This is a genomic window from Nitrospirota bacterium (assembly GCA_016194305.1).
Taxonomy (GTDB): Bacteria; Nitrospirota; Nitrospiria; order JACQBW01; family JACQBW01; genus JACQBW01.
Window position 1 is genome coordinate 1 of the sequence record JACQBW010000016.1, and the last position, 57,671, is coordinate 57,671.

Sequence of the window (57,671 nt, forward strand, 5' to 3'; positions counted from 1 at the left end):
ATCACTTTGGATTAAAAGTTGTTGGGGAGGTCGAACCATTGCCGGGAATTCCCCCCTCGCCATCTTCTCTGGCCAAATTGGCTGACGTTATGATAAAAGAAGATGTCAAAGTCATCCTGATGGAGCCATTTTATCCGGACAATGGTCCCGAATTTATCGCCCGGAACACCGGAGCGAAGGTTGTCATTCTTCCCGCTTCTGTGGGGGGAAAAGATGAAATCAAGAGTTACGCGGACCTCTTTGAATTCGATGTAAGAAAGGTGATCGAGATATTAGGTTCAGTCAGAAAATGATCTTTCGATTATATTAGAGAGCACCATGTCTTCAAGCCATGTTCCGAAATTGATAGAATCTCTTGGGAATCCCTCTATCTATCCTCATTCGGTCGAATATATTGAATGCGTGGAGACCCATATTTCCTGGATCATCCTGACGGGTCCCTATGCCTATAAAATCAAAAAACCGGTTAATCTTGGTTTTGTCGATTTTTCCACCCTGGGAAAAAGATACTTTTATTGTCAGGAAGAGCTCCGGCTTAACCGAAGATTGTGTCCGGCTCTTTATCTCGGGCTGGTTTCCATCAGAGGAAGTGAAATCGCCCCGGAATTGAATGGAACAGGTCCGGCAATTGAATATGCCGTCAAAATGGTACAATTTGATCGCGCGTTTGAGTTAGACAAGGTACTCAAAAGGGGAGAATCCTTATCGCCATACCTTAAAATGCTTGCTACGGACCTGGCCAAGTTCCATCGATTGGCGGCCATTTCGTCAGAAGAGAGTTTCTTTGGCACTCCGGAAACGATAGCGATTCCGATGAAAGACAACTTTTCGAAAATCAGGGAATTTGCAAGGGATCAGAGAGAATTAGATCAAATTGACCGGTTGGAGACATGGACGTTGACGAGTTTGGAAAGGCATCGAGAATATTTTTACAGCCGGAAAAAAAGAGGTTTTATCAGAGAATGCCATGGCGATCTCCATCTTGCAAATATGGTGTTGATCAAAGATCGGGTCATGATATTTGACGCCCTTGAGTTCAATGAAACCCTCCGGTTTATCGATACAATAAGCGACCTGGCCTTTCTCTTGATGGACCTGAATGCTATGGGGCGCCCTCAGTACGCCAACCAGTTCTTAAATGATTACTTGAGCGAAACAGGGGACTATGAGGGCCTAGTCGGACTCCGCATTTACCAGGTCTACCGCGCTATGGTGCGAGCTAAAGTCGCGTCAATCAGGATGAATCAGACCGATATCCGGCAGGAAGAGTCCGATCCGCTCCGGGACTCCCACCGGAACTATATTGATCTGGCGGAGAAATATATCGTTCCAGAAAAAAGTGTGATCCTGATGACCTGCGGATTGTCCGGATCGGGCAAGAGTATTTTGGCAAAGCGGATTTCAGATGCCGAAGGGATGATCTGGATCCGGTCGGATGTGGAACGAAAAAGAATGGCAGGTCGGTCAGCCGGTCAGAATTCCGGGATGACTGTAAAGGGGGGGATATACACGGCAGAAATGACCCAGCGGACCTATGGCCGAATCAATGAGATTTCAGACCGCTTGTTAAAAGAAGGATTTTCCGTTATTCTGGATGGCACTTTTCTCCGGACAGATCAAAGAAGAGCGGTCATTGAAACCGCCCTAAAGAATGGTACACCCTGTATTATTCTGCATTGTTCACTCTCGGAGGAAGAACTGCGCCAGAGAATCATTCTCAGAAAAAAAGAAGGAACAGATCCTTCTGAAGCGGATCTTAAAGTATTAGCGTGGCAGAAAGGGACATTTGAATCATTTTCTCCGGAAGAAGCGAGGCGAGTTTTGGAAATTAATACCGCGATACCTTTAAATATCCCGGGTATCAAGTCCGGAATCAACCGGATGATTGAGGATTATTATCGAGAACAGGAGAGAAGATGAAAAAAGAATTCTGGGTCATGATCGTTTTGTTAGTGAGTTGCGCATTCCTGGAAATCCAGCAGGCATCTTCGGCTCCCGTTGAAAAAAAGGAGTCGGATATTCCGCTTGCAAAGGCCGCCGCAGTGGGTGACGAAAAGAAAGTGAAGGAACTGATTGAGCGTGGATCCGATGTCAATCAGAAAGACGAGGAAGGGATTACCCCGCTTCACCGGGCTGCCGGGGCAGGACATCCCGAAATCGTGAAAATTTTATTAAGTCATCATGCCGAGATCGAGGCGAAAAACAGAGAGGGGGACACACCGCTGCACTGGGCCGCGGGGGGTGGGCACCCTGAGGTGGTCTCTCTGCTTCTGGCGAATCATGCAGAGGTCAGTGTCCGGGACAATCATGGCAACACGCCGCTTCATCGTGCCGCGGGATGGGCAAAAAAAGAGGTCGTGGAGATTCTTCTCAAACACCATGCGGATTTGAATGCCCGGGACAATGACGGGACAACGCCTCTCCATTGGGCGGCAGGAGGCGGAAATCGGGAAGTCGTGAAAATGCTGATCGCGCTGGGAGCAGATGTCAATGCACGAGATCAGGATGGGGGGACCGCGCTTCATCGTGCCGCGGGGTGGAACGTCAAAGAGGTGGCCGAACTTCTCCTGAGTGCCAATGCCGACATTGAAGCGAGGGACCAGGATGGGACGACGCCCCTGCATTGGGCCGCGGCCGGGGGCCACGAAGGAATGGTCTCCCTGTTATTGGCCCATGGTGCGGATGTCGACAGCCGGGATCGGGATGGAGAAACGCCGCTTCATAAAGCGGCGGGATGGTCGGATCAAAAAATCGTTCAGCTTCTTTTGAAAAATAAGGCCGATCCTCATTCCAGAAATGTGCACGGCGCGACCCCGCTCGATAAGGCTATCGAAGGCGCTAACCCGGAAGTAGTTGATGTCCTTAAAAAATTGGGAAAATCCAGGTAAGAGTCAATGCGTTCCCTTTCCATTGACTCCATTTGATTCCAGGAGATTCAAATTTCACCGATTTGATTATTATTTTAAAAATAGTGTAAACTGAAACCATGCGACGGATGGGTTCAAATTCAAGATTTTTTCGCCTTTCGATTGGATGCATTCTCTCCCTGTATTTTTTCGTCTCCTATTCTTCTGTAATCTGTTCCTTTCATCATTTGTCCGAAGAGGGGGGCAAGAAGGGTCACCACCATGGTTCAGCAAAATCTGAACCTGATAAGAATTCGAAACATTCTTTTGATTTCTGCAAGTTTGCACAGTCCATCTCTCCGGTTATTCATTCGGCTGCTTCCAGAAGCCCGGTTTCCTTACGTCCGGTTGCCATTGCAATATTGGACTCTCCTTCCGTTATATCGAAAGGGTCAGTAGCCGGCATCTTTCCTCGAGGTCCTCCTCTCTATTTCAATCTTTAGATTTGCCAATTCCTCTATTTTAAATTAAAAACTTGTCAATCGAATAAGATTGTTCCCAGAAGGAGACTATCCGTGTATCGACTTTCATTAGCTTTGATTTTGTTCGTTTTATATACGTTCTCTCAACCACTTCCAACCTTGGCGCATGGAATTGTCGGTCAGCGATTTTTCCCGGCGACCCTTGTCGTCGACGATCCCTTCGTTGCGGATGAAATGGATTTATTGGGGTACGCCTATCTCCCAAGTCCTGAACCGGCCGATGCGACGCACACTTTAAGTCAGACCTTTAAAGTAGGTGTATCCAAACGGCTTACGAGAGACCTGGGCCTGGAATTGTCAGCCGCTTACCTCAAAGACAGTTTCGATGGTGCAGATAGCGTGGAGGGTTTCGATAACCTGGCGGTTGCGGTCAAATATATTCTTTTCAAAAGTCCTGCTCATGAGTTTATCACGGCCTCATCGCTCGATTTTGACCTGGGAGGTACCGGGACCAGGAGCGTCAGTGATCCATTTACGACCCTCACGCCCAATTTGTTCTTTGGCTATGGGTTTGGAGATCTTCCTGATTCGATGCAATATTTTCGGCCATTCGCAATAACAGGTCAGGGGGGCCTTGCGGTTCCCATTACGGATGGAAGTTCAAACGGGGGATCCGATTACAGTACATCGCTGAATTATGGCTTTACCGTCATGTATAATACGATGTACCTTCAGTCGTTTGTAAAGGACATCGGGCTTCCCAAACCATTTTCTCGCACGATTCCGCTTGTGGAGTTTAGCTTTACGACTCCAATCAATGGTCCAAACCAGTATCTGAGCCCGGCATCCTATGCATATCCCGGTTTTTTGTGGATTGGGAAAGTGTGGGAACTCGGAGTCGAAGCCATCGTCCCGATTAACAGCGCGACCGGAAGTCAAACGGGAGTCCAGTTTCTCGTCCATCTGTTCCTGGATGACCTGGCTCCGGATATTTTTACCCGATCACTTTCGGGTGAAATTTTGGGACCTACCCAGGCAAAATGATTTCTAGAAGCATTTTATATGGAGGAGTCCTATTAGGACTCCTCCTCTTGACCCGCGGTTCCGGTTCGGCTCATGTTTTTCCGGATCACTCCGATCCTCGTGTGGGGTCCGAGATTAATTCCGCACCTCCGATGGTCCGCATCTGGTTTGATGGACAGATCGAGCCGATTTTTTCGACGCTCCAGGTTTTGGATGCTTCTGGAAAAGAAGTGAGTCTGAAAAATTCGCGGGTCGATGAAAAGGATCCGTCCATTTTAGAGGTTTCGATTCCGTCGCTCTCTTCCGGAAAGTATTCGGCAATCTGGAAAGTACTGGCCAGGGATGGACACTTGACGGAAGGAAAGTTCAGCTTCACGGTTAAGTAGGATTAGATACAAGCGAGCAATGCGAGCGAGAGGGGAAAGCTTCATCCGGCTTGGCCGGTGAAGGGGGCGACGTGAGCCCCTATAATGGATGGGCATCTGACGGAAGGCAAATTCAGCTTTACGATCAAATAGGGAATAATCATGGCGCACGAAATGTTGCCAAGCATGGGTTCCAGCATTGATTTTCATTTGGTGTCAATGGCAACGGTCCGTGGACTCTGGCTTCTTCCATTTATCCTGATGACGGGTATCGTGGGATTCCGGCTATTTGTGTTTGACGCTATGACTGAAATGCCTGACGAAGCCCCTTGGAAAATATCAATCAGGAAAAAAATCAAGATATTTAGCCGCCGGTGGATCAACATCTCCCTGATTTCTTTCGTGTCGATGTGTCTGGTGGCTCTCATTCACGAAACGATGATGATTACAGGAAAGAATGTTCTGGATGTTTTCCCTTTCCTGCTCACGGTTTTGGAAAAAACGCACTGGGGAAGGGCCTGGGTCGATCGCGCGATTCTCGTGACGCTCCTGGCGATGTTCTGGGGTTCTTGTCTGAAAAAGGAAGAGTTCCCGTATCGCTGGTTCTTTGCCATTCTCGCCCTGATTTCGATTACCTTTAGTCTGATAGGACATCCCGCTGACCGGGGGGATTTTCATTGGTCAATCCCCCTGGATGCCCTTCACCTCTTTGCTGTCTCGCTTTGGATCGGAGGCCTGTTCCCTCTTTTTCGACTCTGCCTGCTGGTCAGAGAGAGTTATCATTCAGAGATGAATCGATTCTTGACCCGGGTGATTGAACGATTTTCGCTCATGGCGATGATTTCTATTGCGTTTATTTTCTCGACCGGGTTCTATTCCGTCTGGAACTCCTGGCAAGAAATTCCTTCATGGCGCCTGCTCACCGACTCGAACTATGGGAATATTCTTGCTACGAAGATCACTTTTGTCCTGGCGACCTTGTTTTGCGGCGGACTGAGCCGGTTTATTATATTACCTGGAATTCGAAAGATCGCTTCCGGAGACGGGTCCCACCTCGTCAAGCGGTTTTTTGCCTATTTATTGATTGAACTTATTTTTGCGTCAGGTGTCCTATTTCTCGCCTTCTTCCTGACCCAATCGACCCCTCCTGCAGTTCATTCTCATCAAGACGTTCTGGAAAATTCCCTTGACGTCAACCTCCGCTCTGGGTTTTAATTTTTCAGTGGGAAGTTAGCCTGGATTATCCTGACATCAGGATCGGTTGGGTGATAAGCCGACTCAAGCATTCATTTGGGCGGCTTTTTTTTTGCGGGAGGCTTTTTTGATCTTAACCTATTATCCGCTCCTTATTTTTATTGCGCCCCTGATCGCAGGGCTGGTCACCCTCTTTTTTGGGGGAGTGCTGGGCAAAAAGGTGCATCAGATTGGGGCGGCGGGGCAGGCTTTGTCCTTGGGCGTCTCGCTGCAACATTTTTACAAAGTGATTGCGCATGGTCCTGAAAGAATCAATCTTGACCTGTTTTCATTCGCGGCGAGCGGCATTTTCCACTTTGGATTCTATTTCGACCGGCTTTCTTCATTGTTGATGGTCCATATCACCCTGATCAGCACGCTCATTTATATTTTTTCAAATCGGTATATGCAGCAGGACCGAAATTATACCTGGTTTCTTTCGCTTCTGAGTCTGACCACGTTTGTCCTCCTCTGCATGATTTCGAGTTCAAACCTCCTGATGCTTTTTTTCTTCTGGCAGCTCTTGAGCTGGTTTCTCTGTCTCCTTTCGTATCACTACTCGCACCTTCCCACTGTTCGGGGCGCATTTAGAACCTTTGTGATGCAACGGATCGGAGACGTGGCGTTCTTAATGGGAATTCTTCTCGCATACGAACTTTACGGAACATTTGACTTTGTCCAGCTCTTCGACCGGGCCGCCCAGATTAAAACTTCATTTTCCATCTGGCCGGCGGGAGGAATTGAAATGAGTGGAGCCACGGCCGTCACCTTCCTGATCTTTATTGGCGCAATGAGTAAATCGGCCCAGTTTCCTCTTCATATGTGGCTTCCGGACTCCCTCTATGCTCCCACGCCGGTTCATGCTCTGCTTCACGCGGGCATTATCAATGCCGGGGGATTTCTCCTGAACCGCCTTGCTCCGCTGTACGGGCTCTCTTCCTCCACGCTTCATTTTGTTTTCGCAACCGGAGTTCTGACGGCGCTGCTGGGCGCAGGAATGATGCTGACCCAGAACGACATTAAAAAAACACTCGGTTATTCCACCATCGGTCAGATGGGCTATATGATTATGGAGTGCGGCCTCGGAGCCTTTTCTTTGGCGATTTTCCATCTCATTGCGCATGGACTGTTTAAAGGAACGACTTTCCTCAACTGTGGACATGTGATTCATGCGACCCGGCAGGAGCCGAGACATCCGCTTAAGGACAACTCGGCAGGAGCCATCGAATTTTCGTTTCTAACCTGGTTGACCGGATTCATTACGACCTTGATCCTTCCTCTGATTATTCTCCTCGCCGCCCACGGCGTTCTCAGTCTGCCACTGCGAAACGCACAAGGGGTGGTCATCTTTCTCTTTTTCAGCTGGGTCACCTCTTCTCAGGCAATCATGACCCTTTACCGATTGCAGGCGGTGGCGTCGCGAAAAGTAGCGGCGCTGATGCTTTTGACGCTTCTCCTGGTTGTTCTGACCTATCTCCTGGCAGCTCAGGCATTCACCTATTTTCTCTATCCGGACCTGGGAGCCGTTGTTTCTTACTTTCAGGCCGCTGCGCTTCCCGCTTGGCTTTTTGATGTCATTGTCGAAACAACCGCGCTGGCCGTTATCCTGAACTGGGTATTCATTTATGCACGAAGCCACGGACAATCGCTTCATATGCCGGCCTGGGTCCGCGGCCTTGAGGACCGTGCCTACCTCTTTTTTATGAATCGGCTTTATCTGGACGCATTGGCCTTCAAACTCCGGACGCTGCTCTCTCGCTTTTTCATTCGACTGGACAAGACCTGGTTGTTTCCAATCGTGACGATATTCATCGCGGCCGCCTGGTTATTCATGTTCTCCGGAAAGGACTGGCTGGATCAGATAACAGGACCTGAAGCGATTCTTTTTTTGGGAACTGCTCTCATGGTTCCGCTCTTTCCCTTCCAGGGGATTTACCTCACTGTTCTGTCCCGTCTTCCGGGTTATTTCTCTCTGGTTTTTGGCCTGCTTATGCCCCTGGCGGGCATGATGAGTCTGGCAAGACTTGTTCCGCAGATGCCGCAATCTTTTCTGGACGGGGTTGAGACTCTGGCTCTTTTTGGTGTCTTCTATGGATCGATTAAAGCGTTGGCTCAGAACAGACTGAATTTATTGCTGGCTCATGCCGGAACCGCCTTCTACGCCTTTCTTTGGTGGCACTGGGCGGTGACTGGATATCTGACACCGCAGGCAGTCGTTTATACCTGCGGGGTGACGCTGGTGATTGGCGGGCTTCTCCTCGCAGATCTGCGCCTCCGGACGCGTTACGGCAGCCTCGATCTCAATCAGTTAGGGGGCCTGATCAGACCGATGCCTCGTTTTGCGGTCTTGACGGTGTTGCTGGTGATGGCAGGGATGGGACTTCCTCCCTTCGGACTCTTCTCGGGTTATGTGGCGATGTTGCTTGAACCGTCCGTTAAATTGGGCTGGGGACTTGCGGCTGCTCTGATGACCTGGCTTGTTCCGGTGTGGTATTTATTCCGGTTGATACAGAGACTCCTGTTGGGTCCGCATCGTACGGATCTGGTTTATGAGGATTTTACGCCAGCTGAATTCGTACCTCTTCTGGCTATCGTGATGGTGTTGTTGGTCCTGGGCCTGCTGCCGTACGGATTTTTCGAGTCGGATTCACTGAAATACAGCTATCAGTCGGCCCTGGAGCTTCTGAAATGGGACAGATAGAAAAAGCGCCCTATAGCGAAACCCGGCGGATGCAGCTGCGAGGAATCACCCTACTCGCAAGCGAAATCATCTCTCAATACTGGCCGATGCGCACCTTTGTCCACCACAATCCCTTGCATAATCTGGAAGACCTTCATTTTGAGGAGGCGGTCAGGCGGGGAGAGGTCTTGTTGGGAGGCCGGGGTTATTTATCCAATTCGCTTTTTCGAAGTTATGTTCAAGCAGGCAGAATTCGCCTGGACGCGATCGAAAACGCGCTCAAGACGATTGTTAAGGAAAAAGCCGTGACGCTGGGCACGCGGGATATAAATCAAATAGAAGTGCTTCGTACCCATCTCCTCTGCGGAATCTCGGCCCCTGTCGACGAGATACTTGAGGCCCGGATTCAGCGCCGTCCGGATCGTCATGATATTCAGTCTCTGGCCGATCATCTCGCTTTGGGGCTCCACTTTCAGGAAGCAGAGAAAATAAGGGAGTCTCCTGGACGGGAAAAAAGAGGCCCACTTGGAATCAGGTCCACTCTTTCGGCCTGGTGCGATGATACCTTTGGAAGCCAGATCATGGATCTGATTAATCGCGAATCGGTGAAATGGTGTGAGGCCTATTTAGACGAGGGGCATGCGACCTGGCCCCTCCCTGGCCGGGAGAAGGGATTCTACGGAACCTGGCAATTTCTGGCGGAACAGGAATTCTCGCCTTGCGGAATTTTAGAAAGTGGGAAGAAAATAGCAGCCTTGCCCACTTCTCCGGAAGATGCCCTACTTGAACATCTTCTTGTGCTCGGTATCCCATTTGAACATTGGCAGGATTATCTGACGCTCCATTTAGCGGCTTTACCGGGCTGGGCAGGTTTTATCAAATGGCGGGCCGACCAGAGCGAATATGAATGGCAGCAAGTCTATCCCGTTGATCTGGTCCAGTATCTTGCGGTGCGTCTTTGGTATGAACGCGAACTGGTTCAGAAAATCAGTCCGGAAAAAAGGGGTGCCGAAGATCTTTACGCTAGAATGTTTTCCGATCATATGCAAAAGGAAAAATCCGGTCAGAATTCCCGCCTGAATGCCTCCTGGAGACTAATCGACCTTGCCCACAGGCTCGAAATGGGTACGGAATCTCTGTTAAACTCTCCGTCTGAACGCCTGGAAGTCCTTTTAGATTGGCTAGATGGTTTCCCGGAATCGGAGCATGGTTTCATCTGGCTCAGGGCATTCGAATCTGGGTACCAGGAAAAGCTCGTGACTCAACTCAGAACCAATCTCCAAAAAGAACGGGATGGAGGAGAGGCGGGTTCTGATGAAATGCGTAAAATCAGGCCCCAGGCACAAGCGATATTCTGTATTGATGTGCGATCAGAATCCCTAAGACGCCATTTGGAATTGGTCGGAGACTATGAGACCCTTGGATTTGCCGGTTTCTTTACTGTTTTTATCCGATTTAGAGCTCTGGGTAGCCACCATGATACTTTTCAGTTTCCGGTGATTATGAAGGCCAAGAACGCGGTACGGGAAGTTCCGCGTACCTTTCAGGGTCAGATGCTCACCCGGCACCAGTCGGGCGCCAGGTGGCTCCATGCAGGCCACGAACTCTTGCATGACCTGAAAGAGAATATGGTTACACCCTATGTGACGGTAGAATCTCTTGGTTGGTTTTACAGCCTGCCGATGATTGGTAAGACGCTCTTTGTAGACGGATATCGCAGGCTGACATCCCGACTTCGACGGATTTTTGTGCCTCCAGTGGCCACCAGCCTGACGGTGGAGAAATTGTCACGGGAAGAGGTCAATGAGATGCTCGCTTCTGAACAGCGTGCAACCATCCGGCGCGCACTGAACGAACGTTTCGGCGATCGTGAATTGAATCTTTCATTAGAGAGACTGGAAGGTCTTCGCCTTCGTGCGCTCGATGATCCGGGAGCGGGAGAGCACACTTCGAGAAATCCTTCCCATTCGTATGCGCTAACCCCTGACGAAGAATCGAATTTTGTCGAAACGCTTAGGAGTGAGTTCCGAATTAATCCGGGCTGGGCATTTGCCAGAATGGAGCGCATTACCCAGACCGGTTTTACGTTGAGCGAACAAGTTTTCACGGTCGAGACCGCTCTCAAGATGATGGGGCTGACCCGGAATTTTGCGCGTCTTGTCCTCCTCTGCGGCCACAACAGTATATCCGAAAATAATCCCTTTGAAGCTGCTCTGGATTGCGGCGCCTGCGGCGGAAATGGAGGGAAACCCAATGCCCGGGTACTCGCGGCCATGGCCAATAAACCTCAAGTCCGTGAGCATCTCGGAAAAAGCGGGATCATGATACCTCAGGATACCTTTTTTATCGCGGGTCAACATGATACCGTGACGGATGAAGTGGAATTGTTCGATCTGGAAGATCTTCCGCCCACTCATCTGAACGACCTCCTCCGTCTGATTCGGGACTTGAAGGAAGCCGGATTTCGCAATAGCCGCGAACGGTGTGCACGGTTTCCCGAGCTAAAATCTCCATTGTCTCTTGCCAGAGCGGGGAGGGAGGTCAGAAGACGAAGTGGTGACTGGAGCCAGGTTCGCCCCGAATGGGGGCTTTCGGGCAATGCGGCTTTTATTATCGGTCGTCGCATTCTCACCCGGGGCATTGATCTGGAGGGGAGGGTTTTTCTCCATTCTTATGATTGGCGCCAGGATTCGACCGGACGCCTGCTGGAGATTTTGATGACAGCGCCCCAGGTCGTGGGACAATGGATCAATATGGAGCACTACTTTTCGACAGTCGATAATGAGGTCTACGGGAGCGGAAGCAAGATTTATCATAATGTCGTCGGCAGAATCGGAATTATGTCAGGACCGCAGAGTGATCTGCGGACAGGACTGGCTACCCAGACAGTGATGAATGGAATGCGACCTTACCACGAACCGATGAGGTTGTTGACGCTTATTGAAGCGCCAAGGGAAAGGATTATCGGAATCATTCAGCGGCATCGTCTCTTAAAGAATTATTATGACAACGGTTGGGTCCAGTTGATGGCGCTTGAACCGGAGGAGAAAAATTTCTATCTCTATCTTCCGAAACAAGGTTGGAACCCCATGAAATTGGAAACGCCCATTCCATATCCCAAATTGAAAACCAAAAAGGAGCCTTTTATATGACAGGTCTTACGCTTTATCCCATGAAGGAAATCAGGATCATTTTTCAGGGAGAACATTTAAAATTTGTGACGGATATGCTGGACAAAGGTCAGGTCACAGGCTATACGATTATTCACAACGTCTCGGGCAAAGGTCATCATGGGTTTCATACCGCCCATCCGATGTTCAATGAGATGGACAGCCTGGTGATGTTAATGGCGGTCGTAGTGCAGGAAAAGGTCGAACCGATTCTGGCCGGACTCATCCCGCTGTTCGATCGCTACACCGGAGTCATGTTTGTCTCGGATGTGGCGGTGAGCCGGCGCGACTATTTTTCCGCTCCTTCCGGAGGAAAGTAATCCGATAAACTGGCCAAAGCCCGGTTGGATTGCCCAATTGGATCCGTTGGATCAGCGTGGAAAAACAGCGCTTGACCTCGGGACTTTCTCCATGTTAGTTTAAAAAGATACTTTGTTGTAGAGGTGAAAGGAGTTTTTATGGAAATTGAATATAAGAATTATCGGGTAGAATCCGGTCCGGAAGCCTTTCTACCTCCTGCTGCAGCCTGTGTCGGGATTACACTCCCTGACCCGGGAGAGGGCCATGTGCATGGGGTCATTGTCTCTGAAGATATTGCCCTGGAAGCCGCTGCAAAGGCCCTTTTACAAGCCAATGTCCCGACTATTTTCCCGGGACCTTTGATACTCTGGGAATGGAATGATCATGTTGCGGATAAAGCAAAGACGTTGAGACAGCTCTATGAAGAGCTCAAGGTCTATAAACCGACAGCGCTTTTGATTCCGATGCCTGACTACCGGCCCAAATATCCAAAAATCAATCCGGAAGTTGAAATTAATCCGAACCATCCTAATTTGACGATCTGGCATAACAAAATTGATGCCTGTATTTTTATAGGAGTTCATTGTCATCAGGCCAATCTTTCGCTGAAGATTATTCGAGGGGGAACAAATTGTTTCACCATCGCGCTCTGTGCTCAGGCAGGCCACGAAGATGCCATGGTCTCGGTGAGGGACAATGATGTCCAGCAGATCAACAAACTGAGAGCAATCTTGAAAAAAGTGGCAGAGTCTCCAGAATTTGCCGGAAAATTAGGAAAAAAGGCGTCATCGTAAAAGAGGGTTTAAGAAAGGAGTTTTGAACATGCCTACCGATTTGGAACAATATCGGGTATTACCCGGACCCGAAGGAATACTTCCTCCCGCAGCCGCCTATATGGGCGTTCTTTTACCGGAAGAGGGGCAAGGATTGCTGGAAGGGGACCTTGTGAATGAAGAGAAAGCGATGGAAGCGGGTGCGATAGCGATGCTTACCCGGAAAAATCCGACGCTTTTCCCCGGCCCGCTGATTGTCTGGGGATGGGATGCACATACGAACGAGAAAGCCAAAATTGTATTGGAAATTGCTCAGGAAATTCCCGGCGTCAGGATTATTCCGATGCCGGACTATCGTCCCATTTATCCTAAAATCGACCCGGAGGCGGTGATCAATCCCTGCCATCCTAATTTGACCATTTTGCACAATAAAATCGAGGCGTGTGTTCTGGTCGGTGTTCATTGTCATTATGCAAACGTGACGCTCAAAATGATCCGTGCAGGGACGAACTGCTATACGATCGCACTCTGTGCCGCGGCAGGTCATGAAGATGCCATGATGTCGGTACCGAATTGTGACAGGGAAAAACTGATTAAGTTCAGAAATGCTTTAAGAAGAGTCAAAAAGAACGGCGTTAAACCGAAGTATGAAGGAAAAGGCATTATTCCTTCATCTGCCTATCAAAGCGCAAGACTCACCGGTCAGGACTTTCATCCGGTTCCTGAGGCAGAGGCGCATGGTTTGGGCCACGATCTCGAAAAAGGTCTGGACGAAAACGAAGAGTAAAATTTAAAAAAAAGTGCTTTCCGGTTCTCCTCCTGCAGGTAACCTCTTTTCGGAATCTGCAGGGGCGGAGTCCGGTGAGCTCTTTGCCCCCGATTCAAATCCGCATTCACAGTTTAGGTTCCGTTCCTTTATTCCACAATCCGGTCTGGTAAAAAGGTTTTCTTTCTGCTAAGCTCTTCTTCCGTGTCAAGAGATCCTTCGCAACTCACTCATACGCTGTTTCTGTGGGTCATCTTTCTTTACGGAACTGGCGCAATTCTTCCTTTCCTTTTTCCTCGAAGACCTCATTTACAAAATATCATTGCCCATGGCGTGGCATGGGCCGGGTCAGTTGTTTCGCTGATACTGGCCGTTTTTGCACTGGGTCTCGACACACCGGCTATATTTTATTCTCCCTCTTCATTTCCTCTGGTGGAGATTCAATTCAGGCTCGATCCTCTGTCCGCATTCTTTATTCTTCTGATCTCGATGTCGGGAATGGCGGTCTCTCTTTATGCCTTTGAATATGTCCGCAACTTTGAAGGGCGATATCCTGTGGGTCTGCTCGGAGGGCTTTTTAACGCTTTTCTTCTTTCGATGACTCTGGTGGTCACCGCGGACAATGGTTTTCTTTTTCTTATTCTTTGGGAAATCATGTCGCTCGTCTCTTATTTTTTGGTGGTCACAGAGCATGAAAAGCCCGAGACGCGCCATGCCGGATTCTTTTATTTCATCATGACGCATTTCGGGACAATTTTTATTATGATTTGTTTCGTCATGTATTATCAGCAGAGCGGCACTTTTGACTTTGAGGCCTTTCGGGCTTCCGGAACGGGCATGCCACAGGCAATTCGGACTCTGATATTTCTAACCGCACTCGTTGGATTTGGAACCAAGGCCGGGATTGTCCCATTACATCTTTGGCTCCCTTATGCGCATCCTGCCGCCCCATCTCATATCTCTGCGCTGATGTCCGGCGTGATGATCAAGACTGCGATTTATGGACTCGTGAGGGTCTATTTTGACTTTCTCGGAAATGGTTTCCCCTGGTGGTGGGGATTTACTATCCTGGTTATCGGAGCGATTTCAGCTCTGCTGGGGGTCATGTATGCGCTGATGGAACATGATCTGAAAAGCCTGCTCGCCTATCACAGCGTCGAAAATATCGGAATCATCCTGATTGGCATAGGATGCAGTATGATTTTTCAATCCTACGGCCTAAAAAGCCTTGCTGCGCTGGGACTTTTGGCGGGCTTGTATCACACCATCAATCATGCCATGTTTAAAGGCCTGCTTTTTCTGGGAGCAGGATCCGTCCTGCACAGTACCCACAGCCGGAATATGGAGGAATATGGCGGCCTGATTCACAAAATGCCCTGGACAGCCCTCTTTTTCCTCATCGGGGCGCTCTCCATTTCAGCCCTCCCTCCGACGAACGGATTTGTCAGTGAATGGATGATTTTTCAGTCACTTTTCCTAAGTTTTGAAATTCCCGATCTCCTGATGAAAATCTTCTTGCCGATTGGCGGGGCGATGCTCGCCCTCACAGGGGTCCTGGCCATGGTCTGCTTTGCAAAGGCGTTTGGAATCAGTTTTCTGGCAAAGGCACGAAGCGCCCGTTCAAAGCAAGCCGTCGAAGTGCCTCTTCTGATGCGAATCGGTATGGGAATCATGGCTCTGTATTGCGTGGTTCTTGGACTCGCTCCTGCCTGGGTGGTTCCGTTACTGGATCGCGTAATTACCCCTTTCACTCAAACGCCCGTTGCAGGGAGTATGATTTCAAAAGGCGGATGGACACTGGAGCCGATGGGAGCGAAATATGCGAGTATTTCCACGCCCGCATTGACGCTGATCATGTTAGGCGTGATTCCGGCGACTCTTTTCCTCGCGGTGGCGCTCGGGGGACCTCTTCGAAAACGATTCTACCGAACCTGGGGATGCGGATTAAAACTTCATTCGGGGATGGAGTATACGGCAAGCGGGTTTGTCCAGCCGATTCGCCAGATTTTCAGCATGATTTATCGCCCGACGGTAAAACTTGAAACGGAAATGCTGGAACAATCCCGATATTTCGCAAAACGAAAAAGATTTGATCTGAGTTTTCAGCCGGTCTTCCAGCTGTATCTATATGATCCGGTTGTCCAGTTTTTTCTGAAGCTGGCAGACCGCTTTCGCATCATTCATGCCGGAAATCTTCATGTTTATCTGGCGTATATCTTGCTCACCCTTATCATTCTCCTTTTATGGGTGAGATAAAAGGAGCCTGTTATTGAATACAGTTCAAATGACATTCCTGACGCTTTTTCAGGCCATTTTGGTGTTGGCGATATCTCCATTTGTTTCCGGCCTCATACGTAAAATCAAAGCCCGACTTCAGTGTCGCCGGGGCCCGGCTCTGATTCAACCCTATTACAATCTGGTAAAACTTTTTCGCAAGGAGATTGTCTCCTCGCACGACAGTTCGTGGATCTTCATCGCGACTCCTTACATCCTTTTTTCTTCCACCCTGACTGCGAGTCTCCTGGTTCCGATTTTTCTTTCGCAGGTGCCTTTTAACTTTGCGGGTGACATCATTACGGTCGTCTATCTTCTGGCCCTGGGAACATTTTTCCTGATGCTGGCAGGTTTGGATTCGGGTTCCCCTTTTGGAGGGATGGGGAGCAGCCGGGAGGCGATTGTGGCGGCCTTGACAGAACCCGCAATGATACTCTCTATTTTCGCAGTCGGTCTGACAGCCGGATCGACCAATCTGAGCACCATTGTCCACAAAATGACCCTTTCAGGCGGAATCATGTCCGACCCTCCTCCGCATCTCTTGGCTCTGGCGGCATTATTTATTGTGACGCTTGCAGAAACCGGCCGTGTGCCAGTCGATAATCCGGCGACCCATCTGGAACTGACGATGATTCACGAAGGGATGATTCTGGAGTATTCAGGCCGCTATCTGGCGCTCATTGAATGGGCCTCGGCAATAAAATTGCTCCTTTTCTTAACCCTGATCAGCAATATTTTTGCGCCATGGGGAATTGCGACTGAAATCAATCTTTCTGGCGTGTTCGTTGGTATCGGTGTCTGGTTGGCCAAGGTCTCCTTTCTCGGGGTTTTGATCAGTGTCATTGAGTCGATGTTTGCCAAACTCAGGCTGTTTCGAATTACGGAGTTGTTAGGTGTGGCGTTCATTCTTTCGCTCCTTTCTCTTGTTTTTTATTATATTTTGAGGGCCTGATTCAGCGATGTTTCGTCCGGACACCGGTTCCCAGTTTGTGAATATTTTTTCGATGCTTCTCCTGGTTACCACCTTTGCAATCGTTTCCCAGCGAAGACTTTCGGCTTGTGTGGATCTCTTTGCCCTTCAATCCCTCTTTTTGGGTTTGATTGCGGCTTTGGTCGCCTATTTAACAGGCATACACCACATTTACGTTGCGGCTCTTCTGACCATCGTGATCAAGGCGTTGATCATTCCACTCATTTTGAAAAAAGTGATTGAACATCTCAATGTGAAGCGCGAGCTGGTTCTCAACATCAATATTCCTGTTTCGCTCTTAATCTGCGGCGCGCTGGTCATCCTCGCTTTTTCTCTGACCCAGCCGCTCATTTCCCTCGGATTCCTGCTGACAAAAGATTCTCTGGCGGTCGCTCTGGCCATAATCTTAATTGGATTTTTTACCATGATTTCAAGAAAAAAGGCGGTTTCCCAGGTGATTGGATTTCTGGTCATCGAGAACGGCATTTTCCTGGGAGCGATCGCTGCCGCTTACGGCATGCCGCTGATTGTGGAGCTTGGAATTCTTTTTGATGTTCTCGTGGCATCGATCATCACCGGAATTTTTACCAACCGGATACAGGACGCGTTTGATACCATCGATGTCAGCCAATTCAAAGGAAAGAAAGAGTAGAAAAATGACGGTATCCCAAATGATTTTGATCCTGCTGATATCGCCTCTTCTTGCAGGGATTTTGAGCCTCGGATTTCGCACTCCGAAAATACTCCATGGCATTAACTTTGTGACGATTGTCATCCTGGCTGCCTTTCAGTTTCTGCTGACACGGGAGCTCCTGAAGAACGGTTCATTTTTTGTTTTTCATCGCTTTTTTGCTGTGGATGCCTTGTCTTTATTTGTGCTCCTGATTGTCACGTCAGTTGGATTTACCTCTTCCATTTACGCATGGTCCTATCTCAACCGCCATCTTGTTCAGGGGAATATTTCGTCTAAAAGGTTAAGCCGGTATTTTTTTCTCTTTCATATGTTTATGCTCACGATGATATTGGCGATTCTTGCCAACAACCTCGGTATTCTTTGGGTTGCCATCGAAGGGACGACTTTGGCGACGACTTTTCTCATCAATTTCTTCAAGCTCAAATCTTCACTTGAAGCGGGTTGGAAATATCTGATTCTTTGTTCGGTCGGAATCGCCCTGGCTCTTTTTGGAACCGTTCTCATGTTTCTTTCTTCCGCCCGTGCGCTGGGCGAATCCAATGCGGCGCTTGAAATATCAGAGCTCATCCGGGTAGCCGGCCAGCTTGACTCCCATGCAATTAAACTGGCCTTTATTTTTATACTGATCGGCTATGGGTCTAAAATAGGGTGGGTGCCGATGCATACCTGGGTGCCGGAGGCTTACGCTGAGGCGCCGGCGCCTGTTTCCGCCATGCTGGCGGGGGTTTTGGAGACGGTTGCTTTTTACGCGGTGTTAAGAGTCAAGACGGTTGTTGATGCGGTTGTGCCATCCGGATTTGCCGGATATCTCCTGATTTTGTTCGGGTTTCTTTCGTTTGGTGTCGCGGCCCTATTTATCCTCGTTCAGCGGGATTATAAGAAACTCTTTGCCTATTCCAGTATCGAACACATGGGTATTTCGGCGATCGGATTCGGGATCGGCAGTTTTCTCGGAAGCTTTGGAGCCCTGTTTCATCTTTTCAATCATGCCATTTCCAAATCGCTGGCTTTCTTTGCAGCAGGTAATATTCACACGTTATTTGGAACCCGAGAGATGAATAAGGTAACGGGTCTGGCGAAAAGAGATCCCGTGACGGCGCTTGCTTTCCTGGCGGCAGGATTGTCACTGGTCGGGATGCCCCCCTTTGCGATGTTTGTCAGTGAATATTCGGTGGTCGCCGCTCTGGCCACACAGATTTATCATACCGACACCTTTCACTTTGGAAAATTCATGACCCTCATCGTTTCCAATGAAGTCCGCAGTCTTGCCCTTGTATCCTTGTTTCTCCTCGTGAGCCTGATCGTATTCGGGGGATTCATGTTCCGCGTCCTGGGCATGCTTTGGGGGAACCCTTCGATATCCCCTCCAGCGGATCGTTATTTCAAAGTCGCCAATATTCCCCTCCTGATGAGTATCGCTGTGATTCTCTTCATGGGAATCGTACTTCCGCCGTCGTTGAAGGAAGTCATGAATCTTGCTGTGACGATTTTAGTCGGAGGAAGACATGGCTGAATTCAGGGAAGCGCTTGAGGAATTTTCCAGGAGATTTAAAAACCTGATCCTTTCCCGTGAGATGGTGACTGGCATACCTGTCTATCATATCGGAAAGGAGTCGCTTCCCGAGATTGCGCTCTATTTGATTCACCACCCCAACCTGGCTGGGACCTTGTCCATGGAATGGGCGGCTGATCTGCGTCCCATGAAGGAGAGTTACCGCATTTATACCCTTTTTTCGTTGATGAAGAAAGGATTCTGGATGATACTCACTCTGGATATATCGGGAAAGGAGCGTCTCTACCCATCGATCACTCCCCGAATTCACGGGGCCAAATGGTATGAAAGGGAGATTCGGGATATGTTCGGTCTGATCGCGGATGGTCATCCAGATCTGAGGCGGTTGGTGCGGCATGAACATTGGCCCAAAGGGACGCATCCTTTAAAAAAGGATTTTACCTGGAACACGACGCTGGAGCAAAAGGACGGGACTTACCTTTATCGACATATTGAAGGTGAAGGGGTTTTTGAAGTGCCGGTCGGACCGATACACGCGGGAATTATCGAGCCCGGTCATTTTCGATTTTCGGTGGCCGGGGAGCCGATCATGCAGTTGGAAATCCGTCTCTTTTGGAAGCATCGGGGCATTGAAAAGCTCTTCGAAAATTTACACCTGTTGAACGGAGTCCCGCTGGCGGAAAAAGTCTCGGGGGATACGACCTACGGACACAGTCTCTGTTATTGCCAGGCCGTAGAGTCTCTCCTTGCGCTTGACGTTCCTCTTCGTGCGCAATACCTCAGATCACTCTTTCTGGAAATGGAACGGCTCCACAATCACCTCGGCGATATTGGCGCAATCTGCAACGATGCGGCCTATGCACTCGCACTGGCTCACTGCGGCCGGATGAAGGAGCAGGTCATGCAGCTGAATGATCGATTGGCAGGACACCGGTTCCTGCGGGGTGTGAACAGGATCGGCGGGGTCACTCTTGACCTTGAAGAAGCTCAACTCGAGGGAATCGTATCCGTGATGAGTGAAATCGAAAAAGATTTCAGGGAACTTTCAAATATCTTATTTGTCAATGCTTCTCTCACTGATCGGCTGGAGACGACCGGATTGCTGAAAGAGCGCACTGCAAGAGATCACGGGGCTGTCGGTGTTGTTGCCAGAGCCTCCAATATCGATCGCGATGTCCGTCGGGACCATCCCTTTGCCGCTTACGGCAAACTAAACATTAAAATACCGGTTTTTCAATACGGCGATGTCAGGGCAAGAGTGCGTGTGCGAATCGAAGAGACTTTTGAATCGTTGTCCATCATTCAGAGGATTTGCCAGGAGCTGCCCGGAGGATCTGTGACAGTCGATTCGAACAAAGAAGCAAGTCCCGGAGAATGGAGCTTGTCGGCGGTAGAAGGATGGAGGGGCGAAATCCTTTATTTTGTGATGGCCGGAGAAAATGGGATGATTCATCGATGTAAGGTGAGGGATCCATCCTTTGTCAATTGGCCCGCGCTTCAATATGCGGTGCTCGGAAATATTGTTCCCGACTTTCCGGTGATCAATAAAAGTTTTAACCTGTCCTATTCGGGCAACGATTTATAGGTTTTGAAGGAGACTTATGTTTCGAATTATAAAAAAGAGCTTAAGAAAGGGGATCGTTACCGGAACCTATCCGGAATCAGGAATGCCGGCTCCTGAAATTTCTGATCCCCTTAAAAAAAAGATGAAGCTATTCAAGCGTTCCCTGACGATCCGCGAGGTCGATACCGGATCGTGCAACGGGTGCGAAATGGAGATGAACGCGTTGATCAATTCAATTTACGATGCAGAGCGGTTTGGCATTCAGATTGCGGCGTCGCCCCGGCACGCCGACGCCCTGGTCGTGACCGGCCCCGTGACCGTGAACATGCAAAGCGCGTTAAAGAATGTTTACCGGATGACCCCTGATCCCAAAGTGGTCGTTGCACTGGGAGATTGCGCGATGAACTGCGGGATGTTTAAAGGATGTTATGCCGTGACCGGTCCGGTACATAAACATATTCCGGTTGACCTTTCGATTCCCGGCTGTCCGCCCAGGCCGAGTGAAATTCTCGAGAGTCTGCGAACACTCCTGGGCCAGAAATAACAGAGCTCTTGCAAGATGGGCCGCACATCTTTTTTAATGAGTAGACCTTGAGAAAATTGCCACAGACCTTGACCTGCAAGATGAATTCGTTCGAGAGCGGACAAGAATTCTGTTATACTGGGCAAAGCTTTTTAATTTTATTTCAGGTTCGGGTTTGAAAATCAAATGAATATGAAAAAAATATTTGGAACCGATGGAATCCGCGGAATCGCCAATGTGGAGCCGATGACCTGCGAAACCATTACAAAATTGGGTCGGGCGGCTGCCTACATTTTCAAGATTAAGAAAGGGCGGCACCGGATCGTCATCGGAAAGGATACCCGTTTGTCCGGATACATGCTGGAAAGTGCCTTGACAGCAGGAATCTGTTCTATGGGCGTAGATGTTCTCCTGGTGGGTCCGATGCCGACACCCGCGATTGCACTCATTACGCGAAGTCTGAGGGCGGATGCGGGAGTCGTCATCTCGGCCTCTCATAATCCCTTTGAAGATAACGGAATCAAGTTTTTCTCTCCAGAAGGTTTGAAACTGCCGGATGAAATGGAGCGGCAGATCGAAAATCTCCTCGAAAGTGGCGAGATCGACTCGATTCGTCCGACCGCGGCAGAAATCGGAAAGGCATTTCGAATCGATGATGCCCGGGGAAGATATATCGAGTTTGTCAAAAACTCGGTTCCGAAAGGGATGGATTTTCAAGGATTAAAGATCGTGATCGATTGTGCCCATGGCGCGGCTTACAAGGTGACCCCATCGGTTTTCAGGGAATTGGGTGCCGAAATCATCGTGATCGGCGACAATCCGGATGGCACGAATATCAATAAAGAGTGCGGTTCCCTCTATCCGGACAAAATTCAAAAATTGGTTAAGGAACATGGCGCCGATATCGGCATTGCGCATGACGGCGATGCCGACAGGGTTATTTTTTCGGATCATCGGGGCGAGATCGTCGACGGCGACCAGGTTATGGCTGCCTGTGCGCTGGAGTTAAAAAAGAACGGTTTATTGAAACAAAACACGGTTGTCGCAACAGTCATGAGCAATTTGGGGCTGGAAGTGGTTCTCAAGAAGTCGGGTATTCAATTGATCAGGACCCCGGTGGGCGATCGCTACGTTCTGGAGAAGATGATTAAAGGGGGATATAACTTCGGGGGAGAACAGTCGGGACATATTATATTTCTTGACTACAATACGACCGGTGACGGTTTAATCACAGCGCTTCAGGTGGTGTCACTGATGAAGAAAAGCGGAAAACCACTGGCGGAGTTGGCCTCGTGTATGACGCTCTATCCGCAGGTGCTGGTGAATGTAAAAGTTGCAGAGAGAAAGGAATTGAGCGAGATTCACGGGTTCTTGAATCATCTTTCGGTGGTAGAAGGGAAGCTGGGGGAAAGGGGCCGCGTCCTCGTCCGATACTCCGGAACCGAGCCGCTCATCCGGATCATGATAGAAGGAGAAGAAAAAAGAGCGATTGATTCGATGGCGAATGATCTTGCAGAAACGATCAGGAAAGGATTTTAGGTCGTGTCCGTGAGGGGAAACAGGCCGAATGTCGTGAGTTGGGTCACCAAACACGTGCTGCCGATCAGGACGATTTATCCGAAGAATCTCCTATATGGAGTTTTGCAATCTCATCTTTGAATTTCAGAATCCACTCTTCGAGTGGATCGGTCGATTCCACGATAATTTCATATTTTCCATTCTTCAGTTTACGGACTTTTCCGGGATGTTCCGGACCAAGCGGTATCTCAATCATTTCCCTTGAAATGCCGAGTTCATCCGTGACGGAAAAGATCTGAAATATTTCTTTCATTCCCACAATTTTTAACGCCATCTATTTTCTCCTCGATCGGTTTCGTATCTCATTTTGACCAATTTACCATACCTTTTTGTCCAGAGACCACCCTCTTTATTCTTGAAAATAGATCACTTTTAACCTAATCTGATTGAAATCACTTTTTTTATGTTTATGTGAAGTGCTACTCGCGAAGGAGTTGAATGAGATTTGGAATTTATTTCTGTCCACTATTAATCGGAGTTTTCTTGTCGGGATGTGTAACTGCGAAGAAACCGGCGCTTATTCAACCTGAACTCCCTTCTCCTGTTCCTAAAATTGCCCTGGTATTGGGTGGAGGGGCGGCAAGGGGATTCGCCCATGTGGGTGTCATTCGTGCCCTGGAACAGGAAAAGATCCCGATCGACATGATTGTGGGGACCAGTGTGGGGAGTCTGATCGGATCGATCTATGCAGATACCCGAAGCAGTTTTGAGCTCGAAGTCATTGCTTTCAAACTTGAAAAGGATGATCTTTTCGATTTTTCGGTTTTTTCCTCGACGACCGGACCGGTAAAAGGAGAGCGTCTGGAAAAATTTGTTCAAAATAAGGTGAAGAAGCAAAATATTGAGGATCTTTCAATTCCTTTTACCGCGGTCGCCACCAATCTCGCGACGGGAGAGAGGATCATGCTGGATCGCGGGTCCGTCGGACGGGCGGTCAGGGCGAGCAGTTCAATTCCGGGCGTATTCACTCCTGTCATTTATCAAAATATGACCCTTGTTGACGGGGGGGTCGTCGATAATGTGGCCGTTGATGTTGCCCGGGCAAAAGGAGCGGATATTGTTATCGCTGTCAATATCGGCAAAAACGTCATCAATAAAGATGTAACGAATATTCTCGATATTACGTTGCAGGCTGTCAACATTATGTCGTACGAGATTTCAAAATTCAAGGTTTTAGGCGCGGATATTCTGATTGAACCGGGTGTCGGAGAGGTCGGAATGATGGACTTTAGCCGCAAAGAATTTTGTATGAGAGCCGGAATCGACGCAACAGAGAAAATGATTCCGGAATTGAGAAAAAAGATCGAAGAGTGGGTTGTTCAACAGAAAACAGATCCAAAAAACAGAATTCTCATAAAGAATCCTTAGGATCGGATTGATCCGGAACAGGGTGGAGTGGAATGAATCGACTCGAGTGGCTATTTGAGAATTTATTATGGAAAAGCCGGTATATCGTCTTGACAGCGGTTGTTTCGAGCCTGGTTTCCTCTTTTATTTTATTTTTCTTTGCGACAGGCGAAGTCTTTGGAATGTTGGGAAAAGTCGTTTCAAAATATGTCTTTGCCCGAAGTGAGCAGGTCGTGACGCACATGCCGGATGAATTTCACAATGACCTCGTGAGCACGGTTATCGGGGCGGTGGATGATTATCTACTCGCGACGGTATTACTCATTTTTGCCCTGGGCTTATATGAGTTGTTTATCAGCAAGATCGATCACGCCGAGAAAGATGCGCAGTATGGTTCCAGAATCCTTTTGATCAAGAACCTGGATGATTTAAAAGATCGCCTGGCAAAAGTAATATTGATGATATTGATCGTGACTTTTTTTAAGAATGTGATTCATGCCACTTTTGAGCAGCCCCTTCATATTCTCTATTTGGGAGGAGGCATCCTGTTTGTTGCCTTGGCCCTTTATTTTACACATCGTTCTAACGTTTCGGAGAGACCGTAGTACGAATTTGAATTAATCTTTTTGTTTTTATTCATAAGGGGTTTCTTTCCGTTTACGGCAGATTTTTGGGTTTCCCGGATGAGAAAGAATCCAGTTCAACCGGCCATTCGGCGGGGTTTGAAAAACTTGACCGTTACCCCTATTTCAGATATATTTTCTCCAGAAAAGAATTCTCCTTCAATCCAGAAATGAGGTGGCGATTGCCAGTGACTGAGCAGAAACCGAAAATTATTCGCACCCGGGTGAACCATCCATTTTCAATCCGGCTATGGGAAGATCGAACGACTGCAAATGTATGGCATGTCGAATTTGATCCTCTTGTTTTAAGCAAGCTGGATGATGATTTTCAACGAACAACCATAGCGACGACTGTGGATGCAGGAAACCGTATTTTTGAATTTAAGGCGTTAGTTCCGGGAATCCATAATCTTCTATTTACAAAAAGGATGGGGGTCGTCGTAACAGAAGAACGCCGCCTCTTCCAGGTGACAGCCGACTAGACCGTCAATATTGGATTCCAGAAAATGGGCATGCCGCAGGTCATTCCCTATCGACGATCAATGATATGATAATTAATGAAATCTTTTACAGTATTCAGGGTGAATCTACTTATTCAGGCCTCCCCTGTGTCTTTGTCCGAACGACCGGATGTCATTTAAGATGCAGTTGGTGCGATACCGAATATGCCTTCGAAGAAGGAAAATCCATGTCGGTTGAAGAGATCATCGATCAGGTTGAAAAATATGGATGCCGGCTTGTGGAGGTGACGGGAGGAGAGCCGCTGCTTCAAAAAGAGTCGTTTGTCCTGATGAAAACCCTATTGGATCGAGATTTCAAAGTCCTCCTTGAAACCAGCGGTGCAGTCGATATCGGACCCGTCGATCCGAGAGTCCGAATTGTGATGGATGTGAAATGTCCCGGAAGCCACATGGCCGACAGGATGATCTGGAAAAACTTCTCCCGGCTTAAAAAGGAGGATGAATTAAAATTTGTCGTCGCAAATCTGGACGATTATGAATGGGCAAAGGAAGTTTTGATCAAGTGGAAGCCGGATCAGGAAGTTATTTTTTCTCCTGTTTTTGGCCAGCAAAATCCTCGGCAACTGGCTGAATGGATTCTGGCGGATCGATTGCCGGTCCGTCTTCAGCTCCAGCTTCACAAAGAGATATGGTCCCCCGAAATGCGCGGCGTCTAATATTGTTTTAGTCAATCAACGAAAGGTCAGAATGGAAATTAAAGTCATTAAGGGGAAAATTTTTCAATCCGAAGACCCGATCGTTATCCTCCCGGTCTTTTCCGAAAAAGGTTTGGAAGGAAATGTAAAATCCGTTGATAAGCTGTTGCATGGCGCGATCTCGGAAATTTTTCGCTCTGGCGAGTTTAAAGGAAAACCAAATGAGCTCTATCTCCTTCAGACCCGGAGAGGTCTTAAATCACATCGGCTTCTGATGGTCGGTCTGGGCGCCCGGAAAAAGGCGACGCTGAATACACTCAGGGAGGCCTTTGGCAAAGGTGCTGTCTTTATGCGGAGCCGGGGTTTCAAGAAATTTTCATCTCCGATTTCATCTGATCTATTAATCAAGGAAAAAATGCGGGACTGGGTCCAGGCAATGGTTGAAGGTGTCATTCTGGGATCTTATCAGTTTAATCAGTATAAAACAGACTCCTCGGAGGATAAGTCCGAAGTTGAGGAATGGACCCTCCTGGTAGAAGATGAGAAGAAATTGTCTGAAGTCAAGAAAGGGGTCCAGGTCGGCAAGATTCTTTCGGAAGGGGTGATGCTTGCCAGAGATCTGGGGAATCAACCTTCGAATGTGGTGACGCCCGGAAGACTTGCGGAAGAAGCGATCAAAATAGGCCGGGAACTTCCGGTGAAAATCACCATCCTGGAACGGGAAGATATGGAAGATCTTAAAATGGGCTCTTTCCTGGGAGTTTCCAAAGGAAGTGAGGAACCTCCCAAGTTTATTATCCTGGAATATTCGCCCATGGCTAAGGCGCGTCCGACCGTTCTGGTTGGAAAATCAATTACATTTGATTCCGGCGGAATTTCGCTCAAACCCGCCGAAAAGATGGAGCAGATGAAAGGGGATATGTCAGGCGGGGCTGCGGTCCTCTCCTCGATTAAAGTGGCCGCCCAATTGAAGTTGCCGATGAATCTCGTCGGAATTCTCCCCGCGACTGAAAACCTTCCGAGCGGCACAGCGACCAAGCCGGGCGATATATTAACCTCCCTTTCCGGACAGACTATCGAAGTCATAAATACCGATGCCGAAGGACGACTCATTCTGGCGGATGCCCTGACCTATGCCCGCCGTTTTAAACCGGAAGCGCTTATCGATATGGCGACCTTAACCGGCGCGGTGGTCATCGCACTGGGAGGAGAAGCCATTGGAATGTTGGGAACGTCGGATGATCTAAAAGAGAGATTTAAGAAAGCAGGTGAGAAAACGGGAGAAAGAGTCTGGGAGCTTCCTCTTTGGGAAAAATATTACGAACTGATCAAAAGCGATGTGGCCGATATGAAAAATACGGGGGGACGCGGGGCAGGAACCATTACCGCGGCCGCGTTCTTAAGCAAATTTGTCGAAGAGGGAACCCCGTGGATTCATCTCGATATCGCCGGGACAGCCTGGACGGAATCAGATCATCCCTATATACCGAAAGGAAATTGCGGCATCGGGGTACGATTGTTAATCCAGTTCTTGATGGATTCCGCCGCGAGAAGGTGAAAGCTAATATGGAAATCAGAGATCTCATCGGTCAATTTCTTTTTGTCGGTTTTGAAGGGAAAAAGCCATCAAAAGAGCTGATCGAGATGATCAAGAAATATAAAATCGGCGGCGTCATCTTATTTAAGAGAAATATCGAATCCCTTCCGCAGTTGGTTAAGCTGACATCAGACCTTCAAAAATTATCCGCTCCCCGGTCACTCTTTATCGGCATTGATCAGGAGGGGGGGAGAGTCTCGAGGCTTTCCAGGGAATTTACCCTGTTCCCGGCGATGGAATTCTTGGGGAAACTGGACGATATCTCTTTAACCTATCGTGTCGGTGAGGTCACCGCCAAAGAACTCAAGGGAGTCGGAATTAATGTCAATTTTGCTCCCGTACTCGACATCCACAGCCAGAAAAAGAATCCCATTATCGGAGACCGTGCGTTCGGTGAAACGCCCGCTTTAGTGAGCAAGCATGGATTGGCCCTGATTATGGGGCATGAAGATAACGGCGTCATGCCCTGCGGAAAACATTTTCCGGGCCATGGCGATACGACAACGGATTCCCACAAAACCCTTCCCCGGATTGATCACTCGCTGGAACGGCTCCTCGATTTTGAAATGAAACCGTTTCAACATGCGGTCGCGAACCGTCTGGAAGCTGTGATGACGGCCCACGTCCTTTATACGCAGCTTGATCCGGATCATCCCGCTTCTCTTTCGAAAAACATTATTTCAAATATTTTGCGCAATGGAATGAGATTTGACGGTCTGGTTATCAGCGACGACCTGGAAATGATGGCGATCCGGGACCATTATTCGGTCAAAGAGGCAGCGGTCAGAGCGATATCAGCCGGCTCAGATACTTTGTTGGTCTGTAAAGAAGCAGCACTTCAGATCGAGGCCTATGAGGGAATATTGAACGCTTTTGAAAAAAATATACTTACCCAGGAACGACTCACCGAATCGTTAGACCGGATCTTCCGTCTGAAAGAAAAGTATGCTGGTCTGATCCCCCCTGTTCCGAAATTGAAGCAGGCCCTGGCCATCGTCGGGAGCGAATCTCACCGTGCCGTACTCTCAAAGGTTTTGGAATTTTCAAAGCGGAAAAGCCCCTCGCCCGTTAAGTCCTCCCGTCACACTGTCAACAGCTAAACTGCTCCCAGGGCCTTTGCGGTTTTCGCAACATCTGCAGGTTTTACCCACAGAATCGCCCCGTATCTTCCTCCACCTGCGCAAAGAGCATCGATTGCCGTGATGTTGATTTTAGCGTCACCCAATCGGGTGACAATATCCGCAATGGCGCCCACGCGATCGTCACCCTGAAAGAAGAATCCCGATTTTCTGGCACCCACTGCCAGGCCTGCCTTTTTCGCCGCTATTTTAAATGCATTCGTATCTTCGGGAATGAAGTCCAGCTGGGCCCGACGGCCTTCCGGGAATCCGCTGAAGGCGAGTAAATTGACCCCTTCACTTTTAAGCGCTCCGAGAATTCTGGCCGCTTCACCCGGTTTATTGGGGACTTCCATCTTAAAGTAATCGACTTTTCTGATTGTATCGGCCATCTGAGCACTCCCTTCAAATGTTCATCGCGAATTCGCACGCGACGAGTTGATTGTTTTGCCAATGGATTGACCCATTAGACCTATCACACTGAATTTTGAAAAGTCAATCAGATTGCGAATGCCCGACCCGTCAATTCAATCCGTGTTGATGAAAAACGCTAAAGGGTAGATTGAGTGTCTCAAAAAGGTATGTTAAACTGTCGAAATGCAAAAACGCCCTCTCCTCTACCTTATTGACGGCAATTCGTACATCTATAGGGCCTTTTTTGCTGTTCCTCCTTTAAAATCGAGCTCTGGTTTTCCGACCAACGCCATATTTGGATTTGTCAACATGCTCCGGAGTGTCTTGAAGGAGAAGAAACCGGACTATCTGGCCGTTGTGTTTGATCCCAAAGGCCCAACACACCGGACCGCTGCCTACTCCGAATACAAGTCGCACCGTCCTCCCATGCCCGACGGTCTCATTCCTCAAATTCCTTATATTCACAAGATCGTAAGGGCCTTTAATATTCCTCTTCTGATGGAAGAGGGGTTTGAAGCGGATGATTTAATCGGTACCTGCGCCAGGAAAGCGGCAGACCATCACTTCGACGCGGTCATCATCTCTGGTGATAAAGATATGATGCAACTGGTTTCTCCCCATATTTCAATCTACGACCCGATGAAAGATAAAATGATTGACGAAGACGGGGTTGTCGGCCGTTTTGGGGTCGGTCCGGACAAAGTCATAGATGTCATGGGTTTGATGGGAGACGCAAGCGATAATATTCCGGGTGTTCCGGGAATTGGGGAGAAGACAGCCGTTAAGCTGATCAAGGAGTACGGCTCGATTGAGCAACTGTTGAATTTATTGGCTCAGATGAAGCCATCAAAATTGAAAGAGAATCTGATTCAGCATGCCGAAACGGCGAGGCTGAGCCGAAAACTGGCGACTATTGACCTTCAGGCCCCTCTTCCGGTTGAAATCGAAGATTTGAAGGTCGTTCCTCCGAATCTTGAAAATCTCAAAATTCTATTTGTGGAATTAGAGTTTTTCTCTCTGATCAAGGCCTTCGAAGAGGTCCCGGCCCGTGATTTCGCATATACAATGATCCGGTCTTCCGATGAGGCGGAACAGTTCCTGAACGAGGCAAAAGAGGCCGGGCAAATAATCCTGTTTCCCGTATCGAATCGATCTGAAGGAGAAGATGAAGTTCTTCAGGGTCTTGCTCTGGGAATTGGAGGGCAGGAAATCGTTCTGCCTGTCTTTCTAAATCGCCCCTTTTTTCATTCGGAAAAAATGAGACATCTCCTGGAAGATCCCGCTATTCGGAAAACAGGACATGACCTCAAGTATTGTTTCCTGTTGCTTCAGAAAGAAGGCGTGAAACTTGACGGGATTTATTTTGACACCATGCTTGCGTCCTATCTTATTCACCCCAATCAACATCGTCATGCTCTCGATGAGATTGCCATGGAGCATCTCCAGGTGAACTGGAACGGTCCTCATGACAGGAAAAGGGCGATGGATCTGGCTCTGGCGGCACCTTCTGCATGCGAAGCGGTCTCGCTGTTAGGAAAGTTAAAAGACGTCCTCGCCTCTCAACTTGAAAAGTTTGAATTAAACCGGCTTTTTTTTGAACTGGAAATGCCGCTGGTGACTGTCCTTGCGGAAATGGAATGGACTGGTATAAAACTCGACATTTCGCTTCTGGAGACTCTTTCCAAGGAGTTGGAAATCCAGATCGAAAGACTCATTGAAAATATCTACCGCCTTTCCGGAGAGCGCTTTAACATCAATTCTCCAAAACAGCTGGCTGAAATCCTTTTTGAACGGCTTAATCTTAAACCGGGGAAAAAAACCAAGACCGGTTACTCGACGGATGAAAAGGTTCTGACCCAACTCGCCCTTCAAAATGAACTTCCTGGAGAAATTCTCAATTACAGACAGCTCACGAAGCTGAAATCGACTTATGTCGACGTTCTGCCCAAGCTCGTCAAGCCTTCGACCGGACGTCTCCATACGACCTTTGATCAGGTGACCGCAGCAACGGGAAGGCTCTCCAGCAACAATCCCAATCTTCAAAACATTCCCATCCGGGGGGAATGGGGATTGAGGGTCAGGGATGCATTTATTGCGGACCCCGGCTGGATGATGGTTTCAGCCGACTACAATCAGATCGAACTGAGAATTCTGGCCCATTTGTCCCAGGACCGCCAGTTAAGCCAATCGTTTAAAGAGGGAGAGGATATTCACCGGAGAACCGCCTCCCAGATTTTTCAGGTGGCTCCGGATGCGGTGACCCGTGAAATGCGAAGGGCCGCAAAGACGATTAATTTCGGAATCCTGTACGGAATGGGTGCGTTTAGTCTTGCCTCGGATCTCGGCATCACCGTTGCGGAAGCCAAGAAATATATTGAAAATTATTTTAAGGCGTATCACGGGGTCAGGAACTATATTGATCAGACGATTGCGGTGGTAAAAGAAAAAGGGTATGTGACCACATTGCTAAACAGAAGGAGGTCGATTCCGGAACTTAACAGCCCTGTCGCATCTGTCCGTTCGTTCGGTGAAAGACTTGCAATTAATACGCCTATTCAGGGGAGCGCAGCAGATCTCATCAAACTTGCGATGGTATCCATAGGAAAGAAGATCAGGGGGTCGCAAGGTAAAATAAAGATGGTTTTACAAATCCATGATGAGTTATTATTTGAGGCCGCAGAAAACGACCTCGATGAAATAAAGGGGTTTATCCGAAAAGAGATGGAAGAAATTATCAAACTGTCTGTTCCGATTACGGTGGATATCGGAGTCGGCCATAACTGGAGGGAAGCTCATTAAGAAACGACCTGCAAAAGAATTGACGCCTGAACAGAAAAGGATTATTCAGGATAAATATCGCACCCACAGTGATAAAGAATTATCCCGCCTTCTTCGATTGGATAAAGTATCTATCCGTGCCGTTCTCGAAGACCTTGGCCTGACTAGAGACGCGCTTTCGGCGCAAAAACCGGTTTCCATTCAGTTTCATCTTGTCGCGATTCTATTTGTCATTTTTTCGATTCTTATCGGCTACGGCCATACCATCCACTACGCATTTCATTTCGATGATTTGAAATCTTTTGTCGATACGCCGGGCAATCATATCAAGGAATTGACCTGGAGCAACATTTCTCCGATTCTCCATGCAAACCGGCCGGTGGCCAACTTGACTTTTGCGCTCAATTTCTATTTTGACCGCCTTGAAACACGCGGATACCATATTTTGAATATCCTGATCCATATCGGATCCACGCTGGTCATTTATTTCTTGTTCCTCCAGACGCTTTCCCTTCCGGGTTGGGGAAAAGGAGGCCCGCTTGGAGTGGAATCAGATGAAGTCGGAACTCTCCAGCCTGAAAAAATCGCGTTAATCGGCGCCCTGCTCTGGGGAGTTCACCCCGTGCAGACCCAGGCGGTGACGTATGTTGTCCAGCGCATGGCGAGCCTGGCCGCCCTCTTCTACCTGGCGGCTCTCCTTTTCTATGTTTACGGAAGGCTCACATTCGGGACGAAGGCATTATTCTGGTATGGGCTTTCTGCTCTTTCGGCGATATTGGCTTTTGGAACGAAGGAGAACAGTTTGACCCTGCCGGTCGTAATCTTTCTCTACGATCTTTTTTTTATCAGTCGGTTCAATATTCATTTTTCGCGAAAGCAGGTTTATGTTTTCATCGGTATCCTGGCCGGAGCAATTATTGGATCCGGGTATATCATTCAAACCTATATCGGCACGAATTCCTTTGTTGGAATGCTTTTGGCGAATTACGGAACGGAAGAGATGGATTCTTTTTTAAGAGTCATGAGCGAATGGAGGGTGGTTGTTTTCTATCTTTCTCTTCTGATTCTTCCCCTTCCGTCGCGTATGAATCTCGATCCGGATTTTCCATTTTCAAATGGCCTATTTAATCCGGCCACCACTTTTTTTTCATTCTGTCTGTTATTGGCCCTCTTCGCATTTTCTATTTTAAAATCCAGAAAATACCCTTTGATTTCCTATGCGATACTCTGGTTTTTCATCAACCTGGCGATGGAGTCAACTTTTATCAAACTCGATCTGGTTTTTGAACACCGGCTCTATCTTCCTTCCGTGATGTTATTTCTCCTGGTTCCGCTGGCAGGGTATCGTCTTGCAAACCGTTTCAGGATTCAAAAGGAAGTGGTGATCTTCTCGATTGCCGTTCTCCTGGCAGCGGTCCTGCTCTTTATGACCCATGAACGAAACAAAGTCTGGAAGACATCGGTCTCTCTCTGGTCGGATGTGGAGTCCAAATCGCCCAATAAATCCAGGGTCAAGAATAATCTTGGAAAAGCCTATCTTGAAGAAGAGCGATGGGATCAGGCGCGGGACAAATTTATCGAATCAATCAAGCTGGACCCCAAAAATCAGGAGGCCTTGAATAACCTGGGGAATGCATACCAGCGCGAAGCGAAATACGACCTGGCGATTAAGTACTATGAAGAGGTATTGAGGCTGAATAATAACAATCCCTTAGCCCATAACGACCTTGGAGTGGCCTACCAGAACACCGGAAAAAGCGATCTGGCGATTCGGGAGTTCTTGGAGGCCGTTCGACTCGATCCTTATTACACGGATGCCCGAAATAATCTCGGAAATATCTATCTGATTACCAATCAGCTCGACCTGGCCATCGTCCAGTATCAAAAAACAATTGATTTGAATCCGAAACATATGATGGCGCATACCAATTTGGGAATTCTTTACCAGAAACAGGGCAAGATGAAGGAGTCTCTTGAGGAATTCAAAATCGGATTGAGTTTAAATCCGCATTCATCAATCGCCCAGTTTAATTACGCCTATATGATGGATATGATGGGTCAAAAGAACGAGGCTATCGCCCATTATGAAGAGGCGATCAAATGGGCCGCGCCCCAAGATGCCGGCCAGATCGAGGTCGTGAAGAGAAGACTAAAGGAAATAAAGGGCTAATTCCCATTCTATACCTTCCCAATCGATACATCCTGCTCCTGGTGGGAGCAATCGCTCTCCTGTTTTTGACCCGATGTGCCCTGCCACAATTACCGGAACAGAAGCGATCCGAACCCGCTCTCCCCCCTCTCCGGTTGACCGAAGAAGTCACCCGATCCAAGAAACTGGGAAGAGAATTTCTCACTGAAGCGAGAAAACAGTTTAAGTTTGTCAAGGATCCTGATGTGGTGGACGCAGTCAACCGGATTGGCAACTCGATCCTTTTGGCCAATGGCGAAGAGCCCCAGGCCTATCATTTCCTGGTTGTTAAGGAGAATATTCCCAACGCGTTTGCGGTGCCGGGAGGTTATATCTTTGTGTTTGACGGGCTTCTGTCGAGGATGAACAGCGTCGATGAACTGGCAGGCGTCTTGTCTCATGAAATCGGACATGTCAAAAAGGATCATTTCTTCAAAGAAGACAAGAAAGCCACTTTTGCAAGCCTGGCCGGCATTGTTGCGGCTCTTTTGACCCGGGAACCCGGAGCCGCGGTGGCAGGCGCACTGTCCGCGGAATCGCTGGGGCTCTCTTTCAGCCGCGAACATGAACGCGAGGCGGATTCAATCGGTCTGAGGTTTCTAAATCAGGCCGGGTATAATCCCGAAGGACTTTATCACTTTTTCAAGACGCTTCAAACCTATGAGAAATACAATCCTTCTTTAGTTCCGGCTTATTTTTCGACCCATCCGGCGGTTGAAGAACGGGAGGTGACGATGCAAATGTTCATCCGTTCACTTCCTCCGCCTCCGGGAGATGCGGCTCCGGTTTCTCTTGATTGGGAACGGATCCGGGCACTGGTTGAAATTGAAAATGATCCCAATAAACCGATTTCGGATTTCCTTCTGGATCCTTTCAAAAAAGGGGTCCCGGAGGTTAAAAAACATTATCTAGCAGGTCTCTTCTACCAGAAGAATAATCAATTCCATGAATCCATCGCCGAATTGAAACAGGCCGTCAAAATGGATCCCGGATCATCGCTCAATCACTCCAGCCTGGCATCGGCTCTGTTTAAAGGTGATCGACTGGATGAGGCCAAAAAGGAAGCCGAAACGAGTCTGCTGCTGGATCCCGGGAATGGCGAAGGCGAGATGGTGTTGGGATTCGTCTGGGAAGGGAAAGGAAATCCTCCGGCTTCGATAGAGCATTTCGAGAAAGCCAAAATCTTGCGCGGAAAAGATCCGATGATTCATTTTAAATTGGGGAGTTTATATACGGCTTCAGGAGATCGAAAAGAAGCCTCCTGGAATCTTGCGCGGTACTACCGATTGGAAATCCAGCCCGAAAAGGCGCTCAATGAACTTGAAAAGGCGAGAGAATTATTCGCAGGAGACCGGGTTTACCGTTCCAGGGTGGAAGAGGAGATTCTGGATATTCTCAGAGAAGGGATTTAACCGTTCCTAGATTGTCCCTGCCTGCGGGGACGAGGATCCGTTTCCCCCGCCCGGGCGATATCCTTCCAGATCAAGCGTGACCCACTTAAAGCCCTCTTTTTTTAGCTGACTGACAATCTCTGTTCGCAAATGACTATTCAAAAAAAGGTGCATTTCTTCTTTGGGCACCTCTATCCGGGCGATCTCGTCATGATGCCGCACCCGGACATTCTGAAATCCGGCGATGTGAAGCTGCGATTCCGCATTTTCAACCTGGAGAAGCTTTTGGTGGGTGATTTCGTGTCCCATAGGAATTCGGGAAGAGAGGCAGGCGGACGCCGGCTTGTTCCAGATTGAGAGGCCGAGCCGGCAGCTCAGCTGTCGGATCTCGCTTTTTGTCAATCCGTTCCGAAGAAGCGGTGCGGATATCGTCATGTCATCGGCGGCACGCATTCCCGGCCGGAATTCATTCAAGTCGTCATGATTCGCCCCATAGGCGATCGTTTTAAATCCGTTTTCAACAGCCACTTTTCTGAGGTGTCCGAACAGGGTTGATTTGCAAAGATAACACCTGTTTTCACGATTGGAAGTGTAGCCGGGTATTTCGAGCTCATCATATTCGATCGTGAAATAGGGGGCCCCGATCTCGCGAACCGTTGTTTCCGCTGAAGCTCTCTCCGTCCGGGGAAACGAGGGCGAAATGGCCGTGCATCCCGCGGCCTTATTGCCGAGAAGATCGAAAGCGATCTTTAAGAGAAGTCCGCTATCAACGCCTCCTGAAAAAGCGACCAGCAGGGATTCGTATTGGGCCAGTTCACTTTTAATTCGATTCAGCTTATATTCGAGCATATCAACGTCCTGTTCCCAAACCACCATCCGTAGCAGACTGAATTTTGGCTTCAGACTGCTTTCCGACTGCAACCAGGATAAAATGATCCGGATCGAGATATTGCCTGGCCACTCTCTGTATGTCTTCGAGCGTCACTTTCTGAATCCACACGGTATATTTGTCGAAATAATCCAGACCCAGGCCATAAAACTCCTGGGAGATCAGGATGCCGGCGAGTTTAGAATAAGTATCCATTTTCAATGGATAACTTCCGATTAAATAATCTTTGGCTTCCTGCAGTTCATCGGGCGAAACCCGTTCATTCTGAATCTTTCTGATTTCGCTTAAGACTTCAGAAATCGCATCATTCGCAGAACCATTTTTCGTCTGAAACATGACCCTGAAACTTCCTGTTTCAAAATAGGGATAAAAATGGCTGTCCAGCCCATAGACCAGACCTTTATTTTCACGGATATTGGCAAGCATTCTGGACGAAAAACCGCCTCCCCCTAAAATGTAATTCATCACCTGCAAGGGATAGTAATCCGGATTATTTCGGCTGATACCGAGATGGCCCAGAATGACAGAAGTCTGGGCAAGCTCTTTATCAATTAAAATGATCTCCTTTTTCATTGATTTTTCCGGGAGGGGATGTTTGGGCGTGAAAAGTGCTTTCGGCAACCAGGAACCAAAATGTTTTTCAATCACTTTTTTCGCTTCAGCCGGAGTCAAATCTCCGACCAGAACAAGGATTGAATTCTTCGGATTATAGAAACTCTTGTAAAACGATTTCAGATCTTCCGAAGCGATACTTTTAACGGAAATGTCATCCCCTGCCAGCGGCTGGTGGTAGGGGTGTTCCCCGAAGACCGCCTTGTCGAAGGCAAGGGAGGCGACTGTTTCGGGATCGTCTTTCTGGTCCTGAAGACGGCTCAGAAGCTCATTTTTTTCTCTTGAAAGTTCACGATCCGGAAACTGCGGATGAATAAGAATGTCGGAGAAAAGTTCCATCCCTTGTCCCAGATCTTTTTTTAGAAGTTTCGTTGAAAATGAAATGTAGTCCACGCCTGGAGAGACGCCAAAGTCGGTTCCCATTTTATCAAACGCGTCGGCAATCTCTTTGGACGTCCGGCTTTCCGTTCCGTCCTCAAGGAGGTTGGCCGTGAGATAAGCAAGGCCGGACTTGTTTGCGGGATCGAGAATGGAGCCGGCACGAACCAGAAGATCAACCTGTAACATCGGCAAAGTATGATCCTCAAGGAGCAAGATCGTCATTCCGTTCCCCAACTCGATTTTTTGTGCGCCAATTGCCCCATAGACTGGCGGTCCCGAACCGATCAAACCAATCACAAAAAGGGCAAGAATGTGAAATTTCAAGGGCATGGCATTCCTCGTCAATTATTCGGATTTGTCATGTGCGACCGGAACCAGAGTGCCGACGGTCTTTGAATCGGGCGAAAAATATTTACGAGCGACTCTCTGAATATCAGCAGGGCTCACTTTTTTGAGAGAATCGAGATAGGTATCGAAATAGTGAGCGCCCGCTCCCACACTTGTGGCAATGCCGAGCTGCATCGCGATAAAAAAATTGGAATCCCGGTTTAAAATAAATTGTGTTTCAATCTGATTTCTGATTTTCTGAAGTTCCCCTTCCGAGATCTCTTTTGTTTTAAGCTGATCCAGTTCGGATAAGATGGCTGCCTCGACTTCCTCGGTTTTCTTACCCTGCTGGGGCTTGGCATAAAACGTAAAGAGAGAAGGGTCAGCGGAAAGATCGCTGTAATCCGTTCCAATTTCGAGCGCAAGCTTTTTTTCATAGACCAGCTGCCGATAAAGACGGGAACTTTTTCCGGAAGAGAGCAATGTCGACAAGAGGATCAGGGGAAAATGATCCGGGTCCCGGTAGTTGGGTGTCTTGTAACCAAAGAAAAGAACGGGCATTTGGGCTTCCTTTTTGACCGTAAATCGCCTTTCCCCTTTTTGATCCGGTTCGGTGATCTCCACCGGAGACACCGGTTCTCCGACCGGAACCGGTTCAAAATACTTCTTGATTTCAGGAAGAAGCGCCCTGCCATTAAAGTCTCCGACAATGATCAGCGTTGCGTTATTGGGCACGTAATACTTTTTGTAATGATTAAAAATATCCTGACGGGTCAAATGATCCAGATCCGTCATCCATCCGATGACGGGTGAATGGTAGGGGTGGGCGACGTAGGCCTGGGCATAGAGCTGCTCTGAAAGGAAATCGGCCGGGTTGTCATCTGTCCTCATCCGCCGCTCCTCTTTGACGACATCCCGTTCAAGCTGAAATTCCTTGGGATCGATCAGGAGGTGCGCCATCCGGTCCGATTCAAGTTCCAGCGCAAGAGCGATCCGGCCGCTTGAAATATTTTCAAAATAAGCGGTATAGTCCTGAGCGGTAAAGGCATTGTCATTTCCGCCGTTTTTCTGAACATTTCGCGAAAAGGCGCCTTTCCCGAATCGGGGCGTTCCTTTGAACATCATATGTTCCATCAGATGGGAGAGACCTGTTTTTCCGGTTAACTCGTTTCTGGAGCCGACCCGGTACCAGACCTGGATGGTCGCCACGGGTGCTTTATGCTCCTCAACCAGAATAATCTTGAGCCCGTTTTTTAAGATAACTTCTTCGATCGGGAGATTGAGACTTTCTTTTCCCTGACAGATAGCCACGGTGAAAAGGGAAAACACGAACATGAAGGAAAGGCAGATTCGTTTCATGAAGGGGTTTCGATCTGGGAAACCAGGACGTCGTTTTTCCCGGATCGAATGAGTTGGCCGCAGGCGGCGAGGACGTCATTTCCCCTGCTTTTTCGGATAAAAGTGGTGAGATGGGAATCCACGAGGATTTTCTGAAAGGCGAGAATGCGGGACTCATCCGGCCGGATAAAGGGTGATCCGGAAAATTCATTAAACGGGATAAGATTGACCTTGGATGGGATCCCTTTTAGAAGCTTTGGAATCCTTCTGGCATCTTCCAGTGAATCGTTTACTCCTTTCAGCAGGACATATTCGAAAAAGATTCTTCTTCGGGGTGCCAGGGGATATTTTCTGCAGGCGTCGAGGAGCATTTCAATAGGGTAAGTCCGGTTGATCGGCATGATCCGGTCCCGGATCGCATTGGAGGTCGCGTTTAACGAAACGGCCAGATTGACTTTTTGAGCGTGTTCTCCGAGCTTCTGAATTCCCGGAACAAGTCCCGCCGTTGAGACTGTGATTCGGCGGGGGGAAAAGGTGCAGGCATTGGAATCCGTGAGCCGGTCAATGGCTTCAGAAACCTCCTGAAAATTTGCAAGCGGTTCTCCCATGCCCATCATCACAATATTGCTTATCTCATATTCACTGGACACACGCAGATATTGATCGATTATTTCGTGGGCTTTCAGATTTCTCTTAAGTCCGCCCTTCGCCGTCAGGCAGAACTGGCAATCGATGCCGCATCCGACCTGGGTTGAAATGCAAAGCGTTCGTCTCTCTTTTTCGGGGATTAAAACGGTCTCGATCTCTTCACCATCCTCAAGTTTGAACTGGAATTTTACGGTTCCATCCCGCGAGTCCATTTTTCGGAGGATCTCGAGTTGACTAATATAACTGTTTTCTTCAAGAAATTGGCGCTCTCTCTTTGAAAAATCAGTGAGCTGACCAGGGTGATCGATCTTCTTGTTGTAAATCCAGTGAATAAGCTGTTTTGACCGGTAGGCGGGGAAACCCAGTTCAATAAACCATTCTTTTAATTGGGCAAATGAAGGAGCTTTTAAGTCTTTTTTGAGGCCGATCATCTGTTCAAGATAGCATACAATCCCTTTGGATTCAATTCTGTGTTATAATCCATTTGATGAACCAACCCCCCTTGTATACCTCCCGTGCACTCTCTTTGGTCATGGTTCTTATTCTCTTCTCCGGATGTCAAGTATTAAAGCCGGCATCCGTTCCCCTTCCACTTCCCAGACCTGACGACTCGCCGGCGTTACAAAACGAAATTGAGACCAAGGAGTTTTTGCAATGCGGCATGTCGGAGGAATGTTTTTACAAAGGTCGAGAAGCGGAAATGGCGGGAAAGAGAGACGATGCGAAAGGTTATCTCAAGATCATTCTTAATCGAAACGAGGGAGATATCTGGTCGCGTCGGGCAAGTTACCTGACCGCCAGATGGGAGATTGAAGGAAAGATCCTAACCGACGAGAAGAGACTGCATGATCTTCAGAAGAACTATCCGGAAATACAGGATTATGTCGAGAAGTTGATGGCCGATGCGGCCTTTGCTCGGGGAGATTTCGAGAAAGCCGATAAGATTGGCAACCACATCCTGCTTGTTTATCCGGATACGGTTCTTCGGCCGGCCATCCTGGCACAAAAAGGGGAGGCTCTCCGTCAATTGAAGGAATGGGATCAGGCAACAGAAATGTTTACGCTTTTTTTGAGAGAAAATCCGCGCGATGAAAAATCGGCAGAGATATTATTGAAACTATTTGAACTTAATTCTGAAAGAGAGGATTGGAGCGGGGCCGGGAATTTCTTTCGCGACCTGGAAACGAAATATCCGGATACCCCCTGGAGTCTGGATGCGGAAAAGAAAGTTTCGAAATTGTCCCTGGCGCGTCCTGACCGGAATCATTTCGATTTGTCCAATCACGAACTTTTTCATCAGGGGAAAGTGCTCTATGAAATCGGCAAATTTGAAAAGGCGCTTGATATCTGGAAAAAATTGGAACGCAAGTCTGACCGGAACGAGTTATATCTTCCGGAACTGGAATTAAAGATGGGGTTAGCCTTCCTACCATTAAAAAAATATCCGGATGCCTCCGATCATTTTAAACGTGTCATCCGGAAACATGGACACTCCGAATTTGCCCCGGAAGCCCTTCTCGGTCTCGCACGCATTGCCATCCGGGAAGAGAATGAGAACGATCTGCTGAGCCTCCTAAGAGAAGGAGAAAAACTTTTCCCCCGGCAGGAGGGCTTATATAAGCTGATTTATCTCATCGGGAGCTATTACGAGGAACATCGACAGATCTCCGGGGCCCACAGCTATTATCAGATGATCATCAGGGATCTCCCTCAGAACTCCGTCGTGCCCGACGCATTGTGGCGAGATGGATGGATTTCATACAAGGAGGGGGATAATGTTTCCGCGGAAAAGACATTTTCAAAATTAATCGAGCAGTATCCCGCAAGCCCGCTGCATGCACAGGGACTCTACTGGAAAGGACGAGCCATTGAAAGGGGAGGAAATCCGGAAGAGGCCCAGGCTGAATTTAAAGGACTTTGCCAGGATTTCAGCCATTCGTACTATTGTCATTTGGCCCGAAAAAGAGTCGCTCCGGAAGCCGAAGCATTGACTTCCCTTCCAGAACCGCAACCATTGGCCTCCGAGGTGGCCGGGTCCTTTCAAAAAGATGATCATTATCAGAGAGCCAGAGAGCTGATGATCCTGAATCTCAATCAGGACGCTTCGAAAGAATTTAATTTCCTGGCCGACCGCTATCATGACAAGCCTTCTCTTCTGCAGTTGGACAAAGAGTTGATCCAGGCCGGTGATTTCTTTCATGCGCTCAAAATTCTCAGAGGACAGTTTCCTGACGTTCTGGATCGGGGCAGGAGTTTCGATTTCCCGTTGTTATGGGAGCTTGCCTATCCGAAGGAGGTCGTGGAACAGATTCAAAAGATTGCAATAGGGATCAAGATTGAACCTGAATTTGTGGCCGGAATTATGAGGGAGGAATCGGTTTTCGATGTCAGGGCCACATCCAGAAGCGGCGCAATGGGATTGATGCAACTCATGCCATTTACGGGGGAATGGGTCGCACAACAGCTGGGAGTGGCCTCCTTTGTGAGAGAAAAACTCTATGACCAGGAATTGAATACCCGGTTTGGCGCTTTTTATCTTGATCATCTAAGTCAGAAATTTCAAGGCAACCTGATCTACACCGCGGCAAGCTATAACGCGGGACCGGAGGCTGTGACCAAATGGATTGTCAATGGCAATTATACTGATTTAGAGGAATTTGTTGAAAATATTCCCTATCAGGAAACACGCTATTATGTCAAAAGAGTCATTAAAAGTTATGAAGAATTCAAAGAAGTCCGTTCCAGGATAAACGAGAGCCCGAAATGGCCGCTTCTTGACAAGTTTATGTTAAACCGTTAGAGTGTTAAACAAGGAGTTCTCAATCAATGGGACGCTTGGCTCCATGGGAAAACTAGGTCTCTCCTCTAAAATTGTCTTAATTCTCGCAAACGATCTTAATCTTTCCCTTTCCCTAAAAAATGAGCTTCAAAAAGACGCCGGTATCGTCGATATCGCCCCCAACCTTCATCAGGCAGTCATCCATACGATTCTGAAAGAGCCTGATCTCATTTTTATCGAAGTTGCACCCGACAATTATTCAGGACTTCAGCTTCTGGAGCTGTTAAAGAAACTGAAAGGGGTTAAGAAGAATCCGCGAATTTTCATGTTTGCTGATAAATCGCTGGAAGGACGATTTCGGCAAAAATCAAGAGAAATTCTTTTCTTCGATTCCCGGGGGACTTCTTCGATATCGCAGCAGGTGAGAACGGTATTGGAAGGGTCTTCATCTTTCGAGAGTGAAATTTCGGCTCCCTGGATCCACCAATATCAGGAGAGAGGGGATGCCTATCCCGCTTCTCAGAAGGAACAGGAAATTCTGGAGAAACTGGGACAGTTGGGTATTCTCAAGAGAAAATGACCCAGGATCTGCAAAAATCGGTGAAAAAAAAATTAAAGGTTGCCCTGATCGGGGGAAATGAAGAGGGTTTGTTGACCCTCGCCTCGCTGACTCAGGACGTGTCCACGGAAGTGGTGATGCTGGTCGATCAGGATCAAAAAGCATTAGCTTTCCGCCTCCATGAATACGGGTTTACGTTTGAAAAGATTTTTACTTTCTCCCTCACTTCCGATATTCAGGCGCTTCGTGCAATCAGCGACCTTGATCTGATTGTGGATGCATCAGGGGATGCCCGGATGCATCAAGCGCTCTATCGATTAAATCACCCCTCTGCGAAAGTCATGACGAGTCAGGCGGCAAGAGTTCTTTGGGAGATTAAATCTCATCCGTTGCATGAAGGATCTCCAGACAGTTTCAATCTGGAAGGAAACGAACAGCATTTTTCAAAGCGGCAAACCGTATTGCTGGGCAAGGGTGCCACCGTTCTTCATTCGCTGGTCAGTCAATTGCCGCAAGAGGAAGTTCTTCGATTTATCCTTGAAGGTCTCCAGATTTCCCTCGAGGCCGATTGGTCGGCAGTCTATCTGGAGCAAGAAGAAAGAAGAAGACTGGTTTCCGTTTATTCCCGGTTCCAGGTTTCTTCTGACACCGAGCATTTCGATACCTGCCCGCCCCAGGGTCTCTCCGAGCTGATGGCGGCCGGAATGAAGGTGAAACGAACCGGAATTTTTCTGACGCCGCCGTTCCAGGAGTTCTGGACAGGACGGGTGATGGAAGTTTTGAAATTCCATCAGTATATTGCCGTTCCGATTTATGATAAAGACCGGTTTGTGGGATTCGTGGAACTGGGTAAATTTGAAGACAAATTTCCATGGGTGAAACGAGATGCCGAATTTGTGGAACAGACCCTCTCACAAAATGATTTCAAACCTTTTTTGACCGCTCTCGGCGACCGCGAGAATTCACTGGAACCGCTTCTGAGGTCATTAAAAAGCATTGTGGAACAGCCCAAATCCCTTCAGGAAAATCTGGAAGCAGCCACTTCGGAAATTCACCAGTTTGTACATTCCTCTGCACTCCTTCTGTTTGTCAAGGATCCCGAAAGCGGAGATCTTGTTCTTCAGTCCCAGGTGAGCACGCCCTTTAAGATGAACGGGATGTATCGAATGAAACCGGAAGAGGGGATTGGAGGTATGGCCCTTCAGAAAGGGAGTTCGATCTATTTCAAAGAGGAAGAATGTATTTCGGGAAGAAATATTCCGATGGGGATATTCTATTTTCCTCTTATTGTTCAGAATCAGTCCGTAGGTCTTCTTATTCTGGAATTTAAAGAACTTCTGAGAGATCCGCTGAGTTGGAAAGAAGAGTTTAATCAGGTGACAGAACTCTTGGCGGTTTCAATTTCCAGCGAAGTGGAAAGAAGGTATATGGCGCAAAAAGTCATTAAATTAACGGTGGTCAATGAAGAAGGCCTTGAATTGGTTTCGACCACGGATCGTGACAAGGTGCTCATGATGGCTTCGGCCTCGGTGGCGATGATTGTGGAGGCTGAGGCCGTGATCTTGAGAGTCAAAGAAAAAGAGAGTTCGCGCCTTTTGGTCGGATATACCTATGGTCTTCATAATGAGCCGATGGACAAATTCCTGATTCAGTTAGACGGAGGCATTGCCGCCCGCGTTTCCGAATCGAAACAGGTTTTTTCAAGCGCTTCTTTTCAAAACGGCGAATTTTTCAAAGAGAAGCTTCCCCCGAAATTTCCCTACCATTCCGTACTCTCGATGCCGCTATTTGATCAAGGCGAATTGATCGGAACCATTTCTGTTTATAATAAAATCATCTATAATTCATTCACGACAGGATCATTTAACGAAACCGACAGGGAATTGCTTGAAAAATATGGGAGCTATATCGGAAAAGCTCTGGTCAAAGCAAAGGAATATCAGATCCGGGAAAAACTGATCACCATCGATGAACTCACTGGTTTAAAGAATGAACGCTATCTCCATCTGAGACTCCCGGAAGAGTTAAAAAGAGCGGAGCGTTATAAAAGAAAACTTTCCCTTCTGTTCCTCGATCTGGACAAAAACAAAAAAGAATTTGCCAATCTTCCGCAGGTCATTTATGATACGATCGCTCAGAATATGGGTAAACTGATCCATGAAAGTTTTCGTCATGTCGATATTGTGGCCCGAATTAAGGGCACCCGATTTGCCGTTCTTCTTCCTGATACCGGACGCAAAATCGGGGACACCCTGAGCAGATTGAACGACGCCATTTCCGCATTGCGAATATTCAACCAAAATAATCAGCGTATTTCACTCAATTTGTTAACGGGTTACGCGACCTACCCGGAAGAAGCGCTGACCGGAGAAGAATTGGCCAAAAAAGCATCAGGATTGTTACCGTTTGGGGCGAATTGATCGATGGAAAAACTGGAAATACTGGAAGTTCAGATCCGGAAAATGATGGAGATGATCAAACTATTAAGAAATGAAAAGGGGCTTCTTGAGACGGAAGTTAAAGCGATGTCCGAGAAAATCTTGAAGCTCGAAGAAGAAAACAGATTTTGGGAAAATGAAAAAAGTGAGATCCGAGTACGCATTGAAAATATTCTGGGAGAAATGGAAGGTTTACCTCATTAAAACCCGAACTTCCCTTATCCCTTCCCTGCAGGAGAGGATAAATCGATGACTCATGCCCATCGTGATAAATCCGCGAAACTTGTGGAAGTTGAGATTTACGGAAAAAAATACAAGCTAAAAGGGGAAAACGAAGAAGGCTATATCCGTGAAGTGGCTTCGTTTGTCGACAAAAAAATGAAAGAAGTCGGCAAACGGGCCAAAACCGCACAAATGTCCGAGTTGGCGATCCTGACGGCGGTGAACATTACCCATGAATATCTCCAGTCCCGGAGGGAATACAAACAGCGCGAGATGTTCCTGGACAGAAAAACCAAAGATTTGATAGAGAGTATCGAGGAAGAATTCGAAGACATGAAATTTTAACAGACCGGTTTCCTTTCTCCTGTGGCCTAACGACCTGCAAATAGAGTTTCAAATGATGGCACTCCTCGGCAGGGACAACTAATAATTTTTTTGCAGTCTTTGTATTTGCTCCTACCTTGTTTTTGGTCAGAATTGCTTGGCTATCACTCTTGGGCAAACTTTTGCTTGAATTTTTTATTTGCGAGTGCTAGTCTTCGTCTTATAAGAACCCCTGCGTTGTGGGTGAGAAAGCAGGAAGTTTTGTCCCAACGTTTAAAACAATTTGGGAGTAGGGTTTGAAAATGGTGTGCATGTCCGGATTTCCGGAAAGCCTAAAGTTTTCAACGATATTCCCACCTGGGAAACCGGGTACAAATTTTCTGTTTCAACCGCAAAGGTGGGGGTTTTTTACCCTTTAGATGAAAATTTAAACAGGTTGGCTGAAAGGATACTCAGGAAGATTTGGTAAATTTTGAAAGAGTGAATCTGAAAATAGTGTTGAAAATAAGAAGAAATTATTTTGAAGAATCAGCAAAACCTATCTTAAACGGAAAGCTAAGACCGTGTGGGGCTTTGGATTGTTCCTGACCCGCTGAAAGGTTTTCTGATATAGATTCTTTTCTTTTCACTCTTCCTTTCCTTTTCCAAACTTCCTAGAATACGTCCAAATCAGGAATGCCGTTCCTCGATACCTCTGCCAATTAAGAATCTTATATCTGATGTTATTGTCAAGACAAGTTTTGTGGGAGGTTAGGATATGATCATGGATCCTGAAATAGGTTTAATTCTGTTGGGCTCCCTCTTGGCGGGGACGGGTCTCGGATGGTTGATCAAGAGCCGACAGATCCGCTCTCTCTTTGCGGATAAAGAGAGTTTTTTTCAACAGAAGCTTGAAGAGGCCCAGAAAGAGTCCGAAAATAAGAAAACAGAAATTTTTTTAGAGGCGAAATCCCAGTTTCTTCGCCATCGTGAAGACCTGGAAAAGGAGATCCAGGAACGACGGCAAGATCTGACTCAATTGGAACGGAAATTGGGACAAAAAGAAGAAAGCCTTGAAAGAAGGAGTTTCCAAATTTCCAAAAAAGAAGAAGAGAGTCAGCGTAAGGAACGGGAATTAATCCAAAAAGAGCGGGAGAGTGAAGAAAAGAAGAAACAGCTTGAAAATGGATTCCAGGAAATCCGGTTTAAATTGGAAAATCTGTCCGGAATCACTGCGGAGGAGGCACGGCGTCAGCTGGTCTCAAACCTGGAAGACGAAGCTAAATTTGAAGCGGGCAAATCGATTTTGAGGATTGAAGAAGAGACCCGGGAAACCGCTGAGAAGAAAGCCAAGGAGATTATTACCACCGCGATACAGCGATATGCCAATGAGTATGTGGCAGAGACCACCTGTTCCGTACTGACACTTCCCGGGGATGACATGAAGGGAAGAATCATTGGAAGAGAAGGGAGAAATATCCGGGCGCTTGAAGCGGCCACCGGAATTGATTTGATTATCGACGATACCCCCGGTGCGGTTATTATATCCGGATTCGATCCGGTGCGAAGAGAAATTGCAAAACTTTCACTGGAACGCCTGATGTCAGATGGAAGAATTCATCCATCCAGAATTGAAGAAGTTGTTGAAAAGGTCAAAAAGGATCTCGACAAAACGATGAAAGAAGATGCCGAAAAGGTTCTTTTTGAGCTGGGTGTTGCGGATGTTCATCCGGAAATTGTCAAGATACTTGGCCGCCTGAAATACCGGACCAGCTACGGCCAGAATAACCTGATGCACGCGAAAGAAGCTGCCATTATATGCAGTATGATGGCCGAGGAATTAAGGCTCGATGTGAAACTGGCAAAACGCGGAGCGCTCTTGCATGATATCGGGAAAGCCGTCAGCCACGAAGAAGAGGGGCCGCATGCGATGATCGGAGCGGATATTGCGAAGAAATACAATGAGTCGCCGCAGATCGTCAACGCGATCGCCGCTCACCATGGTGATGTCGAATGTATTTGTCCCGAATCGGCGCTTGTCGCCGCAGCAGAATCCATTTCGGCTGCCCGGCCCGGAGCCCGGCGAGAAAATCTGGAATCGTATATCAAACGCCTCGAAAAACTTGAAAAGATTGCGACCTCTTATAAAGGGGTGGAAAAGGCCTATGCCATTCAGGCCGGAAGAGAAATCCGGATCATCGTGAAGGAGGAAGATGTCACCGATAATGAGTCGGCTCAAATCTCCCGCGATATTGCAAAAAAAATTCAGACGGAGTTGACTTATCCCGGGCAAATAAAGATAACTGTAATCCGGGAATCGCGCTTTGTTGAATACGCCAAATAATGTTTGATGGTTAGCGCCTATCTCCTCTCTCCGGCGGCTGATCCCTATTCGTTCGGCATGGAAAAAATGTGAGAATCCTCTTTATCGGAGATATCGTCGGGGAACCGGGCCGCAAGATCCTTGAGCGGACGCTTCCCCGAATAATCCAGCAGTATAAAATTGACTGCGTCGTCGCGAACGGTGAAAACTCGGCGGCCGGATTCGGCATTACTCCCAAGATTGCCGAACAATTTTTTAAAACCGGGATCCACGCGATTACCGGAGGCAATCATATCTGGGACAAGAAAGAGATTCTTCCCTTTATTTCCGAAGAACCCCGACTTTTGCGGCCGGCCAATTATCCTCCGGAGGTTCCCGGAAAAGGGAGTGTCGTGCTGACCGTAGAGACTCCGAATTCTGACGTTGAGAAGTTAGCAATTCTCCATCTGGCAGGAAGGATCTTTATGGCACCTTCGGATTGCCCATTCAGGTCCGCTGATCTTGAAATTGAGAAGCTGAGAAATGAAACCACAACGATTCTGGTCGACTTTCACGGAGAGGCCACATCCGAAAAACGAGCGATGGGATGGTATCTCGACGGCCGGGTCAGCGCCGTCGTCGGTACGCATACCCATGTCCAGACGGCTGATGAAGAAGTCTTGCCGGGAGGAACGGCGTATATCACCGATGTCGGCATGACCGGGCCGACCCGATCCGTCATCGGTATTGAAAAAGAGATCGCCATTAAAAAGTTTCTAACTCAAATGCCTCACCGTTTTGAAACGGCAGAGGGTCCCGCCGTTCTTTCCGGTGTCATCATCGAAACGCTCCCGGGAGGGAGATCCCGTTCTATCCAGAGAATACAAATAACGGAACAGTTCTGAAATGGAAGATCTTTTTTCTTTTTCTGAAAAGACGGTTTATACCATATCCGGACTAAACGCCCTGATCAAAAATGAGCTGGAAGAGGCCTTTTCGAATCTCTGGCTCGAGGGGGAAGTCTCCAATTTGCGTATACCTCAATCCGGGCACTGTTATTTAACGTTAAAGGATGAAAGATCCCAGGTCAAAGCAATTGTTTTCAAGTCGACTTTGAAAGGAATCAAGTTTATTCCGAAGGAGGGACAACAACTCCTCTGCTCCGGACGGATTACCGTTTATGAGCCTCGCGGTGAATATCAGATTGTTCTCGAAAGCGTCGAGCCTAAAGGCGTCGGTGCCCTTCAGCTTGCGTTTGAACAGCTTAAAGAAAAACTCCGCCTGAAAGGATGGTTTGAACAGGGTCGGAAAAGGGAGATCCCCGCTTTTCCAAGACGCATTGGAATTGTCACATCCCCGACAGGAGCCGCAATCCGGGATATGCTCCAGATTATCGAGCGACGCCATCCAGCAGTGAATATTCTGATTTATCCGGTTCCTGTTCAGGGTGCCGAGGCGCCTTCAGCCATAGCCCATGCGATTGAAGAAATGAACCAAATTGGCGGAATCGATGTTTTGATCATCGGTCGAGGAGGCGGATCGCTGGAAGATCTATGGGCTTTTAACGAAGAGACTGTCGCTGAAGCTGTATTCAAATCGGCGATTCCGGTCATATCCGCGGTGGGACATGAAACGGACGTGACGATCGCAGACTTTGTGGCGGATCTAAGGGCTCCGACTCCCTCCGCAGCAGCAGAACTCGTTGTGAAGAATCACCTCGACCTGATCGAGAGCATCCGATCGGCTCAAAGTAGACTCGTGACGAGCTGTCAAAGAAATTTGGAGGGGATCAGAAAGGAATTTGAAAAAGTTCAGCTCAGGATCTTGAGTCCGCGGAAGCTCATTGAGAGTTATTCTCAAAAATGCGACGATTACCTGGAAAGACTCTCTGTCGCGGTTCTTCGCACCGTGGCGGCCCGTAGGACGGAATTTGAATCATTCTGCGATCGACTTGATTATCAAAACCCTGCTGAAAATCTGAAACGACTGGAGGTAGAGGTGAAAGGGCTCATTGACAGATTGGTCAATCAGGCGAAACATCGTCTTCTCTATCGAAGAAAAGAGATTGAAGCCCTTGTTTCTAACCTGGGAACCCTCGGACCCCTCGACATTCTCAGAAGAGGATACAGTATTACCCGAAAACTTCCGGAAAGGTCGATCTTAAAATCGAACCGGGAGGTTCGGAAAGAAGAATCGGTCGAAATTATCCTCGCCGAGGGGAAAGTCGAGGCCCGAATCACAGAGACGACCTCCTAGCCCGGGAGGGGCGCACAGAGCCCCTTAAATCCTTGACAAATCACAACATTTACGAAATAATTAATGAGGCATACTTTCTATGCAGATTCGGCGGAAAGGCAGTCATTCTTCGGAGTATTGCGATGGGTTCTATAAATAAGAATTGGTTGATCTCCTTATTCAGTGTGACGATCATTTCCTTCCTGCTGGCCGATGTGACCAATCTTCTAATAGGAAGTAAACTGGAGGCCTCAGCCTCTCTGCTTCCAAAGGGAGTTCAGGAGATGAGCCGCCCGGCTTCCACCCTTTCCGGGACCGATGAGGCGACGCTGATCGTTGAAGGAAATATCTTTAATTCAAAGTTGCGGGGTAAAAAAGAAGAGCGGGTGGCCTCGTTAGCTCCGGTCATCTCCCCTCCGATTAACTTGCAGGCCAGATTCCGGCTCGTTGGAACGTCGGAAGGAGATCCGGAAAATTCATTCGCGATTATCGAAGATCTCCAGTCCAAAGAGCAGATTTTTTATCATTTAAACGATCGTCTGATTGATCAAGTTCGAATTTCACAGATCCTGAGAAACCAGGTCCGTCTTGCTTATGCGGGCGGTGCAGAAACCCTTCGACTGCAGCTGGATGAAGAACGGTCCGCTGTTCCTCCAACCTCTCTCCCTGCAGGGCCAGCGAGCTTGAATAATTCCATCTTGGAACCGAAAGGAATCCGCCAGCTTTCCTCCAATCGATGGGCGCTCGACCGTCAGGAGGTCGAACATAACCTTGATAATTTAAACCAGCTTATGACCCAGGCAAGAGTGATTCCGAATTTTTCAGATGGAAAGCCGGACGGGTTTAGGGTATTTGCGATAGTCCCTGACAGTTTCTATGAAAAAATCGGACTCAAAAACGGGGATGTTCTGGAAAGGGTAAACGGCGTCGAGATTAAAGATCCCGAAAGTTTTTTGAAAGTCTTTCAGCATTTGAAAGATGAAAACAATATCAGTATCGATGTCGTCAGAAACTCGCAAAAAGAAACGATGAGTTATGAAATCCGTTAGTACCGAGAACGATCCCTCGTCCATCATGTTGAGGTAAAGACTCCTATCATTGAAACCCTTATTTTCTCTTCTCCTATTATTTGCCACATTCACTGTTCTCATTCCTTACCCCTCATATAGTCAGGAAATAAAACCGGAAGTTACCCCTCCAGCTGAAAAAAAGGTAACGCTTGATTTTAACAACGTTGATCTTCCGGTCCTGGTCAAGTTCTTCAGCGAATTGACCGGGAAGAATTTCATAATCGATGAAAAAGTCAGGGGAAAAGTGACGGTCTTTTCGCCCACTAAAATGACGATCTCAAAGGCCTATGATGTCTTTCTCAATGTTCTGGACATGAAAGGATTTACCACAGTGCAATCGGGCGAAGTCGTTCAAATTCTGCCCTCGAGCGAAGTTCCCGTCGAGCGAGCGGTTCATCTCTATTCCCTGGCGAATGCCGGAGCGGAAGAGATGACCAAAACGCTGACGAGTTTTCTGGCTCGTCCCGCAGCCCTGGTTCAACATCCCCGAATTCGGGGAGAAGGTGATTTTGAAGGTCAGGTCCAGGTGTTCCCGGATAAAGCAACCAATTCGTTAATTGTTTACGCCTCGCCAAAAGATTTTGAAATGCTTAAAGAGATTATTCAAAAATTTGATCAGGAGAAAAAACAGGTTTACGTCGAAGCGGTGATTATGGAAGTGTCTGTTTCGAAGCTAAAGAACTTGGGTATAGAATTGGCCAACCTCAACCCGGACTCCAGAATCGGTGTGATCGGAGGGACGAATTTCGGGGCGATCGCGGATGTCGCTACAGGAGGCCCGGCCGCCATTGCGAATTCATCCGGACTGATTGTGGGGGCCGGAACCGGGGCGATAACCAGTCCTTTTGGAACAGGGGGAACAATCCTCAATATCAAGGGACTTTTGCGGGCGCTCGAAGCGGACTCGGATGTCAATGTGTTATCGACTCCCCAGATTCTTGCGACGAATTTTCAAAAAGCAAGAATCGTGGTGGGACAAAACGTCCCTTTTCCGGTGGGGACAACCACCACGCCCGGAGGGGTTATCCAGCAGAATATTGATCGAAAAGATGTCGGGGTCAGTCTGGAATTGACTCCGGAAGTTCTTGAAGACAAGAGAGTCAAACTTGACATACGTCAGGAAATTTCTTCCGTGGTGGCAACAGCTCAGGGCGTTTCTCAAAATCTCGGACCGACCACTAACAAGCGCGAAGCGACAACCTCCGTGGTCGTGGCTGATCAACAGACCATTGTCATCGGAGGCCTGATCCGGGATGACTATGTCGTGACAGAAAACAAAGTTCCTTTTTTCGGAGATATTCCTCTTCTCGGCTGGCTGTTTAAATACCAGTCTAAAACATTGGAAAAGACCAATTTAATGATTTTTCTGACCCCTCATATTTTAAAGGATCCGTCTCAATTTACCGAACTCGAAAAAGCGAAGATGGGGAAAATGGATGAATTTAGGGAAAAAAATAAAATGGAAAGGCCGGAACTTTCGCGGCAAGATGTCACCCCTAGTCAGGTCAATCCTCCCCAGCCGGAATAATTCAAAATAAACTATTTTAGTGACCTCTCGGTCGATCCATGGATGAAATGAAATTGGCGGAATGGATTCAAAAGAAATATCGTCTCACTGACGTTCAAATTCATGCGGGCACCAATCTTCAGGCAGACAAAAACATTTCTCTGGGGGAGGCGCTCAGGGAATTAGGCCACCTTTCGCCCGAAGGGGAACTGGAGTCGCTTGCGATTCAGCTTGGAATCCCTTTTCTCGCCTCTATTTCAGAAATGGAGATTGAAAAGGAATGGATTGAGAAGGTTCCGATCGGGTTCGCCAAGAAGAATGAACTCATCCCGCTAAGAAAAGAAGGGTCCCGGATTAGAATCGCCACTGCGCTTCCCTTTAATCTGAATGCCCTGGATGACCTGAGGCTCCTTTTTGGACATGAAATTGAGGTTTCTCTGGCTACCTATCCGGTCATTCTCTCGATGATCAATCAGATGTATGAAAAGTCGCAGGAGAGTGCCAATCAGGTGATGGAGGGAATAGAGGGAAATATGATTGATTTGGATTCAGGCGAGATCCCCGGATCGGTCGACCTTCTGGAAGCCACCGACGAAGCGCCCATGATTCGGCTTGTCAATTCCCTGATCTTTCAGGCAGTCAAACAAAGAGCGAGTGATATTCATTTTGAACCCTTTGAAAGGGATTTTATCATCCGGTACCGGATCGACGGAATTCTCTATAATATCCTGACTCCTCCGAAACGTCTTCAATCTAGCATGACGTCGAGAATTAAGATTATGGCGGCACTCGATATCGCCGAAAAGAGGCTGCCCCAGGACGGACGATTTTCAATTCGAATTGCCGGTAAAGAGATTGATATTCGAGTTTCCGTAATCCCCACGGCCCATGGAGAGCGGCTGGTTTTAAGACTTTTGGATAAACAACATCTCCTGTTGAATCTCGATGATCTCGGATTTTCCAAAAAGACACTCGCCGAAGTTGAGCAATTGATTAAACTTTCTCATGGGATTATCCTCGTCACAGGACCGACCGGGAGCGGAAAGACCACCACGCTTTATTCCATTCTCAATAAAATAAATTCCCCGGACAAGAATATTATTACGATAGAAGACCCGATAGAGTACCAGTTGAAAGGAATCGGTCAGATGCAGGTGAACCCGAAGATCGACTTGACCTTTTCCAATGGACTTCGTTCGATTTTGCGCCAGGATCCCGATGTGATTCTGGTTGGCGAAATCCGGGACAGCGAAACGGCTGAAATTGCCATTCATGCCTCCCTTACCGGGCATCTTGTTTTTTCAACGCTTCATACCAACGATTCCGCGGGGGCGATTACCCGTCTGATCGATATGGGAATCGAATCGTTTCTCGTCTCGTCATCGGTGGTTGCTATTATTGCCCAGCGATTGGTCAGAAAACTGTGCGATGTCTGCAAGATTTCTTATGCCCCTCAACCCGCGGAATTGGAAAAGCTCGGGCTATCCGCCGATTCATCGCGGCCGCCGCTATTTTACCGTGCCGGAGGCTGTACGGAATGTCTCCAGACCGGATACCGGGGCAGGATGGGAATCTATGAACTCCTGATGATCGATGATGCCGTAAGAACCGAAATATTGGGCAAAGTCGATTCCACGAGCATCAAGAATCATGCGGTAGAGAAGGGTTTGGTGACCCTGAGGGCTGATGGCATCCGGCAGATTCTCACGGGCGTGACGACGACGGATGAGGTGCTGAGAGTTACCCAGGTCGATACTGTTTGAAAAGACTGCTGAAAAAGCCCATTTGTTTTGTTCTCGTCGTTCGGCAATACTCACGTACTGCTTCTGTACGCTCCGTTTGCCTCGCTCCTGCGGCCTCACAAATGGATCTTTTTGAGCAGCTTTTTTAATCGATTAGATATTTGGTTTACACGAGCAACGATATGATTTATGAATATAAGGGATTGACAGCTGAAGGGCGCGAAATGAGCGGGATGATCGACGCGGAAAATCCCAAGACCGCAAGGACCAGGTTGAAGATCCAGGGTATTTTTCCGACCGAAGTGCATGAGGACACTTCGTCTTCCCGCGCTGGTGCGTCACCCGAAGGAGGGGGATCTTTCTTAAACCGGCGACTCTTCGGAGGAATATCCGCTCTGGAAATTTCGTTAATGACCCGCCAGCTTTCTACGCTTATCTCCGCGGGGCTCCCATTGATGGAAGCGCTGGAAGCCTTGGTCGAACAGATTGAACAGCCCCAGTTGAAGAAAATGGTTTCCGGTATTCGTGAGAAAATCAGGGAGGGACATCCCCTTTCCCAGGCATTGACCGATTACACGCGTTATTTCTCGCCCCTTTATATCCAGATGGTCCGTGCAGGGGAAGCAAGCGGAACATTGGCCCGGATGCTGGATCGGATTGCCCAGTATCTCGAACATCAAAACCGCCTCAAGAGTAAACTCGTTTCGGCTCTGGCTTATCCGATTCTGATGGTCGGTATTTCTCTGCTTGTTCTGGCTGGGATGATTACTTTTGTGATCCCCAGGGTTGTGGTGATTTTTGAAGATATGCATCAGGCCCTCCCTCTTCCGACCAAGATCCTTATAGGATTCAGCGACCTGGTGAGGAACCAGGGATGGATTTTTCTCATGGCAGCCGGTCTGATGATCTATCTCTTCCGCCGGTATATCCATACCCCGGCGGGGAGGCTGAAGTGGGACGGCTGGATTTTGAATTTACCGGTTGCCGGATCGATGATTAAACGGCTCAGCCTCTCCCGATTTGCCAAAACGCTCGAGACTCTCCTGGCGGGAGGGGTTCCTCTTCTGACGGCCCTGGATATTGTTAAAACGCTGGTTCGCAATAAAGTTCTGGAACAGGCTATATCGAAGGCACGGGAAAACATTAAAGAGGGGGAAAGCATTGCCGGACCCCTGAAGCGGAGCGGTCTGTTTCCACCCCTCATGATTCATATGATCGGCGTGGGAGAACGATCCGGAGAGTTGGAATTGATGCTTGGAAAGGTCGCGGAGACCTACGATTACGAGATGGAGGCGGTAATTGGAACTTTGACATCCCTTCTATCGCCGATCCTGATTCTCGGAATGGGGCTGGTGATCTTTTTCATTGTCATTTCTATTCTTCTCCCCATCTTTCAAATGAGTTCCATCGTCAGATAAATATAAAAAGGTAATTCTGGACTATCGATAAGGAAAGGGTTTTATGAATTTAATTCGCAACAAGCATGGTTTTACGCTGATCGAGTTGATGGTGGTCATTACGATTCTCGGAATCCTGGCTGTTTTGATCCTTCCCCGAATTACCGGACAGACAGATGAAGCCAGAAGAACGGCGACAAAAGTTCAGATCAAGAATATTGAACAGGCCCTTCAGCAATATGAAATGGACAACGGTTATTATCCCTCGACTGAACAAGGTCTAGATGCCTTGGTCAAAAAACCGACGATTGGGAGGATCCCGATAAAATATAAAGAGGGGGGCTATATGACTAAGATACCGAAAGATCCCTGGGGAACTCCCTATAGTTATATTGCGCCGGGTGCCCATGGCGATTTTGACCTGGTCTCCTACGGAGCAGACCGGGAAAAAGGGGGAGAGGGAAAAAACGCGGATATCGAGAGCTGGAATATCGATTGATTCAACGAAGGTAACAAGATTGAATTTCTGTTCATTGAGAAGGGATCAGCTGCTAGGCCGCAGGAGTGAGGCAATCGGAGCGTAATATGTGGGTACGTGAGAATTGCCGAACGACGAGAACGCAGCAGGTGAACGCTTATCAATGGAACAGGGGCTTTACCCTGATTGAGATCGTGATCGTTGTCTTGATCATCGGCTTGATTGCGCTGCTCCTGCTTCCGAGAATCGCCGGAATTTCAAAAGGGAATGCAAAAACGGCGATTCGGCACCTGACCGGAACGATCCAGTCTTTGAGAGACGAGGCCGAGATTCGACAGAAGATCTTCAGGCTGAGTTTCTACCTCTCGGAACAACGTTACGACGTCAGTTATCTCGATGAGAAAGGTGAATTTGTTCCCTATCACTCCGACTCGGTCGAAAAGGCGGCCTGGGGGAGAGAAATCGTTCTGAAGGATGTGGTCACGCTTCGGCAGGGGAAAGTGACCGAAGGAACGGCTTCCCTTTTTTTTTACCCGCAGGGCAGAGTCGAAAAGGGACTATTCCATTTTGAGGAGGGGGGCCGGCCAATGACCTTGCAGGTTCACTCTCTTTCGGGAAAAGTGAAGTGGATTGACGGTTATGTGGAAGAAAAATAGCGGGTTTACACTTTTGGAGGTCATGATTGCGCTCACCCTGGTTGCGATTGTTTTTGTTCCTCTTCTTTCTCTCAGAAATCAGAACATCCAGGAGACCTATTCTGCCCGGCAGCTTTTAAGAGCCGATTTTCTCTCCCATGAAAAACTGACCGGGTTTCAGCTAACCGAAAAGCCGGAAGCGGGTGAGACAAAGGGAACGTTTGACGATCCGTTTTCGGGATTTCGATGGGAACAAACAGTTTCGGAGACACCGCTTGGTGGGGTAAGAGAGGTTCGCTTTAAGGTCATCTGGAAAAAGGGGGAGCGGGATGAGGAAGCGGAATGGGTGGAATATTTTCGCAATTCTCCCGGATAACCGATGAGTGAGATCAGGGTGCCGCCGAAAGGTTTTACGCTCATTGAGGTTCTAATTGTTTTATCGA

Annotated in this window: 49 protein-coding genes and 1 other RNA gene (1 of these 50 running past the window's edge); 44 read left to right on the forward strand and 6 right to left on the reverse strand. The window is 48.1% G+C overall.

Features of this window, described 5'->3' with window-relative positions; translation table 11 throughout:
- From HY200_05960 to HY200_06045, 18 genes are all read left to right on the forward strand, one after another.
- A partial coding sequence (locus tag HY200_05960; GenBank protein MBI3594487.1) for a zinc ABC transporter substrate-binding protein occupies positions 1 to 293 on the forward strand: 293 nt, incomplete at its 5' end.
- A 25-nt stretch (positions 294 to 318) separates the two neighbouring features.
- Positions 319 to 1,920 (forward strand): AAA family ATPase, encoded by a 1,602-nt coding sequence (locus HY200_05965; GenBank protein ID MBI3594488.1) that lies wholly within the window; start codon positions 319 to 321, stop codon positions 1,918 to 1,920.
- A complete protein-coding gene (locus HY200_05970) occupies positions 1,917 to 2,888 on the forward strand; it encodes an ankyrin repeat domain-containing protein (GenBank protein MBI3594489.1) in 972 nt (323 codons plus the stop codon). Before HY200_05965 ends, HY200_05970 begins: the two co-directional genes overlap by 4 nt.
- Before the next feature lie 533 nt (positions 2,889 to 3,421).
- Positions 3,422 to 4,372, forward strand: coding sequence for a hypothetical protein (locus HY200_05975; protein MBI3594490.1), 951 nt, complete (start codon positions 3,422 to 3,424; stop codon positions 4,370 to 4,372).
- Complete coding sequence (locus HY200_05980) at positions 4,369 to 4,737, forward strand: copper resistance protein CopC (GenBank protein MBI3594491.1); 369 nt, start codon at positions 4,369 to 4,371, stop codon at positions 4,735 to 4,737. Before HY200_05975 ends, HY200_05980 begins: the two co-directional genes overlap by 4 nt.
- 141 nt (positions 4,738 to 4,878) lie before the next feature.
- Positions 4,879 to 5,931: a CopD family protein gene (locus HY200_05985; protein ID MBI3594492.1), complete on the forward strand. Its 1,053-nt coding sequence runs from the start codon at positions 4,879 to 4,881 to the stop codon at positions 5,929 to 5,931.
- A 106-nt stretch (positions 5,932 to 6,037) separates the two neighbouring features.
- The gene (locus HY200_05990; GenBank protein ID MBI3594493.1) at positions 6,038 to 8,650 is read left to right on the forward strand and encodes a hypothetical protein; all 2,613 of its coding nucleotides are present in this window, start codon (positions 6,038 to 6,040) and stop codon (positions 8,648 to 8,650) included.
- Positions 8,638 to 11,781, forward strand: a complete 3,144-nt coding sequence (locus HY200_05995) for a DUF2309 domain-containing protein (protein MBI3594494.1) — start codon at positions 8,638 to 8,640, stop codon at positions 11,779 to 11,781. The genes HY200_05990 and HY200_05995 overlap by 13 nt, the downstream gene beginning before the upstream one ends.
- Positions 11,778 to 12,119, forward strand: coding sequence for a P-II family nitrogen regulator (locus tag HY200_06000; GenBank protein ID MBI3594495.1), 342 nt, complete (start codon positions 11,778 to 11,780; stop codon positions 12,117 to 12,119). The genes HY200_05995 and HY200_06000 overlap by 4 nt, the downstream gene beginning before the upstream one ends.
- A gap of 138 nt (positions 12,120 to 12,257) precedes the next feature.
- Positions 12,258 to 12,893, forward strand: coding sequence for a carbon monoxide dehydrogenase (locus HY200_06005; GenBank protein MBI3594496.1), 636 nt, complete (start codon positions 12,258 to 12,260; stop codon positions 12,891 to 12,893).
- A gap of 28 nt (positions 12,894 to 12,921) precedes the next feature.
- A complete protein-coding gene (locus tag HY200_06010) occupies positions 12,922 to 13,659 on the forward strand; it encodes a 2-oxoglutarate:ferredoxin oxidoreductase (protein MBI3594497.1) in 738 nt (245 codons plus the stop codon).
- 183 nt (positions 13,660 to 13,842) lie between these two features.
- Positions 13,843 to 15,894, forward strand: coding sequence for a hydrogenase 4 subunit B (gene hyfB / locus HY200_06015; protein MBI3594498.1), 2,052 nt, complete (start codon positions 13,843 to 13,845; stop codon positions 15,892 to 15,894).
- A gap of 28 nt (positions 15,895 to 15,922) precedes the next feature.
- A complete protein-coding gene (locus HY200_06020) occupies positions 15,923 to 16,864 on the forward strand; it encodes a respiratory chain complex I subunit 1 family protein (protein MBI3594499.1) in 942 nt (313 codons plus the stop codon).
- Positions 16,865 to 16,871: 7 nt separating this feature from the next.
- Positions 16,872 to 17,534 (forward strand): hydrogenase, encoded by a 663-nt coding sequence (locus tag HY200_06025; protein ID MBI3594500.1) that lies wholly within the window; start codon positions 16,872 to 16,874, stop codon positions 17,532 to 17,534.
- Between the two features lie 4 nt (positions 17,535 to 17,538).
- Positions 17,539 to 19,089 carry a hydrogenase 4 subunit F gene (locus tag HY200_06030; GenBank protein ID MBI3594501.1) on the forward strand — a complete coding sequence of 517 codons (1,551 nt, stop codon included), beginning with the start codon at positions 17,539 to 17,541 and terminating at the stop codon, positions 19,087 to 19,089.
- Positions 19,082 to 20,674, forward strand: coding sequence for an NADH-quinone oxidoreductase subunit C (locus tag HY200_06035; GenBank protein ID MBI3594502.1), 1,593 nt, complete (start codon positions 19,082 to 19,084; stop codon positions 20,672 to 20,674). The genes HY200_06030 and HY200_06035 overlap by 8 nt, the downstream gene beginning before the upstream one ends.
- A 16-nt stretch (positions 20,675 to 20,690) precedes the next feature.
- Entirely contained in the window at positions 20,691 to 21,197 is a 507-nt protein-coding gene (locus HY200_06040) for an NADH-quinone oxidoreductase subunit B family protein (GenBank protein ID MBI3594503.1), read from the forward strand.
- A 171-nt stretch (positions 21,198 to 21,368) separates the two neighbouring features.
- On the forward strand, positions 21,369 to 22,715 hold the full coding sequence (locus tag HY200_06045) for a phosphoglucosamine mutase (GenBank protein MBI3594504.1): 1,347 nt from the start codon (positions 21,369 to 21,371) through the stop codon (positions 22,713 to 22,715).
- Positions 22,716 to 22,779: 64 nt separating this feature from the next.
- Here the strand turns inward: HY200_06045 and HY200_06050 are convergent, their stop codons facing one another.
- The gene (locus tag HY200_06050; protein MBI3594505.1) at positions 22,780 to 23,028 is read right to left on the reverse strand and encodes a hypothetical protein; all 249 of its coding nucleotides are present in this window, start codon (positions 23,026 to 23,028) and stop codon (positions 22,780 to 22,782) included.
- Between the two features lie 164 nt (positions 23,029 to 23,192).
- Between HY200_06050 and HY200_06055 the strand changes: the two genes are divergently transcribed.
- From HY200_06055 to nagZ, 6 genes are all read left to right on the forward strand, one after another.
- Positions 23,193 to 24,122, forward strand: coding sequence for a patatin-like phospholipase family protein (locus HY200_06055; GenBank protein ID MBI3594506.1), 930 nt, complete (start codon positions 23,193 to 23,195; stop codon positions 24,120 to 24,122).
- 32 nt (positions 24,123 to 24,154) lie between these two features.
- Positions 24,155 to 24,706 carry a YqhA family protein gene (locus tag HY200_06060; GenBank protein ID MBI3594507.1) on the forward strand — a complete coding sequence of 184 codons (552 nt, stop codon included), beginning with the start codon at positions 24,155 to 24,157 and terminating at the stop codon, positions 24,704 to 24,706.
- Positions 24,707 to 24,771: 65 nt separating this feature from the next.
- The gene (locus HY200_06065; GenBank protein ID MBI3594508.1) at positions 24,772 to 25,206 is read left to right on the forward strand and encodes a protease inhibitor I42 family protein; all 435 of its coding nucleotides are present in this window, start codon (positions 24,772 to 24,774) and stop codon (positions 25,204 to 25,206) included.
- 65 nt (positions 25,207 to 25,271) lie between these two features.
- Complete coding sequence (locus tag HY200_06070; GenBank protein ID MBI3594509.1) at positions 25,272 to 25,901, forward strand: radical SAM protein; 630 nt, start codon at positions 25,272 to 25,274, stop codon at positions 25,899 to 25,901.
- A gap of 31 nt (positions 25,902 to 25,932) precedes the next feature.
- Complete coding sequence (locus tag HY200_06075; protein MBI3594510.1) at positions 25,933 to 27,438, forward strand: leucyl aminopeptidase; 1,506 nt, start codon at positions 25,933 to 25,935, stop codon at positions 27,436 to 27,438.
- An 8-nt stretch (positions 27,439 to 27,446) separates the two neighbouring features.
- Complete coding sequence (gene nagZ, locus HY200_06080; protein ID MBI3594511.1) at positions 27,447 to 28,577, forward strand: beta-N-acetylhexosaminidase; 1,131 nt, start codon at positions 27,447 to 27,449, stop codon at positions 28,575 to 28,577.
- Here nagZ and HY200_06085 read toward each other — a convergent pair.
- Complete coding sequence (locus HY200_06085) at positions 28,574 to 28,987, reverse strand: hypothetical protein (protein ID MBI3594512.1); 414 nt, start codon at positions 28,985 to 28,987, stop codon at positions 28,574 to 28,576. The genes nagZ and HY200_06085 overlap by 4 nt on opposite strands.
- Positions 28,988 to 29,192: 205 nt before the next feature.
- Between HY200_06085 and polA the strand changes: the two genes are divergently transcribed.
- Genes polA through HY200_06100 form a run of 3 tightly spaced genes read left to right on the forward strand, consistent with a single transcriptional unit; the run spans position 29,193 to position 35,387 of the window.
- Positions 29,193 to 31,808, forward strand: a complete 2,616-nt coding sequence (polA, locus tag HY200_06090) for a DNA polymerase I (protein ID MBI3594513.1) — start codon at positions 29,193 to 29,195, stop codon at positions 31,806 to 31,808.
- A 19-nt stretch (positions 31,809 to 31,827) separates the two neighbouring features.
- Positions 31,828 to 33,957 (forward strand): tetratricopeptide repeat protein, encoded by a 2,130-nt coding sequence (locus tag HY200_06095; protein ID MBI3594514.1) that lies wholly within the window; start codon positions 31,828 to 31,830, stop codon positions 33,955 to 33,957.
- A complete protein-coding gene (locus tag HY200_06100; GenBank protein MBI3594515.1) occupies positions 33,888 to 35,387 on the forward strand; it encodes a M48 family metalloprotease in 1,500 nt (499 codons plus the stop codon). The genes HY200_06095 and HY200_06100 overlap by 70 nt, the downstream gene beginning before the upstream one ends.
- A gap of 6 nt (positions 35,388 to 35,393) precedes the next feature.
- On the opposite strand, the gene larE is transcribed toward HY200_06100, so the two are convergent.
- Genes larE through rlmN form a run of 4 tightly spaced genes read right to left on the reverse strand, consistent with a single transcriptional unit; the run spans position 35,394 to position 39,992 of the window.
- Complete coding sequence (larE, locus tag HY200_06105; GenBank protein MBI3594516.1) at positions 35,394 to 36,215, reverse strand: ATP-dependent sacrificial sulfur transferase LarE; 822 nt, start codon at positions 36,213 to 36,215, stop codon at positions 35,394 to 35,396.
- A gap of 1 nt (position 36,216) precedes the next feature.
- Positions 36,217 to 37,578, reverse strand: coding sequence for an insulinase family protein (locus HY200_06110; protein MBI3594517.1), 1,362 nt, complete (start codon positions 37,576 to 37,578; stop codon positions 36,217 to 36,219).
- A 15-nt stretch (positions 37,579 to 37,593) separates the two neighbouring features.
- A complete protein-coding gene (locus tag HY200_06115) occupies positions 37,594 to 38,910 on the reverse strand; it encodes an insulinase family protein (GenBank protein ID MBI3594518.1) in 1,317 nt (438 codons plus the stop codon).
- Positions 38,911 to 38,930: 20 nt separating this feature from the next.
- The gene (rlmN, locus tag HY200_06120) at positions 38,931 to 39,992 is read right to left on the reverse strand and encodes a 23S rRNA (adenine(2503)-C(2))-methyltransferase RlmN (GenBank protein MBI3594519.1); all 1,062 of its coding nucleotides are present in this window, start codon (positions 39,990 to 39,992) and stop codon (positions 38,931 to 38,933) included.
- Positions 39,993 to 40,063: 71 nt separating this feature from the next.
- Here rlmN and HY200_06125 point away from each other — a divergent pair, with 71 nt between their 5' ends.
- From HY200_06125 to HY200_06205, 17 genes are all read left to right on the forward strand, one after another.
- Positions 40,064 to 42,361: a transglycosylase SLT domain-containing protein gene (locus tag HY200_06125; protein MBI3594520.1), complete on the forward strand. Its 2,298-nt coding sequence runs from the start codon at positions 40,064 to 40,066 to the stop codon at positions 42,359 to 42,361.
- Between the two features lie 43 nt (positions 42,362 to 42,404).
- Complete coding sequence (locus tag HY200_06130) at positions 42,405 to 42,920, forward strand: hypothetical protein (GenBank protein MBI3594521.1); 516 nt, start codon at positions 42,405 to 42,407, stop codon at positions 42,918 to 42,920.
- Positions 42,917 to 45,319 (forward strand): diguanylate cyclase, encoded by a 2,403-nt coding sequence (locus tag HY200_06135; protein MBI3594522.1) that lies wholly within the window; start codon positions 42,917 to 42,919, stop codon positions 45,317 to 45,319. Before HY200_06130 ends, HY200_06135 begins: the two co-directional genes overlap by 4 nt.
- 3 nt (positions 45,320 to 45,322) lie before the next feature.
- Positions 45,323 to 45,541 (forward strand): cell division protein ZapB, encoded by a 219-nt coding sequence (gene zapB / locus HY200_06140; protein MBI3594523.1) that lies wholly within the window; start codon positions 45,323 to 45,325, stop codon positions 45,539 to 45,541.
- 45 nt (positions 45,542 to 45,586) lie between these two features.
- Positions 45,587 to 45,904 (forward strand): cell division protein ZapA, encoded by a 318-nt coding sequence (gene zapA / locus HY200_06145; protein MBI3594524.1) that lies wholly within the window; start codon positions 45,587 to 45,589, stop codon positions 45,902 to 45,904.
- A 205-nt stretch (positions 45,905 to 46,109) separates the two neighbouring features.
- Positions 46,110 to 46,291, forward strand: a non-coding RNA gene (gene ssrS / locus HY200_06150) — 6S RNA.
- Between the two features lie 349 nt (positions 46,292 to 46,640).
- Positions 46,641 to 48,206 (forward strand): ribonuclease Y, encoded by a 1,566-nt coding sequence (rny, locus tag HY200_06155; GenBank protein MBI3594525.1) that lies wholly within the window; start codon positions 46,641 to 46,643, stop codon positions 48,204 to 48,206.
- 68 nt (positions 48,207 to 48,274) lie between these two features.
- Complete coding sequence (locus tag HY200_06160; GenBank protein ID MBI3594526.1) at positions 48,275 to 49,069, forward strand: TIGR00282 family metallophosphoesterase; 795 nt, start codon at positions 48,275 to 48,277, stop codon at positions 49,067 to 49,069.
- Position 49,070: 1 nt separating this feature from the next.
- Positions 49,071 to 50,420, forward strand: a complete 1,350-nt coding sequence (locus HY200_06165) for an exodeoxyribonuclease VII large subunit (GenBank protein MBI3594527.1) — start codon at positions 49,071 to 49,073, stop codon at positions 50,418 to 50,420.
- A 122-nt stretch (positions 50,421 to 50,542) separates the two neighbouring features.
- Complete coding sequence (locus tag HY200_06170) at positions 50,543 to 51,448, forward strand: PDZ domain-containing protein (GenBank protein ID MBI3594528.1); 906 nt, start codon at positions 50,543 to 50,545, stop codon at positions 51,446 to 51,448.
- Positions 51,449 to 51,497: 49 nt separating this feature from the next.
- The gene (locus tag HY200_06175) at positions 51,498 to 52,997 is read left to right on the forward strand and encodes a hypothetical protein (protein MBI3594529.1); all 1,500 of its coding nucleotides are present in this window, start codon (positions 51,498 to 51,500) and stop codon (positions 52,995 to 52,997) included.
- Positions 52,998 to 53,044: 47 nt separating this feature from the next.
- Complete coding sequence (gene gspE / locus HY200_06180) at positions 53,045 to 54,739, forward strand: type II secretion system ATPase GspE (protein ID MBI3594530.1); 1,695 nt, start codon at positions 53,045 to 53,047, stop codon at positions 54,737 to 54,739.
- A 161-nt stretch (positions 54,740 to 54,900) separates the two neighbouring features.
- Entirely contained in the window at positions 54,901 to 56,136 is a 1,236-nt protein-coding gene (gene gspF, locus HY200_06185; GenBank protein ID MBI3594531.1) for a type II secretion system inner membrane protein GspF, read from the forward strand.
- Positions 56,137 to 56,179: 43 nt separating this feature from the next.
- Positions 56,180 to 56,614: a type II secretion system major pseudopilin GspG gene (gene gspG, locus HY200_06190; protein MBI3594532.1), complete on the forward strand. Its 435-nt coding sequence runs from the start codon at positions 56,180 to 56,182 to the stop codon at positions 56,612 to 56,614.
- An 86-nt stretch (positions 56,615 to 56,700) separates the two neighbouring features.
- A complete protein-coding gene (locus tag HY200_06195; protein ID MBI3594533.1) occupies positions 56,701 to 57,249 on the forward strand; it encodes a prepilin-type N-terminal cleavage/methylation domain-containing protein in 549 nt (182 codons plus the stop codon).
- On the forward strand, positions 57,233 to 57,604 hold the full coding sequence (locus HY200_06200; protein ID MBI3594534.1) for a prepilin-type N-terminal cleavage/methylation domain-containing protein: 372 nt from the start codon (positions 57,233 to 57,235) through the stop codon (positions 57,602 to 57,604). Before HY200_06195 ends, HY200_06200 begins: the two co-directional genes overlap by 17 nt.
- A 3-nt stretch (positions 57,605 to 57,607) precedes the next feature.
- A protein-coding gene (locus HY200_06205) for a prepilin-type N-terminal cleavage/methylation domain-containing protein (protein MBI3594535.1) crosses the window boundary here: on the forward strand, positions 57,608 to 57,671 show its beginning. 581 nt of this gene lie beyond the right edge of the window; 64 of the gene's 645 nt are visible here — the first part of the coding sequence; the start codon lies at positions 57,608 to 57,610; its stop codon lies beyond the right edge, outside the window.

Coding starts and splice junctions, on each gene's coding strand:
- HY200_06135 (MBI3594522.1), top strand. CDS start 42,917: ATGACCCAGGATCTGCAAAAATCGGTGAAAAAAAAATTAAAGGTTGCC.
- HY200_05980 (MBI3594491.1), top strand. CDS start 4,369: ATGATTTCTAGAAGCATTTTATATGGAGGAGTCCTATTAGGACTCCTC.
- HY200_06005 (MBI3594496.1), top strand. CDS start 12,258: ATGGAAATTGAATATAAGAATTATCGGGTAGAATCCGGTCCGGAAGCC.
- HY200_06115 (MBI3594518.1), bottom strand. CDS start 38,910: ATGTTCGTGTTTTCCCTTTTCACCGTGGCTATCTGTCAGGGAAAAGAA.
- HY200_06100 (MBI3594515.1), top strand. CDS start 33,888: ATGGGCCGCGCCCCAAGATGCCGGCCAGATCGAGGTCGTGAAGAGAAG.
- HY200_06040 (MBI3594503.1), top strand. CDS start 20,691: ATGTTTCGAATTATAAAAAAGAGCTTAAGAAAGGGGATCGTTACCGGA.
- zapB (MBI3594523.1), top strand. CDS start 45,323: ATGGAAAAACTGGAAATACTGGAAGTTCAGATCCGGAAAATGATGGAG.
- HY200_06020 (MBI3594499.1), top strand. CDS start 15,923: ATGACATTCCTGACGCTTTTTCAGGCCATTTTGGTGTTGGCGATATCT.
- HY200_06060 (MBI3594507.1), top strand. CDS start 24,155: ATGAATCGACTCGAGTGGCTATTTGAGAATTTATTATGGAAAAGCCGG.
- HY200_06110 (MBI3594517.1), bottom strand. CDS start 37,578: ATGCCCTTGAAATTTCACATTCTTGCCCTTTTTGTGATTGGTTTGATC.
- HY200_06055 (MBI3594506.1), top strand. CDS start 23,193: ATGAGATTTGGAATTTATTTCTGTCCACTATTAATCGGAGTTTTCTTG.
- HY200_05965 (MBI3594488.1), top strand. CDS start 319: ATGTCTTCAAGCCATGTTCCGAAATTGATAGAATCTCTTGGGAATCCC.
- zapA (MBI3594524.1), top strand. CDS start 45,587: ATGACTCATGCCCATCGTGATAAATCCGCGAAACTTGTGGAAGTTGAG.
- HY200_06045 (MBI3594504.1), top strand. CDS start 21,369: ATGAAAAAAATATTTGGAACCGATGGAATCCGCGGAATCGCCAATGTG.
- gspG (MBI3594532.1), top strand. CDS start 56,180: ATGAATTTAATTCGCAACAAGCATGGTTTTACGCTGATCGAGTTGATG.
- HY200_06070 (MBI3594509.1), top strand. CDS start 25,272: ATGATAATTAATGAAATCTTTTACAGTATTCAGGGTGAATCTACTTAT.
- HY200_06085 (MBI3594512.1), bottom strand. CDS start 28,987: ATGGCCGATACAATCAGAAAAGTCGATTACTTTAAGATGGAAGTCCCC.
- HY200_05995 (MBI3594494.1), top strand. CDS start 8,638: ATGGGACAGATAGAAAAAGCGCCCTATAGCGAAACCCGGCGGATGCAG.
- HY200_06035 (MBI3594502.1), top strand. CDS start 19,082: ATGGCTGAATTCAGGGAAGCGCTTGAGGAATTTTCCAGGAGATTTAAA.
- nagZ (MBI3594511.1), top strand. CDS start 27,447: ATGGAAATCAGAGATCTCATCGGTCAATTTCTTTTTGTCGGTTTTGAA.
- HY200_06025 (MBI3594500.1), top strand. CDS start 16,872: ATGTTTCGTCCGGACACCGGTTCCCAGTTTGTGAATATTTTTTCGATG.
- gspE (MBI3594530.1), top strand. CDS start 53,045: ATGAAATTGGCGGAATGGATTCAAAAGAAATATCGTCTCACTGACGTT.
- HY200_06195 (MBI3594533.1), top strand. CDS start 56,701: ATGTGGGTACGTGAGAATTGCCGAACGACGAGAACGCAGCAGGTGAAC.
- larE (MBI3594516.1), bottom strand. CDS start 36,215: ATGCTCGAATATAAGCTGAATCGAATTAAAAGTGAACTGGCCCAATAC.
- HY200_06165 (MBI3594527.1), top strand. CDS start 49,071: ATGGAAGATCTTTTTTCTTTTTCTGAAAAGACGGTTTATACCATATCC.
- rlmN (MBI3594519.1), bottom strand. CDS start 39,992: ATGATCGGCCTCAAAAAAGACTTAAAAGCTCCTTCATTTGCCCAATTA.
- HY200_05970 (MBI3594489.1), top strand. CDS start 1,917: ATGAAAAAAGAATTCTGGGTCATGATCGTTTTGTTAGTGAGTTGCGCA.
- HY200_05985 (MBI3594492.1), top strand. CDS start 4,879: ATGGCGCACGAAATGTTGCCAAGCATGGGTTCCAGCATTGATTTTCAT.
- HY200_06030 (MBI3594501.1), top strand. CDS start 17,539: ATGACGGTATCCCAAATGATTTTGATCCTGCTGATATCGCCTCTTCTT.
- HY200_06010 (MBI3594497.1), top strand. CDS start 12,922: ATGCCTACCGATTTGGAACAATATCGGGTATTACCCGGACCCGAAGGA.
- polA (MBI3594513.1), top strand. CDS start 29,193: ATGCAAAAACGCCCTCTCCTCTACCTTATTGACGGCAATTCGTACATC.
- HY200_06000 (MBI3594495.1), top strand. CDS start 11,778: ATGACAGGTCTTACGCTTTATCCCATGAAGGAAATCAGGATCATTTTT.
- HY200_06050 (MBI3594505.1), bottom strand. CDS start 23,028: ATGGCGTTAAAAATTGTGGGAATGAAAGAAATATTTCAGATCTTTTCC.
- HY200_06130 (MBI3594521.1), top strand. CDS start 42,405: ATGGGAAAACTAGGTCTCTCCTCTAAAATTGTCTTAATTCTCGCAAAC.
- rny (MBI3594525.1), top strand. CDS start 46,641: ATGATCATGGATCCTGAAATAGGTTTAATTCTGTTGGGCTCCCTCTTG.
- gspF (MBI3594531.1), top strand. CDS start 54,901: ATGATTTATGAATATAAGGGATTGACAGCTGAAGGGCGCGAAATGAGC.
- HY200_06200 (MBI3594534.1), top strand. CDS start 57,233: ATGTGGAAGAAAAATAGCGGGTTTACACTTTTGGAGGTCATGATTGCG.
- HY200_06075 (MBI3594510.1), top strand. CDS start 25,933: ATGGAAATTAAAGTCATTAAGGGGAAAATTTTTCAATCCGAAGACCCG.
- HY200_06170 (MBI3594528.1), top strand. CDS start 50,543: ATGGGTTCTATAAATAAGAATTGGTTGATCTCCTTATTCAGTGTGACG.